Origin of the sequence: Microcoleus sp. CAWBG640 (assembly GCF_020883015.1) — a bacterium.
In the GTDB taxonomy this organism is placed as follows: Bacteria; Cyanobacteriota; Cyanobacteriia; order Cyanobacteriales; family Microcoleaceae; genus Microcoleus; species Microcoleus anatoxicus.
In genome coordinates, this window is the sequence record NZ_JAHRFC010000022.1 from 1 (window position 1) to 42535 (window position 42535).

At 43.6% G+C, this 42535-nt stretch carries 45 protein-coding genes, 2 tRNA genes and 1 pseudogene; 25 read left to right on the forward strand and 23 right to left on the reverse strand.

The window, feature by feature from the left end; translation table 11 throughout:
- Positions 1–318: 318 nt before the first annotated feature.
- The 3 genes from AAFP11_RS13495 to AAFP11_RS13505 all read left to right on the forward strand — a co-directional run bounded on the left by AAFP11_RS13495 (position 319) and on the right by AAFP11_RS13505 (position 3881).
- Complete coding sequence (locus tag AAFP11_RS13495; protein ID WP_341737527.1) at positions 319–1650, forward strand: CHAT domain-containing protein; 1332 nt, start codon at positions 319–321, stop codon at positions 1648–1650.
- Positions 1651–1971: 321 nt separating this feature from the next.
- A complete protein-coding gene (locus AAFP11_RS13500) occupies positions 1972–2367 on the forward strand; it encodes a hypothetical protein (RefSeq protein ID WP_341737528.1) in 396 nt (131 codons plus the stop codon).
- A 5-nt stretch (positions 2368–2372) separates the two neighbouring features.
- Positions 2373–3881 carry a hypothetical protein gene (locus AAFP11_RS13505; RefSeq protein WP_341737529.1) on the forward strand — a complete coding sequence of 503 codons (1509 nt, stop codon included), beginning with the start codon at positions 2373–2375 and terminating at the stop codon, positions 3879–3881.
- A 170-nt stretch (positions 3882–4051) separates the two neighbouring features.
- Here the strand turns inward: AAFP11_RS13505 and AAFP11_RS13510 are convergent, their stop codons facing one another.
- Positions 4052–5011, reverse strand: a complete 960-nt coding sequence (locus AAFP11_RS13510; RefSeq protein ID WP_341737530.1) for a GNAT family N-acetyltransferase — start codon at positions 5009–5011, stop codon at positions 4052–4054.
- A gap of 518 nt (positions 5012–5529) precedes the next feature.
- Here AAFP11_RS13510 and pap point away from each other — a divergent pair.
- Positions 5530–7017 carry a polyphosphate:AMP phosphotransferase gene (pap, locus tag AAFP11_RS13515; RefSeq protein ID WP_341737531.1) on the forward strand — a complete coding sequence of 496 codons (1488 nt, stop codon included), beginning with the start codon at positions 5530–5532 and terminating at the stop codon, positions 7015–7017.
- Between the two features lie 166 nt (positions 7018–7183).
- Positions 7184–8176: a YdcF family protein gene (locus tag AAFP11_RS13520; protein ID WP_341737532.1), complete on the forward strand. Its 993-nt coding sequence runs from the start codon at positions 7184–7186 to the stop codon at positions 8174–8176.
- Between the two features lie 36 nt (positions 8177–8212).
- Here the strand turns inward: AAFP11_RS13520 and AAFP11_RS13525 are convergent, their stop codons facing one another.
- Positions 8213–8563, reverse strand: a complete 351-nt coding sequence (locus AAFP11_RS13525) for a hypothetical protein (protein ID WP_341737533.1) — start codon at positions 8561–8563, stop codon at positions 8213–8215.
- 581 nt (positions 8564–9144) lie between these two features.
- Between AAFP11_RS13525 and AAFP11_RS13530 the strand changes: the two are divergent.
- The 7 genes and pseudogenes from AAFP11_RS13530 (at position 9145) to AAFP11_RS13560 (ending at position 17615) form a co-directional block, all read left to right on the forward strand.
- Positions 9145–9771: pseudogene (locus tag AAFP11_RS13530) on the forward strand (IS607 family transposase).
- An 80-nt stretch (positions 9772–9851) separates the two neighbouring features.
- A complete protein-coding gene (locus tag AAFP11_RS13535; protein WP_341737534.1) occupies positions 9852–10790 on the forward strand; it encodes a glutaminase in 939 nt (312 codons plus the stop codon).
- A gap of 188 nt (positions 10791–10978) precedes the next feature.
- Positions 10979–11179, forward strand: coding sequence for a DUF2862 domain-containing protein (locus tag AAFP11_RS13540; protein WP_341737535.1), 201 nt, complete (start codon positions 10979–10981; stop codon positions 11177–11179).
- A 145-nt stretch (positions 11180–11324) separates the two neighbouring features.
- A complete protein-coding gene (locus tag AAFP11_RS13545; protein WP_341737536.1) occupies positions 11325–12419 on the forward strand; it encodes an ArsA family ATPase in 1095 nt (364 codons plus the stop codon).
- 20 nt (positions 12420–12439) lie between these two features.
- A complete protein-coding gene (locus AAFP11_RS13550) occupies positions 12440–13552 on the forward strand; it encodes an SGNH/GDSL hydrolase family protein (protein ID WP_341737537.1) in 1113 nt (370 codons plus the stop codon).
- Positions 13553–13591: 39 nt separating this feature from the next.
- Positions 13592–15763, forward strand: a complete 2172-nt coding sequence (locus AAFP11_RS13555; protein WP_341737538.1) for a hypothetical protein — start codon at positions 13592–13594, stop codon at positions 15761–15763.
- A gap of 7 nt (positions 15764–15770) precedes the next feature.
- Positions 15771–17615 carry a DUF6798 domain-containing protein gene (locus tag AAFP11_RS13560; protein ID WP_341737539.1) on the forward strand — a complete coding sequence of 615 codons (1845 nt, stop codon included), beginning with the start codon at positions 15771–15773 and terminating at the stop codon, positions 17613–17615.
- Positions 17616–17661: 46 nt separating this feature from the next.
- On the opposite strand, the gene AAFP11_RS13565 is transcribed toward AAFP11_RS13560, so the two are convergent.
- From AAFP11_RS13565 to rfbC, 4 genes are all read right to left on the reverse strand, one after another.
- Positions 17662–18636 carry a glycosyltransferase family 2 protein gene (locus AAFP11_RS13565; protein WP_341737540.1) on the reverse strand — a complete coding sequence of 325 codons (975 nt, stop codon included), beginning with the start codon at positions 18634–18636 and terminating at the stop codon, positions 17662–17664.
- Positions 18637–18693: 57 nt separating this feature from the next.
- Positions 18694–20445, reverse strand: a complete 1752-nt coding sequence (locus AAFP11_RS13570; RefSeq protein ID WP_341737541.1) for a hypothetical protein — start codon at positions 20443–20445, stop codon at positions 18694–18696.
- A 195-nt stretch (positions 20446–20640) separates the two neighbouring features.
- Positions 20641–21513: a dTDP-4-dehydrorhamnose reductase gene (rfbD, locus tag AAFP11_RS13575; protein WP_341737542.1), complete on the reverse strand. Its 873-nt coding sequence runs from the start codon at positions 21511–21513 to the stop codon at positions 20641–20643.
- Between the two features lie 3 nt (positions 21514–21516).
- Complete coding sequence (gene rfbC, locus AAFP11_RS13580; protein WP_341737543.1) at positions 21517–22062, reverse strand: dTDP-4-dehydrorhamnose 3,5-epimerase; 546 nt, start codon at positions 22060–22062, stop codon at positions 21517–21519.
- Positions 22063–22111: 49 nt separating this feature from the next.
- Here rfbC and AAFP11_RS13585 point away from each other — a divergent pair, with 49 nt between their 5' ends.
- Positions 22112–22792, forward strand: coding sequence for a methyltransferase (locus tag AAFP11_RS13585; protein ID WP_341737544.1), 681 nt, complete (start codon positions 22112–22114; stop codon positions 22790–22792).
- A gap of 90 nt (positions 22793–22882) precedes the next feature.
- Here AAFP11_RS13585 and AAFP11_RS13590 read toward each other — a convergent pair whose 3' ends face one another.
- The 3 genes from AAFP11_RS13590 to AAFP11_RS13600 form a co-directional block, all read right to left on the reverse strand.
- On the reverse strand, positions 22883–23344 hold the full coding sequence (locus tag AAFP11_RS13590; protein WP_341737545.1) for a peptidoglycan-binding domain-containing protein: 462 nt from the start codon (positions 23342–23344) through the stop codon (positions 22883–22885).
- Positions 23345–23383: 39 nt separating this feature from the next.
- Complete coding sequence (locus tag AAFP11_RS13595) at positions 23384–24022, reverse strand: ThiF family adenylyltransferase (protein ID WP_341737546.1); 639 nt, start codon at positions 24020–24022, stop codon at positions 23384–23386.
- Positions 24023–24109: 87 nt separating this feature from the next.
- Positions 24110–24937 carry a hypothetical protein gene (locus AAFP11_RS13600; protein WP_341737547.1) on the reverse strand — a complete coding sequence of 276 codons (828 nt, stop codon included), beginning with the start codon at positions 24935–24937 and terminating at the stop codon, positions 24110–24112.
- 187 nt (positions 24938–25124) lie between these two features.
- Here AAFP11_RS13600 and AAFP11_RS13605 point away from each other — a divergent pair, with 187 nt between their 5' ends.
- Positions 25125–25517 (forward strand): DUF4189 domain-containing protein, encoded by a 393-nt coding sequence (locus tag AAFP11_RS13605; RefSeq protein WP_341737548.1) that lies wholly within the window; start codon positions 25125–25127, stop codon positions 25515–25517.
- Positions 25518–25637: 120 nt separating this feature from the next.
- Here AAFP11_RS13605 and AAFP11_RS13610 read toward each other — a convergent pair whose 3' ends face one another.
- Positions 25638–25973 (reverse strand): hypothetical protein, encoded by a 336-nt coding sequence (locus AAFP11_RS13610; RefSeq protein WP_340517032.1) that lies wholly within the window; start codon positions 25971–25973, stop codon positions 25638–25640.
- A 273-nt stretch (positions 25974–26246) separates the two neighbouring features.
- Between AAFP11_RS13610 and AAFP11_RS13615 the strand changes: the two genes are divergently transcribed.
- Entirely contained in the window at positions 26247–26501 is a 255-nt protein-coding gene (locus AAFP11_RS13615) for a DUF433 domain-containing protein (RefSeq protein ID WP_341737549.1), read from the forward strand.
- An 86-nt stretch (positions 26502–26587) separates the two neighbouring features.
- On the opposite strand, the gene AAFP11_RS13620 is transcribed toward AAFP11_RS13615, so the two are convergent.
- The 10 genes from AAFP11_RS13620 to AAFP11_RS13665 form a co-directional block, all read right to left on the reverse strand.
- Positions 26588–27214, reverse strand: a complete 627-nt coding sequence (locus AAFP11_RS13620; RefSeq protein WP_341737550.1) for a Uma2 family endonuclease — start codon at positions 27212–27214, stop codon at positions 26588–26590.
- Between the two features lie 63 nt (positions 27215–27277).
- A complete protein-coding gene (locus AAFP11_RS13625) occupies positions 27278–27688 on the reverse strand; it encodes a type II toxin-antitoxin system prevent-host-death family antitoxin (RefSeq protein WP_341737551.1) in 411 nt (136 codons plus the stop codon).
- Positions 27689–27886: 198 nt separating this feature from the next.
- Positions 27887–29344, reverse strand: a complete 1458-nt coding sequence (locus tag AAFP11_RS13630) for a hypothetical protein (RefSeq protein ID WP_341737552.1) — start codon at positions 29342–29344, stop codon at positions 27887–27889.
- 163 nt (positions 29345–29507) lie between these two features.
- Positions 29508–30014, reverse strand: a complete 507-nt coding sequence (locus tag AAFP11_RS13635; RefSeq protein WP_341737553.1) for a hypothetical protein — start codon at positions 30012–30014, stop codon at positions 29508–29510.
- Between the two features lie 83 nt (positions 30015–30097).
- Positions 30098–30166, reverse strand: a tRNA-Leu gene (locus tag AAFP11_RS13640).
- Positions 30167–30216: 50 nt separating this feature from the next.
- On the reverse strand, positions 30217–30909 hold the full coding sequence (locus AAFP11_RS13645) for a hypothetical protein (protein WP_341737554.1): 693 nt from the start codon (positions 30907–30909) through the stop codon (positions 30217–30219).
- A 271-nt stretch (positions 30910–31180) separates the two neighbouring features.
- Positions 31181–31247, reverse strand: a tRNA-OTHER gene (locus tag AAFP11_RS13650).
- A 494-nt stretch (positions 31248–31741) separates the two neighbouring features.
- Positions 31742–31942, reverse strand: coding sequence for a hypothetical protein (locus AAFP11_RS13655; protein ID WP_340517046.1), 201 nt, complete (start codon positions 31940–31942; stop codon positions 31742–31744).
- A 121-nt stretch (positions 31943–32063) separates the two neighbouring features.
- The gene (locus AAFP11_RS13660) at positions 32064–32264 is read right to left on the reverse strand and encodes a radical SAM protein (protein ID WP_341737555.1); all 201 of its coding nucleotides are present in this window, start codon (positions 32262–32264) and stop codon (positions 32064–32066) included.
- 284 nt (positions 32265–32548) lie between these two features.
- Positions 32549–33490, reverse strand: a complete 942-nt coding sequence (locus AAFP11_RS13665) for a GNAT family N-acetyltransferase (RefSeq protein ID WP_341737556.1) — start codon at positions 33488–33490, stop codon at positions 32549–32551.
- Between the two features lie 261 nt (positions 33491–33751).
- Here AAFP11_RS13665 and cpeB point away from each other — a divergent pair, with 261 nt between their 5' ends.
- The 10 genes from cpeB to AAFP11_RS13715 all read left to right on the forward strand — a co-directional run bounded on the left by cpeB (position 33752) and on the right by AAFP11_RS13715 (position 40707).
- Positions 33752–34306 (forward strand): C-phycoerythrin subunit beta, encoded by a 555-nt coding sequence (gene cpeB / locus AAFP11_RS13670; protein WP_096830782.1) that lies wholly within the window; start codon positions 33752–33754, stop codon positions 34304–34306.
- 76 nt (positions 34307–34382) lie between these two features.
- Complete coding sequence (locus AAFP11_RS13675) at positions 34383–34877, forward strand: bleomycin hydrolase (protein WP_096830783.1); 495 nt, start codon at positions 34383–34385, stop codon at positions 34875–34877.
- A 227-nt stretch (positions 34878–35104) separates the two neighbouring features.
- Positions 35105–36391: a HEAT repeat domain-containing protein gene (locus AAFP11_RS13680; RefSeq protein ID WP_341737557.1), complete on the forward strand. Its 1287-nt coding sequence runs from the start codon at positions 35105–35107 to the stop codon at positions 36389–36391.
- A gap of 316 nt (positions 36392–36707) precedes the next feature.
- On the forward strand, positions 36708–37319 hold the full coding sequence (locus tag AAFP11_RS13685) for a HEAT repeat domain-containing protein (protein ID WP_341737558.1): 612 nt from the start codon (positions 36708–36710) through the stop codon (positions 37317–37319).
- Between the two features lie 46 nt (positions 37320–37365).
- Positions 37366–37644, forward strand: a complete 279-nt coding sequence (locus AAFP11_RS13690; RefSeq protein ID WP_341737559.1) for a hypothetical protein — start codon at positions 37366–37368, stop codon at positions 37642–37644.
- The gene (locus AAFP11_RS13695) at positions 37641–38168 is read left to right on the forward strand and encodes a hypothetical protein (RefSeq protein ID WP_341737560.1); all 528 of its coding nucleotides are present in this window, start codon (positions 37641–37643) and stop codon (positions 38166–38168) included. Before AAFP11_RS13690 ends, AAFP11_RS13695 begins: the two co-directional genes overlap by 4 nt.
- Positions 38169–38220: 52 nt before the next feature.
- Positions 38221–39591 (forward strand): AAA family ATPase, encoded by a 1371-nt coding sequence (locus tag AAFP11_RS13700; RefSeq protein ID WP_341737561.1) that lies wholly within the window; start codon positions 38221–38223, stop codon positions 39589–39591.
- Positions 39591–39884, forward strand: coding sequence for a hypothetical protein (locus AAFP11_RS13705; RefSeq protein WP_341737562.1), 294 nt, complete (start codon positions 39591–39593; stop codon positions 39882–39884). The genes AAFP11_RS13700 and AAFP11_RS13705 overlap by 1 nt, the downstream gene beginning before the upstream one ends.
- Positions 39885–40072: 188 nt before the next feature.
- Entirely contained in the window at positions 40073–40348 is a 276-nt protein-coding gene (locus tag AAFP11_RS13710; protein ID WP_293150304.1) for a CopG family transcriptional regulator, read from the forward strand.
- Positions 40345–40707, forward strand: coding sequence for a type II toxin-antitoxin system PemK/MazF family toxin (locus AAFP11_RS13715; RefSeq protein WP_293338289.1), 363 nt, complete (start codon positions 40345–40347; stop codon positions 40705–40707). The genes AAFP11_RS13710 and AAFP11_RS13715 overlap by 4 nt, the downstream gene beginning before the upstream one ends.
- A gap of 96 nt (positions 40708–40803) precedes the next feature.
- Here the strand turns inward: AAFP11_RS13715 and AAFP11_RS13720 are convergent, their stop codons facing one another.
- From AAFP11_RS13720 to AAFP11_RS13730, 3 genes are read right to left on the reverse strand one after another with little or no spacing between them, the layout of a single operon-like run.
- Entirely contained in the window at positions 40804–41280 is a 477-nt protein-coding gene (locus AAFP11_RS13720) for a DUF2656 domain-containing protein (RefSeq protein WP_341737563.1), read from the reverse strand.
- Between the two features lie 8 nt (positions 41281–41288).
- On the reverse strand, positions 41289–42170 hold the full coding sequence (locus AAFP11_RS13725) for a HEAT repeat domain-containing protein (RefSeq protein ID WP_341737564.1): 882 nt from the start codon (positions 42168–42170) through the stop codon (positions 41289–41291).
- A gap of 9 nt (positions 42171–42179) precedes the next feature.
- On the reverse strand, positions 42180–42458 hold the full coding sequence (locus tag AAFP11_RS13730) for a hypothetical protein (protein WP_341737565.1): 279 nt from the start codon (positions 42456–42458) through the stop codon (positions 42180–42182).
- Between the last annotated feature and the right edge of the window lie 77 nt (positions 42459–42535).

A 42535-nucleotide genomic window follows, 5' to 3' on the forward strand; every position in this document is an offset into this window, starting at 1 on the left:
AGCGCCGGAGATCCCCCTAAATCCCCCTTTAGAAGGGGGACTTTGAGTGAACAAGATCCCACCCTTGTTAGCGCCGGAGATCCCCCTAAATCCCCCTTTAGAAGGGGGACTTTGAGTGAACAAGATCCCACCCTTGTTAGCGCCGGAGATCCCCCTAAATCCCCCTTTAGAAGGGGGACTTTGAGTGAACAAGATCCCACCCTTGTTAGCGCCGGAGATCCCCCTAAATCCCCCTTTAGAAGGGGGACTTTGAGTGAACAAGATGCCCCCCTTGTTAGCGCCGGAGATCCCCCTAAATCCCCCTTTAGAAGGGGGACTTTGAGCGAAGATTCCGTTCCCGCCCTTGGTAAGGGGAAGGTTCCAGTCCCCCCCCTTATTAAGGGGGGGCTAGGGGGGGATCTCCACATCCAACACCTAGCCTTCACCCCCGAACAACATCAACAACTCAACACCGACATCGCCACCTACCTCAGCGACTACGGCAAACCCACCTGGGGCGAAGCCCTCAGCCACCGCCTAGTCACCCTAGCCGCATCCCTGCAACTCAACCAAATCCTGGCCGCTTTACCCCCAACCATCGAAAAACTAATCCTGATTCCCCACCGCGACTTACATTTGTTACCGCTTCACGCCCTACCAGCAACCCGAAAACTCCCCAACGGCGAAACCAAAACCGGCTATTGGCTTGACCTTTATACCAACGGCATCCAATACAGCCCCAGCAGCCAATTTCTGGAACGTTTGCATCAACGAAAACGCCCACCCCTCAATGATATTTTGCCTCTGTTCGCCATCCAGAATCCCACGGAAGACCTGCGCTACACCGAAATTGAAGTTGAAGAGATTTCCCGCCGCTTCAATCCCCACGCCCACATTTTGAAGCGCCGCCAAGCTACCAAAGTCGCCTTTAATTCCGCAGCCACTCTCAAAAAATTAAGTGATTCCCACTACGCCCATTTCTCTTGTCACGGCAGTTTCAACTCGGCGAATCCGCTGAATTCGGGTTTGGTTTTCGCTGGCGATTTCTCTGAAGTCTCTGTGGAACTTCCCGAAATCTCTGCGGAACTTCCAAAAAGCTATTTAGAACCACCTCAGACTCCCTCCGATCCCCCCCAGCCCCCCTTAGCAAGGGGGGAGCAAGATGTAGAGGAAGAGGCTCGTGGTTATGTTACTCTGCGTGATGGTCGGCGTTTTCGGACTGATATTCAATGCCTGACACTCAAGGAAATTTTTGCTAGTCTGGATTTGCCTTTGTGTCGCTTGGTCAGTCTCTCGGCCTGCGAAACTGGATTGGTGACTAGAGTTGTCACCGATGAATATATTGGTTTAGCTAGCGGTTTTCTGTATGCCGGTGCTAGTAATGTGGTTAGTAGTTTATGGCGTGTCAGCGATTTTTCGACGGCTTTTCTGATGATTCGTTTTTATCAAAATCTGAACAACCAAGATTTGTCGGTTTGTCAAGCTTTGCAAGCTGCTCAAATTTGGTTGAGAACGATTACACGCCAAGACTTTTTGGTCTGGTTGCAAAATGAGGTGAACATGGAAGAAGACCGAGTTGATAATATTGATATTTCGTTGCGTCGGAGTTTTCCGAATCCACCTTTTGCTGATCCTCAATATTGGGCTGCATTCTGTGCGATTGGTATCTAAGCAACATGGCAGAGGAGGACACGGCAATGCCCATTGGTGTCAACTTAAGGCCAAATGTAGTCAGAGACTGCTGTTTGACGATTAGGCCTAGATCCCCCCTAACCCCCCTTAAGAAGGGGGGGACAAGAACTTTCTCAAAGTCCCCCTTCTTAAGGGGGATTTAGGGGGATCTAGACTCAGGTAAAAACCAGATTTCTCACGGCTTTCAGGCTTAAGTTGACACTAATGGGCAATGCCGTTTCCCTACCCCCCAAAATCATCTCCAATGCTACCAAATTTGATATTAATGACGATTTTTCAACACACAAATAACTTAGGAAAATGAACGATATCTCTGATGCTTCAGCAACGATTCTCGACTTCCTCACCTTGCTGGAAGTGGAACAAGCCAAGAAGGAAACAAGCGAACTATTTAATGCTGCGATTTGGCAAGACCTCAATCAACTCAATTTAGAGTTAAATACAATTAATAAGCCAAATAAAATTGCTTTAGCGATTCTAGATTGGTGCGAAAAATATCCAGAAATTTATCCAGCATTGAAAGCTGTGTCAAAAGTTCGCTGCGATATGGTTGGTGACGATGACATAGATATTCCGCTTCCAGCCCCAGATGGTGACGCGGAGATTATTCGGAATCGGGACAGAATCCAAAAGGTGATTCAGGAAAATCAGCAACCGCCAAACCAGGATTTACCCAGTAATCCCGAACCAGATTAACCGCAATGTCCAACGAATCCGATCCAATTTATTATGCCTTAAATGTTAGCTTGTTTGCATTCACCCTGCAATCTGGTTCATATTTAGATTCCCAAGAACTCATCAATGAATCTCCCCAAACTTTTCAGTACAAATATGAGAAAATCTTAAAGGATAATTTTAGTGACAAGCTGAAGTTTCCCGATTCATTCCCACAGGTTCGGCAAAATTTGCCTAACTCCGATAACTGTGAATTACTGACTAGCGGCAAACCAGGTACGCGACAATTCTTGTTGCTTTCTAGTAAGGATAAAAACCAAAATCCGATTCAACCTAAATATTTATATCGTTTGTTGGTTTATCCAAAGAAACTCAGCGATACCTACGCTTTGTTAATTAATATTTTTCGTCCGCAATCTGAAGGTTTTGATGGTGTCAAATTAAGTGAAGTTGGCGAATTCAACCCGAATCAATGTTTGACTCTCCAAAACGACGCGCATTTTATCGGACAAACTTTCCTAATCACGGCTTATGTGTCTGTCTCGAAACCAACTAACCCAGAAGACTTAAAAACTCATGGGGAAAATTTGCTCAAGCAATTATTCGGTGGTGTTTTTCCTGATTTTTATCAAGCTGATAATTTCTTAGATGGTTGTATTTTGGAATTTAGCCGACCGAAAATGTCGCAAACTCGCTATCTTGTGCTGTTCTACTTTTCTGATGCGACTTCGGAACAACTCAAGGAGATATATTGGGATTTGCCGGAACTATTCTTATACTATCATAAAATCACCAATGTTTTCCAAAAGAGTCGCACATATTCGGATCAACTCGATAAATTAATCCGAGAAGAAATTGAAAGCAAGTCAAAATTGCTAGGTGATTTGGATTTGGCGACATTAAAAAGTCAACTCAAGGAACTATTGAAAACTGTTCCGAAATATACTTCACAACTGCGGAATCTTGAAGATTGTTTGAATACTCTGAATATTCATGCCCGAAATTATCAACTGAAATTGAATCGTTTGCAAGGTCAAGTCAAGGATGAACTGGATATATTTGGTCGGTTTGCGGAACGGGAAAGCGAAACTTTTAAGTTGCAAATTCAAGCTGATTTGAATTATTCTAAACCGGGTTCTCAATTACTGGATCAAGCTATTTCTAGTATTCGCGGTTTGGTGGACATTGACCAAGCTGAGTCCGATCGCAAATTACAAGAAACTTTACAGAATAGTGAGAAAGGTGAGAAGAAGCGCGATCGGGATTTAGAAAATACGATTCAATCAGTCGGTACCGGAATCGGTGTCGGAGTCGGCTTTGCGGGAATCCTCGCCGCCGGCTACCCATTGATTGAAAAACCTTGGGATCTTCCCTCTCCCCAACATCCTTTGTTACCGCCGCATCCTTTCGTTGTCGCGGTTGTAGTTAGTTGTTTGTGCGGTGGTGGCTTGGGATGGTTGGCTTGGTTTTTCACGAAGCGCCATCTCAAGGCTCAATCCTCATCTGTCGAAGCAATTCCACCTGGTTCGGATTAAGCGCATCAAAACTAAAGAAACCGGGTTTTTTCCAAATTTGGGAGTTGTCACCCAATCAGTCGCCAAAACCCGGTTTCTGGGCACTCTCCCACAATCTAAGAAACCGGGTTTTTTGCTGAATTTGGGAGTTGTCACCAAGTCTGTCGCAAAAACCCGGTTTCTGGGCACTATCAAACAACCTTAGCCCACTCTATCCAGGTTTCCATCTGGCGGAAACCTACTGATTTATAAAGCTTTGTCGCACCTGTCAAACTGTCAGCATCGACGCTGAGTTTGGCTGTATTTGCACCGGCGGCTTTTAACCTATGCAAACCAGCCAGTAGCATGGCTTTTCCTAAACCCATTTTCCGATAGTCGCGCCGCGTACCCAATAATTCAATCCAGCCGTTTTTTGTGTCGCTATTGGGGTTTTTTTGGGGTTTGATTTGACAGTCGCAGAAAGCTGCAAATTTGCGATCGCCCGAAATGGCAATTAAGTCCAATTCTGGCTGATAATTGGGGTCTTGCATCCAGTAACGCACGGTTTCCGCCGTTAAGTCGTGGTGATTCCAGTGATCGATGAATGATTGGTTGAACATCTCTACCCAAGGTTCGATGTCTTTTTCGCCTGATACGTGTGTCAGCGCAAAGTCTGCGGGGAATTCCGGTGTGGGAATGGGATCACAAAGCGATCGGGCCATGGTCCAAAAATAGCGATCGACTCCAAAGCCCTGTTTTTCAAATAGTATAATTTCGTCGGTTTGATCCTCACGGCTATATATCCGTAATTTGGCTGGTAAATTCCGTTGTTTTCCTACTTCGCCCAGCCGTGTTTCTCCCCAGTTAATGATGTCTTTTTCTAAGCCTTGACCCCGTACATTGGGATGGACGTAAAACCAGAGACAAGCTTCTATTTCATCGGGGGAATCTGGCATATCTAAAAGTGCCAAACCGATAAGTTTGTAGTTACCATCTTCCCACAATTGGACATCGCGGGCTTTGTCCAGTTTGGGTGCATCTAAGATTAGCTTTAGTTCCGTTGCGGAGACTTCTTCGCCGAGTTTATCGATTGCTTCGCAAGCGTCGATCAAATGGGCGATCGCGCACCAGTCGGTTTCGCCCCGGTAGGAGCGCATTTTTAAGGTAGTCATAAAAAACTTACAATCCGTAAATTCGGAATGTTGCTATTAGTGGGTATTGACAAATGAGTACAGGAATTAGGACATTTTTCACAAATGTCAGTAACAGGTAAGATGCCTGTTCTATAAGCAATGACAGTAGTTTGGAGAATGGTGTTGATAAAACTCAGAAACCTGTTTATATCACCCAGGCTTTCAGGTTTTATCTCATAGCGCAATCATAAAAATAGGTTGGCCCTTTTGGGTTAGTTTTGGATGTGAGTATTAGATTTAATCAGCGCTCTCTGGCGTTACCGAGCTTGGTGCTGGAGTAACTATCGTTTGAATAAACTTGGTTAAGCTAAGTAAAGAAGTTGTCACCCCCACTGGGTCGTTGATTTTTACTTTTGCTATCTAATTCAACTATAACCATAGTGGTTATTTTTGGCAAGTTTTCCATCAGGGGAGTGCTGCTATTATTAACGATGGTGATATTTAGCCAAACGTTAAACTAACGTTAAACTATAATTTCTGACTGATAGAAGGTAAATATGCTCGACAACCTCGATTTAGATATCTGCCTGGACAAAGAAACCTATGATCCCAAGATAGAAGTTTTAATGCAGCAGTTGCGATCGCTCCAACAGGCTTGCTGGGAAAAAAAACTGCCCATCATCATTGTGCTCGAAGGTTGGGCGGCGGCGGGCAAAGGAGCCCTAGTCAAAAAAATGGTGGGCTATATGGACCCGCGGGGGTTTGCAGTCCACCCGATTTGGCCGCCCTCAGCAGCAGAGCTGGGCTATCCTTTTTTGTGGCGGTTTTGGCAAAAACTCCCCGCCCGCGGCCAGATTGGTTTTTTCTATCACAGTTGGTACACTCATGTTTTAGAAGACCGATTGTTCGATCGCCTATCAGACGCTGAAGTACCCACAGTCATCAGACAAATCAACGCCTTCGAGCGCCAGATGGTAGATGACGGCGCAGCAATTGCCAAATTTTGGATACACCTGAGCAAAAAAGAGCTCAAACATCGGCTCAAAAAACTAGAAGACGACAGCCTACAAGCTTGGCGAGTGCGCCCCGAAGACTGGAAACAAGCCAAAAAATACGCAGAATACAAAACTTTTGCCGAAGAAATGATTGCCCAAACCGGCACGGGGCCGGCACCCTGGACCTTAGTAGAAGGTGACTGTCAACGTTGGGGGAGAGTCAAGGTTTTAACGCAAATGGCCTCAACCATTACAGAAGCTTTAGACAGACAAACGATGCAATCAGCACCGATACAATTGCCACATCAAGAACACTTACAACCTACGGAACCAAACTTACTCGCCCAAGTAGATTTAACTAAATCGCTGTCCCCAGAAGAGTACAAACAGCAACTTCGGGAAGAACAAACCCGTTTTGGCAAATTGCAACAAAGTATTGACGAAGATCAAATACCTGTGTTAGTGCTGTTTGAAGGTTGGGATGCTGCGGGCAAAGGAGGAGCAATCAAACGGTTGACGGATGTCCTAGACCCCCGCAGTTATACAGTCAATCCCTTTGCGGCACCGACAGAGGAAGAAAAAGCTCACCAATATCTGTGGCGATTCTGGCGGAAGTTACCAACGGCGGGGAAAATTAGCATTTGCGATCGCAGTTGGTATGGTAGAGTTTTGGTCGAGCGAGTCGAAGGATTTGCCACCGAACCGGAATGGCGTCGAGCTTACCAAGAAATCAACGAATTCGAGGAGCAACTCACCAGTTACGGTTGTGTCTTAGTTAAGTTTTGGCTACACATCAGCCCGGACGAGCAACTAAAAAGATTTACAGAACGACAAAATAATCCCTTTAAACAATACAAACTGACTGAGGAAGATTGGCGCAATCGCCAAAAGTGGAATTTTTATGAAGTCGCTGTGAATCAAATGATTCAGCGCACGAGTACCCCCACTGCTCCCTGGACACCAATTGCGGCCAATAACAAGTATTATGCTCGTGTTAAAGTAATTCAAACGGTAACGCAGGCAATTCGGAATCAACTGAAACGCCGATAAATTGGCAGCGGTGAATGGGTGAGAGGTAAGGGGAAAAAATAGCAGGTAGCAGGCAAAAGGCTTCAATTGTCAATTCTCCCTGACTATGCTCGACTCATTACCAATTACCAATCAACCATTACCAGTTATCAATTACCCACTAACTAAATACAGACAATATTGCAAGATGTTTGTACTGCTAGCTCGAATTCTATTTCTATTCCTGTTGTTCTCACTGGTCAAATCTTGGTGGGATCAGTCAGGAGGCAAAGACAATCCATTATTAGACCGGCTGCGCGTTTTATTGCTCATCAGCCTTCTGCTGCTGGCTTTTTTTGCCCCCGACACGCCCGTGGGAGCAGCGATTTTCGGATTAGTGGCTTTCTTCTTTAAGCCGCTAGGTTTTTCGATTACGTTGCTGGTGATTGCATCGGCATTGATCACTAACGGTGGCATCCGCAACCCGGCACCGAGAATGATTCTGGCTGCGCTGCTAGTTTTGATTCTTTCGAGTATGCCCGTTGTGGCGTTGTGGTTCGCCGACCAAGCAGAACGGGAAGCCGCAGCGGCTGTCCACACAACTTGCTGCGACGAAACTGCTGCGGCCATCGTCCTGTTGGGTAAGGGCACGACTCAGCCACATATTCCCAACCGGGTGTCTATTCAACTGACAGATACAGGCAATCGCTTGCCCTATGCTGCTGTGCTTTACAGGAAGCAATTGGCACCTTTGGTCATCGTTACCGCAGGGCCTAGACCGGAGTTAGAGAGTTATACTGGCGAAGCTAAGGATATCCAAACTTTGCTGGCAAGCAACATGGGTGTTCCTCGCAGCAGCATCATTCTCGACGAGAACGGTAGGAACATACGCACCAGCGCTGAAGAAGTCAGAAAAATTTTAGATAGTCGGGGCGTGGAACGGAAGGTACTGCTTGTTACTTCTGCGATTCAGATGCGCCGTGCTAGTCTAGCTTTTGCTGATGTGGGAATCCGAGTGATTCCGAGAGCTACGGATTTCTACACTTTTCAACCCACATCAGGAGGGAAGTCTAGGTTGCGTATAGATGCGGCTGATTTTCTGCCCAGCGCAGAAGCTTTGGTAACTACGACGCGAGTATTCGATGAATATCTTGGGTCTTTTTATTACTTTTTGCGTGGCTGGCTGGCTCCTAGCGCCTAAAATGGCATCTAACGGTCACTGAGCGCAGGGGGACACTCAACTTAGTCGAAGTGTCGAAGTGTGGTTAGCCAACAGTGACTGCTCCCCAGATTGGTTTAACATCTGACTAGAAGGAGACCTTTGTGGGGAGCTATATTTTCTCATACCGATCGGATCGCCTGCTGCTAAGTTGGCAACTAATAAAAACAGCACCCAAAAAATATTTGTTTCCCATCCAGGGGCTGGTGGTTTCTTGGCTGTTTCTACTGCTTTGACTGACTCGACGTTGACTTTGATGTCTAGTTTGCCTTCAATCTCTTTGCCTTTGAGAACTCCGTCGTTGCAAACACCCTTAAATATCATGGGAGCTGGTTTTGCGGGTTCTGGTTTAGGTGCTTCGTCTGCCATTTTTGTGTCCTGTTTTTGGTAGATACGGTTGGATAGTAATTTCTCAGAAGTTCGGGGGGTTTTCGGGAAGGATTCTGAATTACTCTGAGAGAATTAAGTTAAAGAAGTACCCCTAACCCTTGCTGGGTATTGAAAATGACAACCTGAAGGCATTTCCAGCTAGTGCTGGTTGTTGTCGGTTGACAACTTTGCTTTGAAGCTGCTACTTATATATCGGGAGCAAGGGCTGGTTTTTATGCAAAATACGGGTTTTTCTACAAAAATTTATTTTTAACTGGTTTAACTGGTTCCCAGGAAGAGCCTGGGAACCGATGTCCAGAGGCTCTGCCTCGCTCTTCTAGTAGGAAAATTGGAGGCAGAGCCGATGGATCTGCATTACCAGGCAAAGAGGTAGATGGCGATTTGCCGTTGGGTGGGGGCGGGTTTACGAGATTATTGGTTTTAGGCAATTATTGTTGGTAAAACCCGCCCCTACAGGATGCATGAGAATGGTGCAAGATGTGAGTCGATCGGTATGCCTCTAATCATTAATTTATTGGACAAGACTGAACAATGCGTACATGGTGAGCCATAATACTAATATGGCAAAATACGTGAAACCAAATGAAGCAGCTAACACTTTGGGAGTTTGCCTCCGAACCCTCAGACGATGGGAAGCAGAAGGTAAAATCAACACAATCAAAACACCGTCAGGTCAAAGACGGTACGACATCGAAAAGTTCATCAAAAAAGAATCAGAACCAGAGGGAGGACGCGCCACTGTTATCTATGCTCGCGTCTCTACCCGACCTCAAAAGGCAGACCTCGATCGACAAGTTGAACGACTATCAACGCTCTAAAGGGGCGCTGAAGTCGTTAAGGAAGTGGGAGGAGGACTCAATTTTAGGAGGAAAGGACTCATCACCCTTTTGGGACGAGTTTTGCTCCGCGATATCGCAGTTATTGTGGTTGCCCACAAAGACCGACTTGCAAGGTTCGGATTTGATATTATCGAGTGGCTCTGTGAGCAATTTGACTGCCAAATCGTGGTTCTCAACCAAATCAGTCTCTCTCCACACGCCGAACTCGTTCAAGATATCGTCGCAATCCTCCACAGTTTTTCAAGCAGACTTTACTCCATCAGAAGGCTGGAAAACCAAATCAAGCAGGAGTTACAAGTCGAATCCGAGGCACAAGAAGGAGAAGAAGTCGCCCAACAAAACACTTAAGATTCGGGTTTATCCTGAGCTGGGACTGCACCAAAAATGGAAGTCTTGGCTATCAGCACTTGCTGTCAGATTGAAAAAATATGTCACCTACTTTGAAAATACCCACAACCAAACTATCTTGCCTGCAACCAGAACAACTGGCAGCATGGGCCACAGAGGCCATTAATCGCAGTCTGTCCGGTGAAATACCCGCGTACATACCCCTGCTCGTTCAAGCCGATAAAAGAGAGTTTGCCGTGCAAATAAGGTCAATTTATGGTGATTTTTGGGGCTTTGGCAAGGCAGATAAAATATTCCCGCTGATGAGCGTAGTCAAGCCATTTGTGCTGCTTTATCTGCTTTGTGAATTGGGTGAAACAGCGGTATTTGAGAGGGTTGGCTGCGAAGCTTCGGAACTGCCTTTTAATTCCCTGGCTCAACTGGAAATAGACCTGGGGAAGCCGAGAAATCCGATGATTAATAGCGGGGCGATCGCCCTGGCATCTCTGCTCCCTGGTGAAAATGCGGTTCTTCGCTGTCAAAACCTGCTGCTTTGGCTGAATCTCAAGGCAAATATTCAGTTATTTATGGATGAATTAATGTTAGATTCCGTGAGGAAAAATCCGAATCAAAATAATCGGAACCTGGCGTTAGAAATGCAAAATTCCGGTGTGATTCAAGATGCTGAAATTGCTTTGGAAACCTACAATCGGGTCTGTTGTTTGTCGGGAAATGTGGCTGCTTTGGCTAAGCTGGGAATGCTATTGGTCTCTAAGGGCGATCGCACCATGGCAGAACACGGCCGCACTGTCAAAGCATTGATGGCAACTTGTGGCTTATATCAAGCATCGGGACGCTGGGCGTTGCAAGTAGGATTGCCTACGAAGTCGGGAGTTAGCGGGGCTGTATTGTCGGTGATTCCGGGTGTAGGGGCGATCGCCTGTTACAGTCCGCCCCTAGACAAAGAGGGAAATTCTGTAGGTGGCTTATTTCTGTTGGAACGAATAGCGAAATCTTTGGGACTGAGTGTATTTGACTAGACAGGCTGACCCTGGGATACCAAAAACCAGGCTTCTGGGTCAGGATTGGTGGAAAAAAGGACAATTTTTGCAAGAAACCAGTTTTTTTTGCGGGGAGGACTCAGGGAAAAGAGCTGTTCCGATGTAGACGGGCAACGGTAGAATGGACTGTGGAATATAGGTAATATAGAGCAGGAGAACATTTTAGCGTGGCAATAGAAGTAGGACAGAAAGTTAAGGTGCGCCGTCTCAGAGATCGGATACCTCCAAATATCGTGAGCAAGTTGAAAACTAATCCAGTAGGCACTGTTGACGGTTTCAGAATGGTTGACGGCAGTGGAGTAGGGGTGGTTGTCAAGTTTGACGGTTTTGCGACTTGGTTTTTTGAAGACGAACTGGAAGCTGTTTAGCAGAAGGAAGAAGGAAGAAGCCCCCCCTACTGCCCCCAAGGGGGGAAGGAAGAAGAACTCCTCTTCCCCACTCTGCCACTCCCCCACTCCGTCTGAAAGTTGCGGTTAAATGTTAAATAGTAAGCTTTGGCAGTGAGAACAGAAAATGGCTTTGATTTTGACATTTTTGGGCAAAGGCGGCACTGGCCGCAGCACGATCGCGATCGCAACTGCTAAGAAATATGCGGCTCAAGGCAAGCGAGTTCTGCTGCTGAGTCAAGATCCAGGACCGGGATTGGGGATTTTGCTGGGAACTCCCCTAACTTCCACTCCCCAGGAAATCAGCCCGAATTTCAAAGCAGTTCAGGTGCAAAGTGCGCCACTGCTGGAACGTAGATGGGACGAGGTTAAACAATTGGAAGCCCAATATGTCCGCACACCCTTTTTTAAGCAGATTTATGGCCAAGAATTGGGGGTGTTGCCGGGAATGGACAGCGCCTTAGCCCTGAACGAACTGCGGGAATATGACGATAGCAAACAATATGATGCGATCGTTTATGATGGTACCGGCGGCATGGATACGCTGCGGATGCTGGGAATGCCGGAAATTCTGAGTTGGTACATCCGCCGATTCCGTAAAGCTTTGGTAGATTCCGATTTGGGTAAAGCTTTGTCGCCGTTTATTCAACCGGTGGTGAGTACGGTGTTAACTGTGGATATGTCGGGGGACAATGCCACTAAGTCTACTCAGCAAGTCGATAATTTTTTGGATAAAGGCAAGGAAATCTTGGCAAATCCAAACCGCGCGGCGGCTTATTTGGTGACGACTGGGGATGCAAGTGCGATCGCCACGGCCCGCTATCTTTGGGGTAGTTCTCAACAGATTGGTTTGACTGTGGGCGGTGTGATTCTCAATCAAGTAGCTGTTACAGAAACTATTGCCGCTGATTTTGATCCCTTGACAGCAGTTTCGGTGCCGGCCCATAGTGAGAATAATTGGCAAGGGCTAATTGACGCTTTGCCAGATTTTGCTGAGGCGACAAGTGCTCCTAAGCCGATCGAGATTAATATTGCACAGCGTCAAGTTAGTTTATTTTTGCCCGGATTTGACAAGAAAGAAATTAAATTGATTCAATCGGGGCCAGAAGTGACGATCGAAGCAGGAGATCAGCGGCGCAATATTTTGTTACCTCCGCAGTTAACTGGAAAATCTGTTACAGGCGCTAAGTTCCTGAACAGTTATTTGATTGTGTCTTTTTAACAGTTAGGTCGTAAGATTAAATGAACCGCGAAGACGCGAAGGACGCGAAGGAAGAAAAAGAAGAAGATATAGTTCTTCCTTCGCGCTCTTTGTGTCTTCGCGGTTCGTTCAAAAGTATGAACAAAAATATTGCAAAGAACCTTGCTTTCAGATTAATCACTTATCTAATTTTTCCAATACTTCTATCTGTAGGTAGTGCGGAACTTGTCTTACGGGTTGCGGGATACAAACCATTACAAATAGAAAATGTGGATGTTGCTATTCAACCTAAAGGTAACTTTTTCACTAAGGATTCTGAACTGGGCTACAAACATTTACCGGGAAAATTCCAAGTAACACTTAACGGCAATTACTCGTTTAATGCAACTCATCTCAATAATAGTTTAAGAATAACTCACCCTCTCAATACTTACAATTTACAGTCAAAAAAGCCAGAGATTTGGATATTTGGCTGTTCTTTTACCTACGGTTGGTCATTGAACGATCGGGAAACTTATGCTTGGTTGTTACAAGAGAGATTACCACAATATGAAATAGTAAATTTTGGGGTTAACGGCTATGGAACCATACATTCACTTATTCAGTTTAAACAAGCACTTAAACAAGGAAATAAACCTAAAGTTGTGGTAATTTCCTATGCGGGATTTCACGACAGGCGCAATACCTTTTCGAGGGCGAGAAGAAAGCAAATGGCTACTTGGAATAAACTCGGTATTCTGTTCCAACCTGATGCTAGGCTGAATAAACAAGAGGGTTTTAGCTACAATATGGTAAAACTTGAGTATCAGGAGTTGCCGTTGATGCGGGTTTCGGCGTTAGTCAATTTTCTGGAGGTTAGTTACAATCAATTTGAGGAGGAATTTTACCGCAGCCACGAGGTTTCTAAGGCAATTATTGTGGAGTTTAACCGCTTGGCTGAGGCGAATGGGGTGAAGCTGGTGGTTGCGGGAATTAACCCTGGTTCTGCTAAGATGTTGGCGGAGCTCAATCGGGATGGTATTGCGACGGTGGATATTTCTGTTGATTTGAAAGTACCGGCTAATAATAATTTACCTCATGATTTGCATCCAAGTGCGATCGCTAATCGGCAATATGCACAAAAATTGGAAGGTTTTTTGCAAAATTTGGAATGATTTAACCGCAGAGAGCGCAGAGGACACAGAGGAAGAGAGATGAATAATTCTGATACTGACGGATTTGAGATGAATTATATCCAGAATAAATTATATTCAAAATTTGCGATTAACGCTACTTTATTATTATTACTATTGGTCATAACCATCGCAGTAACTTCAATCTACGTTTATAGTGAACATACTTTTTATTGGTGGGATTATGCTGGTTATAATAATGCTACAATCGGTCTTGCTAATTCATTTCGGGAATCTCCAGACAAAGCGATACAGGAAGTTGTCAAATCCCTTGCGAATGAAAAAAATCTATTAATTTCGTTGCCTTTAGTGCCGTTTTTGCTATTATTTGGCGATTCTAGATTGAGTTATATCCTCAGTGTATCCCTAATTTATGTAGTGCCATTTCGTTTGTTGTTGGGGGCAATTTCAGTAAAATTAATTCCTGTTTATCCTCGCAGGGTGTTTTGGTCAACGGTGTTGCTGAGTTTACTAATTCCGATGAGTTGGATTCCGACTTTGCGGGGATATCTCGATACTGGTGGATGTGTGTTTGTAGCTTGGGCAATTTTAGTTTATCTGCACGATGTTAAGCTGAAATATTGGTGGCAAATCCCGTTAATTGGCTGTTCGCTGGCTATGGCTATTTTGTTTCGGCGGCATTTTGCTTATAGTGCGATCGCATTTTTTGGTGCTGCTATATTTCAGTATTTAATCAATTTTATTTTAACCTATAAAAGTAGGCAAAGTCAAGCTATATTTTTGTTGTTAATTTCTGGTGTTAAATTGGGTTTGATTGCGGCAACTAGCTTGGCTGTTTTAATGCTGGTGGCGGGAGATTTTACTCGCAGTGCTCTGACGGTTGATTACCGCAATTTATATTTGGCTTGGAGTTTGTCGGTTCCTGATATTTTAACTCGTTATGCTTCTTTTTATGGTTTGGGAACTTGGCTGTTGGTTGTGATTGGTTTTTCGGCGGGAATGATGACGGGGATTCTGGTTGGTGAGGCTGTGGTTTTTGTTGGGATATTTGGGGTTTTGTCACTGATTGAATGGCTGTTGGTCTTGCGTTATGGCTATTTGCACTATACAATTCATGTTACACCGATCGCACTTTTAGGATTATCGGCATTTTTCTGGACAACTTGGCTGACACTCCAAGGAAAAGTCCGCTATCTGATGCTGGGTATGGCTGGTTTGTATCTGAGTATCAACGCATTTTTGGGGCTGATTCCACTGAAATTCGGTTTGTCTGGGATATTTATGGGGAATTTTGCGCCATTAGTGCGATCGGACTACGGCGAAGTGGTAAAATTAGTAGAGTTTCTGAGAAAAATAGCACCGAATCAGGAACCGATTTATATTGCTGGTGCTTCTAATAGTTTTAATGCTAATATTCTTAAACAGGCTAACCGTAAGTTGAACCCGCCGGAGGGTTGGTGGAAATTAAACACTCTTGGTAGGCCATTAATTGACTCTCGCGATACTTACCCGCTACCGGAGTTGTTGATTTCCGAATATGTGGTGGTTGCTACGCCTTTTCAGCAAGTTTTGCTGAGTGATGAACAGGTTTTGCGATCGCATGAACAAGATGTTGTTAAAGTTGTTTATGATGCTTTTATTCAAAATTGGGAAATTTCTCGTGATTTCCAGCTTTTACCAGAACAGTTTCGGCTAGAAAACGGTGTCATAGTCAGAGTTTATCAGAGAATGCGTCCAAGTGCGATCGCGACAGCCATCAAAACCCTTCACGCTATGCAGCAGCAAATAGGCGAAAAACCAGGCACTCAATTAGATTGGATCAGCTTAAATCAGTCTGTTTACACCAGCCCTAATTATTCTGTTACCAAAGAAGCTCATAACTTATATCATATTGTAACTCATCCCATTAAAAATTCCCAGCAAATTGATACATCTTTTTTATATTTAGGTTCCCTTTCCGCAAAAAATACAATCCTAGGCAAACTTAATTTACCTAACAAACAATGTCAGGGAGTTTCCCTGCGGTTGACTTTGTGGAACAATCAAGGTAAATTAATCAACTCCACGGAAACAGCCTATAATCTCACGGCTTCCCCAAAATTAAATCTATTACTTGAGGGAAAAAACCCAACTTATCTACTACTTGAGGTATTGAGTACCAACAAACAAGATTTAACCAACCAATGTCAACTAGAAATTAGCAATTTAGCTATATCAGCGCCAAAAAGTTGAACCGTCAATGCAGAAACCTCACAAATCCGACTGGTATTTTAACTTATCCATCTATACCTTTGTCATCATCGGTTCGTTGATAGCAGTAGGGTATAAATTCCCCATAGGAGGCAACTTTCCCGAATTGCCACAAATCCAACATCTCCTAAATCCTGAACTATACAAAAATGACTATCATGTTCAGGAAATGGTTAAATTTAATCCCAGATATTACTATTATCATATCATTTATTTGTTGGCAAGTCTAGGATTAAGTATTCCTTTCGTGCATTTTATTTATCAATTCCTAGCCTTTGCTTCAGTTGTCCTAGCTTGTCATGCCATTATCAACATATATACGAATGCCAAACTTCCCGCCGCAGCCATGACTTTCCTATGTTTAGCATCATCATTTACAGATGTTGGTAACACGCTGATATTTTCCACAAAATCAGTACCTAGTACCTTTGCAATGGGGTTTGCAATCTGGGGGATTTACTTTAGTTTGCGTCAGAAATGGCTGACAGGATATTTCTTTTTTGGACTAGCTTGTTTGCTGCAATTCTTAGTGGGTTTTTTGCCTGGGTTAATGATGATGCCTGTGTTAATCATTGAATCAGTAAGACAGCGAAGGTTCAAAAATGCAATTTTGGCGATCGCAATTTTAGCCACATTAGCAAGTATCGTATATTTACCGATGTTGCTAACAGGCACTACGGGCACTCACACCATGAATAATGCCGACTTTGTATACATCCATGCGAACATCCGCAATCCTCACCATATCTTACCATCAAATTGGAATGTCGGCAACAATTGGTTAAATTTTATATCTTTGATGATTGGCGGTTTACTCTGCATCAACAATACAAATGAACTACGAAAAGAAGACAAAATTAACTTTGCGATAATTATTGGCACATCAATTTTGGCGCTGCTGCTAAATTACCTATTTGTCGAAGTTTACCCAGTGGCTTTAATTGCCAAACTCCAGTTAGCTAGAACCGTACCTTTTGCCCAAATAATTATCTTTATCGCTGTCAGTTTGCTAGTGGATAGACTTTACCAAGCAAAACAGTTAGCTATTGGTTTGCTGCTATTAATTATTTTCACTTTACCCAACCGAGGTATTTTATTTTTAGCATTATTTGTATTTTTATCAATTTGCCAAACCCAAAAATATACAATCCCCAAACGTTATACGATTTTGCCGTGGATTTTCACAGCAGCAACATTAACTTTCAGCTTAATATATCCCCTGACTAATTCAGGAGAAATAATGGAACGCCTAATTAGTATGCCAGTTCTTTTCTCAATTATTGCCTTTCCTTTCATCCTGGAAAACCTAACAACTTCTACAGCAATAAAACAGATTTTCACGAATTTATTAGCTTTGCTAACTACCAGTATCTTAGTTTTGGGAATCGCCGGAATTCTCCCCAAACCAATGTTAGAGATATTTCAAACCAGAGTCAATATCAATGCCGTTCCCACAGACGACTTAAACCAATTAGCTTTACGTTTCTCACAAAGCAGCAATCAAGATGCACTCATATTAATTCCGCCATCTGTCACAAGTTTTCAATACTTTTCACAAAGGGCAGTTGTAGTCAACTTCAAAAACTTTCCCTTAACAGAAAAAGGCATCAAAGAATGGCAAAATCGGATGGAAACTGTATTAGGAGTCCCCTTAAATCCGCAAATGATTTGGGGTGGAAATGACTTATTCAGCCGTCGCAACAGTGCCGATTTAGTCCAAGTAGCCAGAAAATATCATGCCGATTATATCCTAACTCGTACTGACTGGCATCCAAATATTCAAGGGGAAATCGCCGACAAACAAGGCAAATGGATACTGTATAAAATCAAATAACACCAAATATCTGCGTTAATCTGCGTTAATCTGCCTTTATCTGCGGTTAAACATCGATATCAGAATCATCAATAATTTCACAAATCTGCTTATCCACATAATCAGCATCCACATTCCGCGCCATCAACTCCGCCAAAATCCCCAAAGAAATCAACTGTACCGACAGGATTGTACACAAAATCCCAAAAAATAGCAAAGGTCGATTCCCGATCGGACCAAAATTCATCCCAAGCAAATTCAAAAACCAAATAACAATCAAATAAGCAAGGGAAACAAACCCAATCAAGCCAAAAGATAAGCCCAAACCTCCAAACAAATGACCAGGTTTCTGCAAATAATGCGTCGTCGCCAACACCGTCAACAAATCAATAAAACCCCGCGCATAACGTTCCCAACCATAATTAGATTTACCATGCTTCCGTGAATGGTGTTCGACAACCACTTCCCCAATCTTAAAGCCCAAATTGTTCGCCAAAGCTGGAATATAACGGTGCAATTCCCCGTACAATTTAATCGATGCTAAAACTTCCTTGCGATAAGCTTTAAAACCGCAATTCATATCGTGCATTTGTACGCCAGTCATCAAACACGCCACAGCATTAAATAACTTGGAAGGTAAAGTTTTAGAAATTGGGTCATTCCGCTTTCTTCGCCAACCAGAAACCAAATCAAATCCCAATTCTAAGTGGTCTAAAAATCTGGGAATTTCCGCCGGATCATCCTGGAGGTCGGCATCGAGGGTAAAGATGATTCTCCCTGCTGAATTGCGAAATCCGGCAGCAAGGGCGGCTGATTTGCCAAAGTTTCGACGCAGTTTAATCGCTTTAATTAGTTTGGGATTATTCTTGGCTAAATCTACGATTTCTCGCCAAGAATAATCGCGGCTACCATCGTCGATGAAAATCACTTCGTAACTGTCAATTCCTGTTTGGGACATGACTATTTGGATTTTTTCAAATAGTATTTTTAGGGTAGCTTCTTCGTTGTGAACTGGGATGACGAAGCTGAGGTCTTTTTGCATGATTTTTTAACCACAGAGGGCGCAGAGAACGCAGAGAGGGACAATTTAGAGGTTTTTTTAGTTGTTCTTGATAGGTTGAGAATTTCGCAAAGCTATCCAGCCTTCGCGGTTTTTAAATGATGCGTATGCTGTTAATAATTTGTCGGTTGGTGATGTTTGAATGTATCCTCTCCAAGCTGCGGATTTGTAGGCTGGCCCAAACAAGTTTACTAAGTCTGGGCGCGGAAATCCTGACATGGCGAAACCTCGAATGACGTTTTCTTGGTTGAGAATGGCTATACATTTTACATTGTTTTCGGGGTCTCCTACCCAGCCAATTACTCTGGCTGCGCTGGGTGCAAGTTTTGTGACTATATCAAAGTATCCTGGTACTCCATCTTTGGGGACTGACAGTAAATTTGCATCTATTTTAGTATCTAATGCTGCACAGAAGTTGTGCTTTTTGACATCTCGGTTAAATGGTACTAAATTGTGCTTTTTTAAGGCATCGATTAACCCGATGAAAGCGGCCGGTCTATTGCCGATTTTTTCTTTAATTAAGGTTACGTCGGTGATGCCTAATTGTAATGATAATGCCACTAAGGGTTGATAGGTTGCTCTGCGGGCGATCGCACTTGCGGTCTCTCCTCCCACACCGTACATTAAAATGACTGCAACTGTGGCGATTCCTAAGAGTGGTGTCAGCCAACGTGTTTGCATTCTGGGACTTGGTTGTAACTGCCGCACGCACAATACTGTCAGCACAAATGTACTCATCCAAAACAGTGCTGGGAGTGTGGCGTAGCGCGAAGCTGTGGCTTGTTCGACTCCAAAGCCCGATCGACTAACGGCGGCCATTAACGCCGTTTGTAGCGTGTAAATCTGGATGGATAGCCACGGTAGCCACTCGGTGCGATCGCTCTTTTTGTCAAACAACCAATAACCTACAAAACCCGTTACTGCTATCAAACCAATTATACCAATAATCGATGCAATAATCACATTCTCACTAAAGATTCCACCTAAATAAGTGGGAATATATTCGAGGGTTTTAAGGGGGTTTATTTTCGTTAAAGAAGGGTGATGAGTTGGAGTTTTATAAGTTAAAAAATAAGTGCCAATCACCGCAATTGAAGCAGAAAAATATAAGTAAGTAACTTGCCGTGGAAACCGCATAATAACCGCCGCAGCACACAATATCGGCCACAAAGCTAAAGGAGTGCTGTAACTAATACAACCCAAAATCCCAAAAATGATACTGCCAATTACCCACTTATTTTGTAAGGTTGAGGGCGGGGAAACTGGCCCTACAGCCTCGTTCCCAGGCTCTGCCTGGGAATGAATATCAGGAGGCTCTGCCTCCCTCTTATTCAACAAAACTGCCGCATAAGATTGCAAACAAAATATCGAACAAATCACAAATAAATTAGCAATTATCCAATGGACACCGCTAAATCCGCGCATCCAATTATGAGCCGCAGCCGGAGTAAAATTAAAAATAGAAATACCCACTACAACTAAGATAAATTGCAGCGGAAAATGCCTTAATTTTAACGGTAGCAAAGCAATTAATACATGGCACTGAATCAAGGCAAAAAACCAGCCAGCTAAACACAAGCCAATATTTGAACCTTGGGTAATAACTATATTCAAGGCATAGATAATTGCCGGAATCAACACAAAATGCTCGTTGGCCCGAAATATCCAATTAAAAGGATTAGTAGAAAAACCATCGACTGAATAGAAATTCCAAGTCATCCACCAATAGTCAAAATTAGACAAGTCTCCAGCTTGCGATATCAGGTACAAAATATATGAGGCTGGGATCATAATCCCTAGAACTGATGCAGAAATTAAAACATATTGTGGATTGATTTTCATCTAATTGAGAAACACAAATGGTGTGGACTTACAGCGGGGCTATTTCATTCTCTGTAGGGGCAATCCCCCCGTGGTTGCCCTCTTGTGGGATTGTGGGTGGGGGTAGGCACGGGGGCGCTACCCCTACAAAACTCACCCCGGAATTTACTTCACTTCTCTTGCCAGCATTTGGCGGAGTCCTTGCCGCCAATAAGGAGGATGCGCGCCTAGAATTCCTGATATTTTCACATTAGAAAGAACGGAAAAAGCTGGACGTTTTGCAGGTGTTGGATATTCCGAGGTGGTAATCGGAATTACACGCTTAACTTTTAGGGGAAATCCAAGTTTTTCGGCTTCTTCAAAAATGGCGATCGCAAAATCATACCAACTACAAACTCCGCTGTTTGTATACTGGTAAGTTCCGAAAGTTTCTGGTTTAATCTGAGGAATAATTTGCGAAATTGCCGCAGCTAAATCCCCAGTCCATGTAGGACTTCCGATTTGATCTGCGACTACCCGAATTTCTTCCCTATCTTTTCCCAACCTCAACATAGTTTTGACAAAATTGCCCTTGCCATAGTTGCCATAAACCCAGGCTGTTCTAATAATCATATGCCGATTTCCGGCTTGTCTAATTGCTTCCTCGCCAGCTAATTTTGACTTGCCGTAAATTCCCAAGGGATTCGTAGCATCAGTTTCTCGATAGGGAGAACCATGACTGCCATCAAATACATAATCTGTCGAAATATGAATCAATGTCGATCGCAGTTTTTCGCATTCTTCGGCAATAATGCCAGGGGCAATGCCGTTGACAGCCTGTGCTAATTCTGGTTCGGTTTCTGCTTTGTCTACAGCAGTGTAAGCGCCGGAATTCACGACTAAATCTGGCTGAATTTCAGCCATTGCTTGACGGATACTTTCGGGTTGTGACAAATCGAGGCGAGTGCGATCGACTGCAATTACTTCTCCCGAAGACAATAAAATTGACTGCAATTCTTGGGCGAGTTGTCCGCCGCTACCTGTGAGTAAGATTTTCATTATCTAAAACACTTGAGCTCTTTTCAATGTTTGTCCGGCTTTGTCTTTAGCTGATAAGATTGGCTTCCCACCATCCAGCGGCCAATCGATCGCCAAATCAGTGTCATTCCACAGGATACACCGCTCGTGACTTGGTGCATAGTATTCTGTAGTTTTGTACAAAACTTCCGCAGTTTCAGAAACCACTAAAAAACCGTGAGCAAATCCCGCCGGCACCCAAAGTTGCTGCTTATTTTCAGCACTCAGCATACAGCCCACCCATTGTCCAAAAGTCGGCGAGCTTTTTCTAATATCCACAGCGACATCAAAGATTTCTCCACTCACTACCCGCAGTAGTTTGCCTTGAGGCTGCTGCAATTGGTAGTGCAATCCGCGCAGCACATTTTTAGACGATTTGGAATGATTGTCTTGAACAAAATCTGCCGTCACACCAGTTTTTTCTCCAAAAGCTTTGTGATTAAAACTCTCAAGAAAGAAACCGCGATCGTCTCCGAAAATTTTCGGCTCAATTATCAAAACTTCCGGTATTTCGGTAGATATAACGTTCATAGTTGCCTGGGATAGTGATAAAGTCATACTTACTGAATACTATCTTACTATGAAAGCTGACGGATATCTCAAAAAATTGTACGCTAATCGATTTGATTCCAGACAGATGGAAGCTAAGGTATTGCTTTGGAAAGTATTAATTGACGATTTTTTACAAAAATATGTTCCCTCGCAATCATCTATTTTAGATATTGGTGGGGGTTATTGCGAGTTTATAAATCAAATTCGGGCAGACGAAAAATGCTTAATTGACCTCAATCCTGATTCAAAAATATTTGCTAATCCTGATATTAAAGTGCTGAATATTGATGTTTTAAATTTAGGCGATCGCCCTTTGTTTACCGAACAGTTTGACCGCATTTTTATCTCTAATTTTTTTGAACATTTGAATAATAAAGAACAATTAGTCCAAATTATTTCATTTTGCTTTGATTCTCTCAAGTCCAACGGTTCTCTTTTGGTTATTCAGCCCAATTTCAAATATTCTTATCAGGAATACTACGATTTTATTGACCATCAATTACCGATTACGCACTTATCCCTCCAAGAGCTTTTAGAAACTGTTGGTTTTCAAATAGATTTGATGATACCGAGATTTTTACCATTTTCTACTAAAGGTAGACCAGCCTCGCCGTTGCTTTTGAAAATTTACTTGAAACTGCCTTTTTTATGGCAGTTTTTGGGAGGGCAAATGTTTGTCAAAGCATCTAAAAAATCCCTCGGCGGTTAAAACCGCCGCAGACTAAGAAATAAGGGAGTATTTGAGGGATGATTGATTAGCAAAACTGACTTAAGAAATTGTATTGCACGGTGCTTAAATTTACAAACTAGCAAATAGTCTGTCCCAAGTTTCTCCGCCGACAATTCCATCTACCGGAAGGTTAGCTTGTCGCTGAAATTTTTTCACCGCTGTCAGAGTTGTTGGGCCGAAAATGCCGTCAGCTACGATCGGCTGTGGGCACAAACCTCGCGCGTTTAATAATTTTTGCAGCTTTCTGACATCTTCTCCTCTCGATCCGTGTTTTAAAATCCTTTTGTGCGGTTTATGGGATTTTCTTTGGGGTTCGTGGCAATCATTTGTGCGGCAAACAGCGTCGCCGCTAGAAGCATAATTTGCTCCACCGACGCCCGTCAAAACTAATAGGGCTAGAACTGCTAGTAAAATAGAAAATGTCTGTTGTCCGACCATAATTTCCCTGTTAATTTTCTTAAGCTTATTTTGCGTGTTTGACGATCGCCTTTGAGAGTTAGAAACCTGATTTCTGGGAGAGAGGTATCTCATCTCATGCGATCGGGTTTCTGGCAATGGCCACTAGACATTCTACAATATAAGTGGTCTTACGGCAAAATCTTTGATCGTGCAAGTTAAATTTTGTTGCTCCTTGGTAGCTACAAAGCGAACAATTACTTCGCAAGCAACAGCAACTGTCAGCATCACTAAGTTTCTCGACAACGGGTAATCGCAAACGTCATCATTTGCCGGGGAGGGAACGCGATAGTGTTCGTTCCAAATTATTTCGGAGTAATCGGTGGCTAATCCGACATGGAGGCAAGGAACGGAGACACTTGCACAGTAATCCTTGACTGCTTGTCGTCCTACACTGTTATCAAAAGTATCAACGATCGCGGCGCTGTTGGCAAGTAGTCGATCGACATTGGCGGATGTCAATTCTTTTGAGTGCGCCTCTATTTTGACTCCCAAAGCGCGGTAAAGATTGTGGGCGAGAATTTTGGCTTTGAATGCACCGATATCCGATCGATAATACGGTTGAGTGGACAAATTGCGTTCTTCGATGCGATCGCGATCGACTACAGTTAATTGACCAAATCCCGATCGCGCCAAATTTTCTGTAATATTAGCACCCAAAGCGCCTGCACCGCACACGGCAATAGGGAAGTTTTTAACCATGGACATCACCGACGATGTTCTGTACAATTGTTCGTGAAAAAAAATACTCATAGTGATTGGGAATTGGGCCTGGGGAATTGGTTATTAGAAAAATCACTAACAAGTAACCATTAACGATTAACTATTACCCATTCCCGATTATCTATCTTCGACTACACCAACTAAAGACTGCAAATCGAAATTTCTGTCTAATCCACTCAGACAAATGCCAGCACTCATCACAGTCAAATCATGCTTAGCAATAGCAGAAGAATGTCTTTCACCAGTGCGGCTAGTCCATTCCACCAGCCAATAGTCATCGCGATCGCGAAAACCTTGTAATTCTCCTCCCCCCATGTGCAAAGCCCGCTGCAAGCGCTGTTCATCCCTAAATTTAGGGTCAAACTCTTTGATATTTTGTGTCACCAATTCATAAACAGTTGCCATTTCCGGTGTCATGCCTTTAAAGCGTATTTCTTGAGGCAAATTCAACTGTTTTAAAGCAGCCCTTAATTCCTCAGCAGGCAGAGGGTCTGCCCGTCGATCGATTTCCTCAAACCACCAAAAATGACCATCCCATCTAGCCACTATCGGCTCAAACTGCGAGCCTTCTGTTACGAGCTGTACGGCTACGGGTTTCACAAAACCAGTGCGCTGTTTTACATCAGATTCATTAACCGGATAAGCCAGCCAAGTTTGCCCTCTTAGTACATGAGCTAATTGCAAACGAATTGGCACAAGCAGTTGTAAATACTCTGTGACTTGTGCCAAATCTGGCTCTGCAACTACGGCAGCATTTTTCTCATTTATTGGTTGAAAAATACCCCAGCCTTCAAAGTTGCGAGGCTGCGGTTGAAACCTGTAAATCATTCCATCTATCCTTGTCCGCACCCTTCCCCCTCCCACGCAAGGTGCTAGGAATTGGGTATCGAGGAGCTTTCCTGCTTGGGCGGCAAGTTGGTTGAGGATTTTGCGGATATCAGTCATCGGATTTTAGAGTGGAGATTGGGGATTTGAGATGAGACTTCTGGCCTAATTCCCGTGGCACAGGCCCGACAGCCTGTTCAATACAAGGTTTTGGGAGTTGCTTATGGGGGATATTGACATTGCTACCGAGGCTGATTTAATATTGGTTAAGCACAAAAATATAACTCTGTAAAGGCAGCCACTAAATATGTTTCAACAGCTATTTTCTAAGTGTGTTTTAGCGACTGTTTTGACAGTGCCACTCCTGCTATGTGCTCAGACAGCTCAAGCTCAGGATAAACACGGAGCTACGGCTTATTCTGCCACTTCTGATGCCACGGGTATTAGTTGGGATCATGCTACAGAACAAGAAGCACTAGATGCCGCAGTAGCCGCCTGCAATCAGCATAGTGGAGGGGCGAACGACTGCAAACCGCTGACATCCAACACTAATAACTGTGGAGCTATTGTCGTTGGGAAAGGAGGAGCTGGTGCCGGTTGGGGTGACGATAAATCAGCAGCAGAAGCTCAAGCTCTCGCTGCTTGCAGCGAATTACCAGGAGGCAGTTGTAAAGTGCAGCTTTCTGTTTGCAATAAATAATTAAACTTCTCGATAAATTGTTTAAAAAAGAGTGAAATTTTAGAAAATTTAAAATTTCACTCTTTTTTATTTTTAATGACTTGTGATTGCATCTTTAAAGGTAGGTGCGCTATCAGCACCTTAGCCCGGATAATCTCCCATTTCAGAAGTAACTACATCGGGTTTTAGCAAACTTTCTAATCTATCTTTAGACCAATATTCAGTTGGATAAGCGACTGCAATAATATCGGAAAGTCGAATCAGCCAAGTGACTTGTCCATAAGAATCGTTATTTTCCCCGTGTTCGCTAGGGGAAACAATTACCAGAATTTCGGCAAACTCCTTGGATAAATTAATGGGGATGCCGCCGAAACTGCTATTATTTGTTTTCATCCAAACTTTACTGCCTCTATCGAGAGCTTCTTGCAGTCGTTGGGAGAGCAAACAGGATTTTTTGACCTTAGACTTTTTTGTCATAGTGCAAGCTCAAGTAGTTGTACTGTGTGTTAAGATCGAGGGCGATCGGCATTTTTACTCACTAAACCGACAAAAGCAAAAAAGGCGATCGAACTCGCTGCTCCTTACTCTACTGTATAAGAAATTGACCGAGTGCGATCGGTATAAAAAATTAATTACCAGGGAAATCGCCCCTAGTCTTAATTTATCAGCTTCCTCAGACCTCCCTTGGTCTATCTGGCGCTAAAATACAGTATAATTGGCTGCATATTCCCCAATCGTTTAAGCAAAAAAATGGACTGGCGAAAGCAAATTAATTTCGGCACTAAAAAAGTACCAGCCCAACCTGCGGTTCCAGAAACTGGGTTGTCTGTAGAATTTCTGCTAGGGCTGTTTGCGGCGGGATGGACGGAACAACAGGTGTTAGAAAAATATCCTGCACTTACTTCCTCCAAGTTGTGTGCAGTTCTAGCTACTGCTGATTCAAAGTTAGTATCATCTATAGCAAATCCTGAGTTACTAGAAATGATCGAGAGAACGATAGAATAATTGAAAATAGGGAAAAATAGGGAAAAGATTCTTACTTGAGGATATTGACGGAGATGTTTGGGAGTAAAGTACATCTCTAGCAGTTTTCAATTTCTACCTAAACTTTCTCTAACTCTTTCCCGAAACTCCAACACCGCCTCCAGCGGATCTGGTTGCTCCACATAATATGCTAGAAGTTCTAAATCTAAATCCGGCAACAATTCACTTTGGTGAATTTTTTCATATTCATCTCCTCGAAGATGATAAACCTCAAAGCGATGATTTTTCCAGAACCAAACCTCTCTAATTCCGAGCTTTTTGTAAACTGCTAACTTATCTACACCACCGCTGCTGAGTACAACCTCGATCGCCAAATCAGGAAACTCTTTCTCTGTACCGATACAATAGCACTCATCCGGTTCTGTACCGCCCTTTTTTGCTTGAATCCGAAAGGTAGTTGAACCTAATCCCCAAAACCGAGTCCGTGTTTCTTGAAAATATGCTTCTAGCAGCATACCAATATTAGTTTTGTTTTGGTCATGCCGACGACTAGGAGACATAATTTCTAGGACTTCTTCTAAATAAGTAACTCGATACCAAGGACTATCTCCCAGTTGAGTTAGTAGTTGTTCATACTGTTGCCAACTTACCCCACTCGTAATAAATCTTTCCACTGGATCTTCGGTGAAAAGCTCTAATTCGGTTGCTAAATCTTTGATTAATATTGAAGTCACCAACTGCTCCTCCCAAATTTAGAGTATAGTAGAAGATTGTGATGTAAATATCTACCTAAAAAATTACGATTCTGTTTCTGTGAATTGTCGCTGATGCTGACGCATTCCTCCTAGCATAACTCGCTGTAGTTGTCGATCGCGATCGGTTTGTAAGCTGTTACTAGCGATCGCTACCTTATCCTCAGTATCATCCTCTTCATCAAGCCCAAATTTTTTGCAAATTTCATCGAGTGTCTGAGGTTGAACAACTCTTGCTTTAGCTCTCTTTAATGCTGTCAGTAAACGAGTTGCATTAACAGGCGATCGCAACAAATAAAGAGTTTCTAGCAAACTTTCTAATTCTGCCTTAGAAATCAAAATCGCATTTTTACCGTTAGGCCTATTAATAACTATTACTTCCCCAGTTTCAACAGCGCGATCGCAGAGATTTTCTAAATTTGCTTCAGCATCAGTGTATGTAATCTCATTTGACATACAATTCTAACTCCCACTAAATTTGCGAGCATTGCCCGCCAGCTTAACTGACGAGCCCTGCTCGATTATATCACTTATCAGAATTCATGGGTTTAAAACCCCCGCAGGTTGGTGTCATGTTTTTTCTATGGGGATTTACACCCCATAGAAAAAATCTCGCGCGACCTCTGTCAACTGTCAACTGTCAACTGTCAACTGTCAACTGTCAACTGTCAACTGTTTATCATCCCTGACCGGCAGGGTTGTATCTAGAATTTCCATCAACAATTCCAGCCGCGAAGGACGACTCAACATCGGCACTAAATTCGGTAGCGAATAGTAATCTCCGGCAAACGTAAAGGTTTCCACCGCTACTTGTTTGTCCTTCAATTGCTTCTCAACATAATTGCACCAAGCGCCAACTCGCACGATTACCACATCAGGAATTACTCCCAAACTGCGGCAGTAATTTTGATAAGCATCCGCCAAGTAAGGTGCAGAGTTTTCGCCTTCATCTGTGACTATGATGAATTGCTCAACTACCTGCTTTTTAATCCGCATTGCTTCCACCGCGCAACCGCAACTTGTGCCACCGCCAGCGCGAATGTGCTTGAATGCGCGTTCCCAATCTGTCAATTCGCTACCGTTTGCTTGCACTGGGTAGGGCATGGTGTCAAAGGCGTAGACGAACAGTGCAGCGTCGGAAATGCCCGATATTAAAGCAGCGAGACGCTTCCCAACATCGATCGCGCTTTCCATACTTCCCGACTTGTCAATCAACAAACCCGTGGCTTTGGCAATTTTACCGCGCTTTTTCACCTGTTCGTTGGTAACTGCTTCCAGCTTCGCCACCGTTGCTGCGTCAAAGTTGGCGCTATCAGTTGCTACACTGGCTTTGTAAGCAGAAACCCGATCGCACTTTGCCGCTTCATCCAACTTGGCATCAATCAACAGCTTGACTTCCGGGTGATCCATCGCGCCGCGAGACTGGATGGATTTCAGGTTGTTGATGACTTCCTGCGGCGACATGGAGTTAATCAACGCGGCTAAAACTGTTGGTGTTAGCATTTTGATCGCACCAATGGCGATCGTATACGGAATCTTGTACTCAACAATCAAATTCGCTTGTTCCGCGGCTGTTGCAGCCTTAGCTAACCGCTTTAAAACGAAGGCTAGAGAGTCTTCTGGCGGATTGTTTTGGAACAGAATCGCCGACGCCCGATCGCTCGGTTTGACGTGTAAAGTCGCGTACAAGTGCTTCATCGCCTTGCGACTGCGGAGGGCGGCGCGATCGAAAAACTGCGGATTCTTTTCCCGCGATTTCAGATAGCGAGTGACAGCAGTGCGCGCACTCCGAGGCACCTTATTTTGGTGCTGCTTCATGAAGTCCACAATCCGCGAAACCTCGTAGGGAGGAAACTGTTGCAGCATCATGAAACCGGCATCCCGGTGTTCCGTTAGCGCCGAAGTCAGCAAATTTCCGACAAAAACTTCCTTGTGGTCACGCACGTCGCCTTGACGCTGATACCACACCGCTAAATGACCGTAAAAAATCGGGTCTAATTCCACAATTAGTTTGTGAATTTCTGCTACTTTTTCTAATTGACGGTGAGGTGTTGTGAGCAGACTATTGAGCATTTCTAAACGCAAATCTCGTTCTGCTGCATTCATATTCATTGGTTTTACCTAATATTTTGCACCTATTGCCTTAGTCCGCCAGGGATTGAAATCCCTGGCTCAAAGCTGAAGTCCTCTAAAGAGGACTGAAATGCGTTTTTCCGAATTTGTTTGCTGTGAGTTCTAAACAAAAACAAATATCTTTAGTCCTCTTCAGAGGACTTTAGCTATTAGACAGGGATTTTAATCCCTGGCGGACTGTTTCGGAGTCGAGTGACTTCAAATCGGGTTCAACCCAATGATTGCGGGCTTCTGAAGACATCAGGCGATCGCGCGTGTAATAGCGAAATGGTAAAGTGCGTGAAGCGGAGCTATCCCGTAGGGAATCGGCATATTTATCAATCAAACCGTTAGCCAGATGTACGATCGAGCGATTCCGGCTTTCATCGGCGAGATACTGGCGAACAATTCGCACCCAAAACAGCGTTAGAGTTTCGTGATATCCGCCATCTTTTGTGCTTTCAATTCCGTGAGCCGAGTTGTAACGTTTAATCCCATTCCGAATTGCATTTATTGCTTCTGTTTCTGAATCGTAAAACAGATACCACAGAGCAACTGTTAAATGCGCTTCGTGATTCCATTGATTTCGCGGCAGACTGCATTCTTGGAAGGCGTGAATCAGGCTGTCTATCTCCCAGGGCGATCGGTAAATTATAGTTGTAGTTTTCATAATTTAATTCTCCTTTGTCACCACTTTCGGTTCTAAAAGTTATAAAAAAAAGCACTTCGCGCAAGTTGAAAAAGTCGTTGATTCACACACAGGATTTGAACCTGTATATACTCGATCTTAAGTCAAGCGCCTTACCGTTTGGCTAGTATGTAAACTTTCCCGATCGGGGCGCGAAGTGAAAATTTCGTGTGTACTAAAGACTTCAGTCCTTATTTTTAGCTAGTCGTTCCATAATGAACTTAATTTGCTTCTTGTTGCATTGACGTTTAGCCACAACGTACTTCTCCCGGTTGACAGAAGACTTATTTTTGGTTATCCCCAAGGGTTCAATATCTGCCAGCTCGATCGCATACCACAAATCATTTATTTTCTGATAATGATGATAAGCATCTATGAAAACAAAATCATCGGGCTTCTTTTCAGGTACTTTCTGAACTCTCTTAGCTAAGCAAAGAATTCCCGTCTCAGGATGGACATAAAGTTGCTTGTACCAATAACCAAGAGGAAGAGCTGTATTATAAAATTCACGACTTTTTCGATAAGGAACCCCATCAATTAACACCGCATTTCGTTCCACGTATTGCCATACATGAGAGACAATATGTTGCCCAGATAAGGTAGTGATATCTAGGATTCCACAGAGTTTGCTGTAAACATCATCCCAATACTCACCTACATGAGATTGCAGCCATTGGTACAGCGGTCCCAGACAATCGGAAAACCATTTTGTCTTTTTTATCGGCTTAATTAAATAAGGGCTAAGCAGTCCATCTGTAGTAGCTTCTTCAGTTAGTTTTATCAGAGATCTTTTTTGCCCTTTCACCTTTCTTGAGCTGATTCTCAGCCCTCCACGAGGGCGCTCGATCACATTTTCTGCTAAGCGATGTTCGCTCATAACTCCACTATTTATAATTATCAGAAGTTCCGCGCAAGTTAGCAAAGCGTTTTGACATACCGATCGCTCTACCAGTTGAGCTACAGCCCCAGAAACGGGACTGGCAGGATTTGAACCTGCAACCAATTGGTTAAAATTGTGTGTAGGCGCTTCATATGTTAGGGCGCGGAACCCGATTCTCAAACATCGAAACTCTTTACTAAATCATGGTTTTTTTGTCTGTTTTGATAGCAGTGAAATTCACTTCGTGCAAGTCAAGAAAGCCGTTGTTCATACGCAGGAGTTGAACCCGCAACCTTTTCTTTCAAGAGAAATGCTCTACCAAGAGCTAGTATGTAAGCTTCCTTTTTTAGGGCACGAAGTGTTTGTTTCACTACCTGACAGATACCCCGCACAAGTCATCAAAGCTTTTAACTATGTGCTCTATCCGTTGAGCTACATCCCCAAGATGGGGATGATAGGAGTCGAACCTATTACCTCTGGTTGAGAAAACCAAAAAGTGTGTAAGCTTCAACTGTTGGGGTGCGGTGTAGCTGTTGTTTAAATCTAAAAAATTCAGGTAGAAGAGGAGGCGCACAAGTCAGAGAAGCTATTTTTAAAACCCCTCTCCAAGAGGCCCAGAGGGTAGGAATCGAACCTACTGTACGATGTTTAGTCGAACGTTACCAGTTTGTAAGCTTCTTTAGTTGGGGTGCGCCGCCTAATAGCCGAGCCGAAATCCTGGTTAAATACCCCCTTTATTTCTTAGTCTGCGGAGGCAGACTTCGTTTGTATAGTTGCGGTTTTAACCGCCGAACCATCAAGGGGGTAGCCAACTCAGGTAGCTGAATTTCTAGCCGTAAACGGCTTCTGGGCGCACAATTAAATCGCCCGAAGGACGCCGATCGAGCACGTAGGACTCGAAGCGATCGCCCTTAACATCAAAATGCTTGGCCAGACGTTCCTTAATGGCTTGTTCGCTCATTCCTGTCGCGATACCCAGTTGGTTTTCTGCCACATCATAGGAACGTCCTTCAAAACGAATGTGAACCATTACTGATACCTCCTTGAGCGATTTGAGATTTTGGATTTTGGATTGGTAGCCTGTCTGCTCTTTAGTCTGGCATTTATTGTCTCATCAAATCCAGTCCTATTTCCCCAAATAGGGCTGGATTTTACTGAAATAAACGCCGTTCTAAGTGATAATGTTGTTGGATGTTGCGGATTTCTTCAGTCTGTTTGGCAGGTTCAGTTTTGGCAGATTTTTCCTGCTCTGAATCCGCTTTTTCTGCATTGGATTTAGGCTGATTCGGTACAATCTCTGGCTCAGACGGAGGCAGTTTGTAACCGAAAATTGTGGTGTAAAGTAACAACATGACAATCTAGTCTCTGTTACAAGACTTTCAATTAGATGTTCCTTGAAATTTCGATTAGTTATTCAGTTTTCAAGGTTCAGAATTTTACGGAAAATACAGGTTTTTGCTTTTCCTGCCCTTTCCATATTTATATACTACATTTGTATTACACAGGTGTCAAGGGGTTGGGAAAAGTTTTTTGTCAGGATTGGGGACTCGACCAAAGAAGCTGGGTTTTTCACCTAATCTGTGGCTGTACCGAAGTATTTTTGTCGATCGAACCCGGTTTGTAGACTTCCACAGGACTATATAGATCGAAGTTCTTTGACATAGGCTATGGTATTGCGAATATTGTGGAAACCAACAGATTCGTAGAGCCGCAGGGCACCGGACTGATTATCGGCATCGACTCCGATAATGGCTGTTTCGATACCGACAGCTTTTAGCCGGTGCAAGCCAGCCAGCAGCATTGCTCGTCCTAATCCGATGTTACGGAAGCCACGTCTTGTACCCAGAGACATGATCCAGCCTTCATTGCGACCGGTGCGATCGCACTCTTCGATACTGATTTCACAGTGACAAAATGCTGCGAAAGTGCCGTCAAGGGCCACTGCAATTAAGTCTAAATCCTTTCTGTAAGTGGGTTTGGCTAAATCGTATTGGAATTGTTCTACTGTTAAATCGTGGTGGTTCCAGTGGTCGATAAATGATTGGTTGAACATTTCTACCCAAGCTTGGGCATCCTGTGCGCCCCGAAACTGACTGAGGGTGAAGCCTTTGGGGATTTTTGGTTCTGGGATTGGTTGAGAGTTCGATCGCGCCATACGACAAAAATGGCGATCGGCCTTGAAACCGCAATTTGCTAGTACAGCAATGCGATCGGTGTGTTTCGCGCGCACCCACGATCGCAGTTTCACTGGTATACCTCGTTCTGTTTGCACTTCCCGCATCCGCTTTTCTCCCCAAGCCACTGCTAGGGTTTGAATATTGCCCGATCGCGCGATCGGGTGAACGCAAAACCACAGCCAACCGTCAATCATCTCCCCAGATCCAGAAATCGACAACTGAGCAAAACCGATGAGTTTTCCCTGACTGTCTTCCCAAATGCAGATATCGCGATTTTTGTCAAGGGATGGTTGATTAAATTTTTGTTGCAATTCGGAAATGGAAGTACCTTCTTCGAGGCGATCGACTTGTTCGCAAGTATGGATCAAATGGGCGATCGCCTGTAGGTCACTTTCATCCACGTAGGGTCTGATCGACACATTTAACATATATATAGTTGACGGTTGACGGTTGACTGTTTGAACAATACCGATGCCACCAGAAACGACATCAGTTAAACGAAAAAATGTAGTTTTCGCGACAAAAGTAACAAATTGTTACTTTGTTTCTAAGGAATGAGACACAGGCAACACCCCAAAGATATATTCAAAAACATCAAGTTCGTCACCAAGTTGACCAACTGAGATAAGAAATAAATTTTCGTCTAAGTTAAGGAGAACTCAATGCTTGACGCTTTTTCAAGAGCTGTAGTTTCAGCCGATGCCAGCACCTCCACCGTCGGTGATATTGCTGCCCTCAGAGCTTTCGTTGCCAGCGGCAACCGACGCTTGGATGCTGTAAACGCGATCGCCAGCAACGCTAGCTGCATGGTTTCCGACGCTGTTGCCGGCATGATCTGCGAAAACCAAGGCTTAATTCAAGCCGGTGGTAATTGCTACCCTAACCGTCGCATGGCTGCTTGCTTGCGCGATGCAGAAATCATTCTACGCTATGTCACCTACGCTTTGTTGGCTGGTGATGCTTCCGTTCTTGATGACCGTTGCTTAAATGGCTTGAAAGAAACCTACGCAGCTTTGGGCGTGCCCACCACCTCCACCGTGCGTGCCGTTCAAATCATGAAAGCTCAAGCCGCTGCTCACATCCAAGACAACCCCAGCGAAAAATTTGCTGGTGCTAAGTTGCGGAAAATGGGAACAATCGTAGTTGAAGATCGTTGCGCCACTCTAGTTGCCGAAGCTTCCAGCTACTTCGATCGCATCATTTCTGCACTGAGCTAGTCCATTGCTAATCGCAATTCGCTCAGCAAAATTGAAACTACGCTCACTGTCAAAATCACTTTAGGAGATTTAGGAAATGAAATCAGTTCTCACCACCGCTATCGCCTCTGCTGATGCAGCAGGCCGCTTCCCTAGCACCTCAGATTTAGAATCAGTCCAAGGTTCTATCCAACGCTCTGCTGCTCGTTTAGAAGCTGCTGAAAAGCTTGGCAACAACCTCGATTCAGTTGCTAAAGAAGCTTATGATGCTTGCATCAAAAAGTATCCTTACTTGAACGAAGCCGGTCAAGCTAACTCCACCGATACTTTCAAAGCCAAATGTCATCGTGACATCAAGCACTACCTGCGCTTGATCCAATACTGCTTAGTTGTTGGCGGCACAGGCCCTCTTGATGAATGGGGTATTGCTGGTCAACGCGAAGTTTATCGCGCTTTGAGCTTGCCTACTGCTCCTTACGTTGAAGCATTGAGCTTTGCTCGTAACCGTGGTTGCACTCCTCGCGATATGTCTGCTCAAGCTTTGACTGAGTACAATGCTCTTCTTGACTACGCCATCAACTCCCTGTCCTAATTAATTAGCAGGTTTGTGATGTCGTGACTGGGTAATTTATACCCCGACAAGTCTGGGAAATCTTGGCTCGTTGCTTTACCTATTTTGGTAAGGTAAGGGTAAAGAATTCCTAGGCTTGTTATTTTGTTTGAATAGGCATATGCTAATTTCTATCGGGCATTGGTTTTATATCCGTTAAATCCGTTACAAAATCAGTTGCCGAACCATCTTCCTTCTACTATAATTTTATGGATAAACGTTTTTTTAGTTTTTTTAATTTAACGGAAGATCAGGCGATCGCGATTTTAGATACGCCCCAAGCTGAGATTGGCGAAGAGGATTCCCGCTACATTGCCGCTTCCCACTTGATCAATTTCTCCACAGATCGATCGATCGCAGCATTGATCCGAGCCGTACAGCAAACCGATCCGGTGCTGGAAAACCGGATTGTGCGCCGCAAGTCGGTGGAAACCTTGGGAAGACTGCAAGCTGTGTTAGCATTGCCGGTGATTCGCACCTGTCTGGCCGATAATGACTGCTACACGGTGGAAAATGCGGTTTGGGCGATCGGTGAAATTGGCACTCAAGATGCCGATGTTTTAGAAGAAGTTGCTCAATTGCTGGATAAACCGGGACAAACTTACCGCGTAATTATCCACACTCTGACAAAATTAGATTATGCTCCAGCTTTAGAAAGAATTCGCAGATTTGTCGATGATATTGACCCGCCGACTGCTAGTGCTGCGATCGCCGCAATTTGTCGCTTAACCAGAGACTTTTCTCAAATGGGCAAAGTTGTCGCCATGTTGCAACACAAAAATGTCCTAGGGCGCAGATTATCCATTCAAGATTTGATTGATGCGCGTTACTACGATGCCATCCCCAATATTGCCAGATGTCCCGTATCTTTAGTTTTTCGGCTGAGAGGAATTAGGATGCTAGCAGAAGCAGGAATTGCTGATAAATCCCTGACTTTTTCTACCATTCAACCTTATTTGGAACAAACCTTAAGAGACTATCCAGCAGATTTAGATTTAGTCCATAGTTATGAAGAATTACCAGACTTACCGTTTTTGATTCGCCAATTATACGAAACAGATTTTGGACGTTGCTATTTAGCGGCTAAAACGATACTTAAAAATTACTCAGAGGAAGCGCCAGCCGCCCTGTTTGCCACCTTTGCAGAAGAAGCAAATAATGACTATGGAGCGCATTTTCATGTGGTAAAATTGTTTGGTTGGTTAAAACATGATCCAGCCTACGATTTGTTATTGGAAGCTTTGCATCACTCTCAACCCCAGTTTCAGAAATCCCGTGCAGCGGCGGCGATCGCCCTAGGGGAACTCGGAGAACAACGTGCCATTCCAGAATTGAAAGCCTGTCTGGAAACTAAAATCTGGGATTTGAAGTATGCTGCATTAATCGCACTAGAAAAACTTGGTGATGTCAGTGGTTATGAACTTGCTGCGGCCGACCAAGATTGGTTAGTTCAAGCTAAAATAGATGCTTATACTTGTGTAAAATCCGAATTATAGTAGGGACACGGCACCGTGCCCATTGGTGTCAACAACCAGGCTGAAACCCTTGAGAAATCTGGGTTTTATCCCAAGTCTAGATCCCCCTAAATCCCCCTTAAGAAGGGGGACTTTGATCGGATTCTTGTCCCCCCCTTCTTAAGGGGGGCTAGGGGGGATCTAGGCTTAACAGTCAAACAGCATTCTGTGACTGGGTTTGATGTTAAGTTGACACCTTGGAGTGTCCCTACTACCGGACACGGCAGTGCCGTGTCCCTACCTGAGAAATGCTATATCTTAATTCAGCTTAATCCGAATACATAAAACCCCAAAAACCATGACAACAGATGCTTTGTTTGAACAACTAAAACACCCGAATCCTCATATGCGCGATCGGGCGATGTTTGAAATTGCCGATTCCCGCGATGAAAATACCATTTCTCGACTGGTGGGCATTTTAGATGATGAAGATGTCACCTATCGTCGGGCGGCGGTGAAGGCCTTGGGTGCGATCGGTGAGGATGCTGTACCATCGGTGGTTGACGCCATGTTAAACAGTGAGAATGTGACTGTGCGAGGGAGTGCGGCGAAGGTATTGGCGCAAATTGCGATAAATTATCCAGAGTTGCCTTTCCCGGAAGTGGGCTTGCAGGGGTTGAAAAGGGCGATCGATGACGCTAATCCTGTGGTGCATATTGCAGCGGTGATGGCATTAGGGCAGATGGGTTCCTCTGCGTTTGAAATTTTGGTAGAATCGCTGACAACAACGGATAATGTGGCGGTACAGGTGGCGATCGTGAGTGCATTGGCTTCTGTGGGCGATCGACGTTGTGTAGAAGTCCTCACCACATTTGCCAATGATGAAACCGTGGATTCCTATGTGCGGGAATCAGCGACAAGTTCTTTATCGCGGTTGGATTTGGTGATGAATTATAAGCGTGCAGAATAGTTGGGTTTATGGTTGTGTGTTGAATGATTTGTAAGCAAAAATTGTAATGGTCAGAAAAACTCACCCAAAGCCAGAAGTTGAGGATGCGTTGAGATACGCTGAAAAAAATGGATGGCGCGTTGATGTTGGTGGTTCTCATGCTTGGGGAAAAATCTATTGTCCCTATAATGATAAAGAGTGTAGAAGTGGAATTTTTTGTATCTCCAGTATTTGGAGTACCCCAAAAAATTCAGGGAATCATGGCAAACAAATTCGCCGAGTAGTGGATAACTGCACAAAACATAACGATGTGAATGAGTTTTACCCAGAGGAGGAATCAGAATGAATGAGTATGATTTTACTGTGAAGTTTAATCTAGAAAATCCCCTAGCCAATACTGACGATTTTATCGAGAAACTATATGCAGGTGGCTGTGACGATGCGTTAATTGGAGTTGGAAACAAAGGATATGTCGCACTAAATTTCATCCGCGATGCATCATCGGCTTATGAAGCTATTTCTACGGCGATTCATGATGTCAAAAAAGTTGTTCCAGATGCCACTCTAATTGAAGCAGCACCAGATTTTGTTGGCTTGACGGATGCAGCTAAAATTCTGGGGTACACTCCACAGCACATGACAAATCTCACCCTCGAAAGCGACTCAAAATTTCCGATTCCTGTTTATGAAGGTGCCCACTCTGTCTGGCATTTAGCGGAGATTTTAATTTGGTTGCGCGAAAATCAAACGCATTCAATTGATGATACATTGTTAGATATTGCTCAAACCAATATGAATATTAATATTGCTACCAGTTGGCAAAAGATCCCTCTTGATACCCAAGAAAGTATCAAGGCGCTGGCTGTTTAGACTGGTTTGTGCGATATTACTGAGGTACATTGCAAATCTAAGGAAGACACCAATGAAAATCAAAGTCAAAAATCTTGGTGCCCTAAAACAAGCCGAATTCACCCTGGGCGAGTTGACAATTATTTGTGGCGGCAACAATACCGGAAAGACCTACGCTACCTATGCACTGTTTGGCTTTTTGTTTACTTGGCGGCAGATTTTGGCGATCGAAATCAACGACGATAATATCCAACAACTCCTTGCTGACGGCGTAATTCATCTAGATATACAAAAATATGTCAAACAGGCTGAGCAAATTGTTTCTAAAGCTTGTCAAGTTTATACACAGCAATTGCCTCAGATTTTCGCAGCGCCGGCTAAAAGATTTAAAAAAACAGAGTTTCAGGTAAATCTAGATATCAAAAATATTCGTTTAACACGCAAGTTCGAGCTAACAATAGGATCTGCCAATGTCGAATTATTCTCTATGACCAAAAGAGAAGAAAGTAGAGAATTAGTTGTCACCTTGCTAGTTGAAAAAGAAAAGGCAAAAATTCCCAATCAAATACTTAAACACACCATTGCTGATGCACTGAAAGATATCATTTTTGCCGAAATTATTCCTCGTCCTTTTATCGCTAGTGCAGAACGAACTGGTGCAGCTATTTTTCGCAAAGAGTTGAATTTTGCCCGCAATAGATTGCTTGAACAAATGGGTCAAGGCAATAATAATATCAATCCAATGGAGCTTTTATTTAAAGCTTATCAGGACTACGCTTTGCCAATCAACACAAACGTTGACTTTACAAGGGAACTGGAAACCGTTGTCAAGAAAAGCAGTTTTATTGCCGAGAAACATCCTGATATACTGGAGTATTTTGCTGACATAATCGGCGGCCAATACACTGTTACCCGTAATGATGAACTTTATTATGAGCCCAATGGTAAAAAGCTCAAGCTTTCTATGGATGAAAGTTCTAGTGCTGTACGTTCTCTATTAGCCATCGGTTTTTACCTCAAACATGAGGCTCAAATTGGCGATTTATTGATGATAGATGAACCAGAATTGAATCTACATCCTGAAAACCAGCGCCGCGTCGCACGTCTATTTGCTCGCTTGGTAAATCTGGGTATTAAGGTTTTTATCACTACCCACAGTGATTACATTATTAAAGAACTGAATACATTGATTATGCTTAACCACGATAAACCTCATCTGAAGCGAATTGCTGAAGAAGAAGGTTATAGGGAAGTAGAACTAATTTCGTCTAACAAAATCAAGGTTTATATTGCGGAAGAGACAGGGAAGACAAAAACAAATAAATGTCAAACTCTTACACCAGCCGATATCGATCCAGAAATGGGTATTGAAGCCCGCAGTTTTGATACCACGATTGAAACGATGAACAGGATTCAGGAATCGATTGTCTGGGGTCAGGATTGATGTCTGATATTGCTATCCTCAAAGAGATGATTCAGGAAAGTGCTACAGTGCCATTGGAAGAACACAAAGGTAAAAAGCAAGTTATACTCAAAGAACCTCCGCCTGCTGATTATTCTGTTGAATATCGTTTTATCAGTATCGGTCATATTAGCATTCCCAAAGGAAAAACACGCAATAATCGCTCAACTGAGACTAATGACCGTTTAACTGAGATTCACAATCGTCCTGATAAGATGCTGGAAATTAGTAGACCCAATAAACTTCAATTCAATCATTTAATCTACGGGAGATAGATAGTGTGGTGAACTTCAAAATCAGCGCTTCGGGACTTAGCTTTTACTTTCCAAACAACTTTTACCTTTTACCCCTTTCTCCTTTCAACCTTAAAACATCCTCGATCGCCTAATCCATCACTATTTTGAAAAAAAGAGTTAAGATAGATATCTAGAGAACATTCAGGTTTCATTTAGGAGTGATTTTCATGTCTAATCCTACAATTGAAGCAAAAATCAGTCTCCCTGCTAATTTACTAGAAGCGACTGATAAAGCAGTAAACCAGGGAAAAGCCAAGAGTCGTGATGAATTTATTATGCGGGCTATTTGTCGAGAATTAGCAGCGCTGAAACGAGCTGAAATTGATGAAGCACTAGCAGAAATGACAAGCGATCCAGAATATCAAGCTGAAGTTTTACAGATGGAGGCTGAATTTGCTACAGCTTCTTGGGAGGCTTTTAAATTAGCGGAGTCTCAAGAATGAAAAGAGGAGAGGTTTATTTAGCTCGTCTCGATCCTGTGGAAGGTTCTGAACAAGGGGGAAATCGTCCGGTGATTATAGTCAGTCGCGACGTAATTAATGCTAGTAGTCCAGTCGTTTTGGCAGTTCCCTGTACCACTTATCAACAAAACAAGCGCATTTTTCCATCTCAGGTTTTGATTAAAGCTCCTGATGGAGGATTAGAAAGGGATTCAATTGTTAAAGCGGATCAAGTGCGGGTATTGGCAAAAACTAGACTTTTGCAAATGCTGGGAAAGCTTTCAGAGGCAAAAATTGCCGAACTTAATCGCGCTTTAATGATTGCTTTAGATTTACCAGGACAAGATGATGAGGAAAGTTGAAAAATGGCAGACTAAGTATCGAGTGACGTTTGGTTGTTGTTTCAACAGTATCAATCAAAAAGATATCACGGCTGGTTAACTCAGCCTTTTATCCTTTTACCCTTTTCTCCTTTCAACCTTAAAAACATCCTCAATACTTTTCCCAGCCGTTTTATCCTCCCAGCCCATCGCCATCAAGAAACTATCAGCAGACGGAGTTTCCACCACATCAACCCCCCATTCTCCCGTTTGTAGCGCTTCAGCATCGCTACTCAATGGCGGAGTCTTCTTCAACCCTGCTAAAATCAAAATATCAGGAAAAGAATCATCCGCTTTCCCTTGACTCATCCGCCGATTCACCAAAGCTTCAGCGCAAAATTCCCCAACTTGAGGCGGAGCAAAATCATTAGTAGAAAATAAAACTTCTACCATCCAATGAGCATGATTTAATTGACGACACTTAATCTCAGGATATTGGCTTAAACCATCAACAAATACCAGGGTCAAATCTTCCCGACTCAAGGGCCCAAAAACACCTTCTGGCATATCAAAATTATGAGAAAGCAACATCCGCCCGGTTCCAGATTCAGTCATGTTTTTAATTACTTAATTTGAGAAATTGCCAACTTAATCACACCTTGAATCGCCACTTCCGATTCCTTAGCTAATGCAGCTTGTAGTGGTTCGATCGCACTTCGATCGCCTACTTTCATCAAAGACAAGGCCGCCGCCCTGCGAGTTTCCCCATCACCACCATCCAGCAACTCAATCAGGTTGGGGATTGCAGGCTTATAGGCGAGATTTCCCAAAGCAGCCGCCGCCTCACAACGCACATCAACATCCACATCCGTTAGAGACTTAACCAAAATCTCGAATAACTCCGGCTTCGGTTCTTCCTGTGCAACTTTGGCGATCGCACCAACCACCGCACCACGCACCACAGACGAATCAGAGGCGATCGCCTGATACAAATACTCCTTCGCCCCCGCCCCAATAAACGCCAACGCCCAAGCCGCATGACCGATCGTACTTTCCGGCAAATCCTTCGTGCCCAAAATATCCAACAAAGCCTGCACAGATGGCTCCCCAATCCTCGCCAGCGCCCCAATTGACGAACCCTTAACCACTGTATCCTGATCATTCAATAAGGCATGAATTAGATGAGGAACCGCCGTCGGATCAGCAATCAAAGTCAGAGTTTTAGCAGCCGCACGTCGCACAACTGGATTAGGATGATTTGCCAAACCATCCAACAAAACAGGAGTCGCAGCTTCACCAATTTCAGCCAAAGTTTCCGCGAAACGCAGTCGAGTCATCCCCCGCGAATCTCCCATACATTCAACCAACCGCTTCAAAACCTCAGAATCATCAGGATTGAAAGTATCTAAATCTATTTGTTCAGTAACTTCCCGCAGAAAAGCATCTGCTTTTGCATGAGCCAATACAATTGGATCGTCCTGAGATTGAGCACTAGAATTGACCATAATTGTCACCTAATTATTAGTAGTTATAGCAGCCAATTGAGCGCGAAGACTCTCAAGTCCAGCATCAATTTTAGCAAGTTCCGGCTCAATTTTAGCCAGGGCTGGTTTCTGGGGTAGCTTTGCCTTTTGTGCCGCTGCGATTGTTTCAGTCACCAAACGTTCCCGATACCGCTCAAATTCGGCAATCACTTCCACCAATTCTTCAGCATCTGTCTCAGTCGAATTTTCGGTTGAATCTTCGGCAGATTCATCACGATCAGATGGTGTAACTTCTTCGTTTTCAGACATAGTTTTGATAGTTTGATAACACGTAAAAAAATTAGGCGATCGTGTTTAGTTAAGCAAATTAAATTGCCGTAGGGGCG

Excerpts from the sequence above, each read along its gene's own strand:
- AAFP11_RS13700 (WP_341737561.1), top strand. The coding sequence starts at position 38,221 with ATGAAAATCAAAGTCAAAAATCTTGGTGCCCTAAAACAAGCCGAATTC.
- AAFP11_RS13730 (WP_341737565.1), bottom strand. The coding sequence starts at position 42,458 with ATGTCTGAAAACGAAGAAGTTACACCATCTGATCGTGATGAATCTGCC.
- AAFP11_RS13690 (WP_341737559.1), top strand. The coding sequence starts at position 37,366 with ATGGTCAGAAAAACTCACCCAAAGCCAGAAGTTGAGGATGCGTTGAGA.
- AAFP11_RS13520 (WP_341737532.1), top strand. The coding sequence starts at position 7,184 with ATGTTTGTACTGCTAGCTCGAATTCTATTTCTATTCCTGTTGTTCTCA.
- cpeB (WP_096830782.1), top strand. The coding sequence starts at position 33,752 with ATGCTTGACGCTTTTTCAAGAGCTGTAGTTTCAGCCGATGCCAGCACC.
- AAFP11_RS13720 (WP_341737563.1), bottom strand. The coding sequence starts at position 41,280 with ATGACTGAATCTGGAACCGGGCGGATGTTGCTTTCTCATAATTTTGAT.
- AAFP11_RS13600 (WP_341737547.1), bottom strand. The coding sequence starts at position 24,937 with ATGACTGATATCCGCAAAATCCTCAACCAACTTGCCGCCCAAGCAGGA.
- AAFP11_RS13525 (WP_341737533.1), bottom strand. The coding sequence starts at position 8,563 with ATGGCAGACGAAGCACCTAAACCAGAACCCGCAAAACCAGCTCCCATG.
- AAFP11_RS13550 (WP_341737537.1), top strand. The coding sequence starts at position 12,440 with ATGAACCGCGAAGACGCGAAGGACGCGAAGGAAGAAAAAGAAGAAGAT.
- AAFP11_RS13565 (WP_341737540.1), bottom strand. The coding sequence starts at position 18,636 with ATGCAAAAAGACCTCAGCTTCGTCATCCCAGTTCACAACGAAGAAGCT.
- AAFP11_RS13630 (WP_341737552.1), bottom strand. The coding sequence starts at position 29,344 with ATGAATATGAATGCAGCAGAACGAGATTTGCGTTTAGAAATGCTCAAT.
- AAFP11_RS13675 (WP_096830783.1), top strand. The coding sequence starts at position 34,383 with ATGAAATCAGTTCTCACCACCGCTATCGCCTCTGCTGATGCAGCAGGC.
- AAFP11_RS13645 (WP_341737554.1), bottom strand. The coding sequence starts at position 30,909 with ATGAGCGAACATCGCTTAGCAGAAAATGTGATCGAGCGCCCTCGTGGA.
- AAFP11_RS13625 (WP_341737551.1), bottom strand. The coding sequence starts at position 27,688 with ATGTCAAATGAGATTACATACACTGATGCTGAAGCAAATTTAGAAAAT.
- AAFP11_RS13685 (WP_341737558.1), top strand. The coding sequence starts at position 36,708 with ATGACAACAGATGCTTTGTTTGAACAACTAAAACACCCGAATCCTCAT.
- rfbC (WP_341737543.1), bottom strand. The coding sequence starts at position 22,062 with ATGAACGTTATATCTACCGAAATACCGGAAGTTTTGATAATTGAGCCG.
- AAFP11_RS13605 (WP_341737548.1), top strand. The coding sequence starts at position 25,125 with ATGTTTCAACAGCTATTTTCTAAGTGTGTTTTAGCGACTGTTTTGACA.
- AAFP11_RS13545 (WP_341737536.1), top strand. The coding sequence starts at position 11,325 with ATGGCTTTGATTTTGACATTTTTGGGCAAAGGCGGCACTGGCCGCAGC.
- pap (WP_341737531.1), top strand. The coding sequence starts at position 5,530 with ATGCTCGACAACCTCGATTTAGATATCTGCCTGGACAAAGAAACCTAT.
- AAFP11_RS13570 (WP_341737541.1), bottom strand. The coding sequence starts at position 20,445 with ATGATCCCAGCCTCATATATTTTGTACCTGATATCGCAAGCTGGAGAC.
- AAFP11_RS13595 (WP_341737546.1), bottom strand. The coding sequence starts at position 24,022 with ATGAGTATTTTTTTTCACGAACAATTGTACAGAACATCGTCGGTGATG.
- AAFP11_RS13585 (WP_341737544.1), top strand. The coding sequence starts at position 22,112 with ATGAAAGCTGACGGATATCTCAAAAAATTGTACGCTAATCGATTTGAT.
- AAFP11_RS13660 (WP_341737555.1), bottom strand. The coding sequence starts at position 32,264 with ATGTTGTTACTTTACACCACAATTTTCGGTTACAAACTGCCTCCGTCT.
- AAFP11_RS13510 (WP_341737530.1), bottom strand. The coding sequence starts at position 5,011 with ATGACTACCTTAAAAATGCGCTCCTACCGGGGCGAAACCGACTGGTGC.
- AAFP11_RS13590 (WP_341737545.1), bottom strand. The coding sequence starts at position 23,344 with ATGAGATACCTCTCTCCCAGAAATCAGGTTTCTAACTCTCAAAGGCGA.
- AAFP11_RS13505 (WP_341737529.1), top strand. The coding sequence starts at position 2,373 with ATGTCCAACGAATCCGATCCAATTTATTATGCCTTAAATGTTAGCTTG.
- AAFP11_RS13710 (WP_293150304.1), top strand. The coding sequence starts at position 40,073 with ATGTCTAATCCTACAATTGAAGCAAAAATCAGTCTCCCTGCTAATTTA.
- AAFP11_RS13635 (WP_341737553.1), bottom strand. The coding sequence starts at position 30,014 with ATGAAAACTACAACTATAATTTACCGATCGCCCTGGGAGATAGACAGC.
- AAFP11_RS13615 (WP_341737549.1), top strand. The coding sequence starts at position 26,247 with ATGGACTGGCGAAAGCAAATTAATTTCGGCACTAAAAAAGTACCAGCC.
- AAFP11_RS13715 (WP_293338289.1), top strand. The coding sequence starts at position 40,345 with ATGAAAAGAGGAGAGGTTTATTTAGCTCGTCTCGATCCTGTGGAAGGT.
- rfbD (WP_341737542.1), bottom strand. The coding sequence starts at position 21,513 with ATGAAAATCTTACTCACAGGTAGCGGCGGACAACTCGCCCAAGAATTG.
- AAFP11_RS13535 (WP_341737534.1), top strand. The coding sequence starts at position 9,852 with ATGTCACCTACTTTGAAAATACCCACAACCAAACTATCTTGCCTGCAA.
- AAFP11_RS13705 (WP_341737562.1), top strand. The coding sequence starts at position 39,591 with ATGTCTGATATTGCTATCCTCAAAGAGATGATTCAGGAAAGTGCTACA.
- AAFP11_RS13555 (WP_341737538.1), top strand. The coding sequence starts at position 13,592 with ATGAATAATTCTGATACTGACGGATTTGAGATGAATTATATCCAGAAT.
- AAFP11_RS13695 (WP_341737560.1), top strand. The coding sequence starts at position 37,641 with ATGAATGAGTATGATTTTACTGTGAAGTTTAATCTAGAAAATCCCCTA.
- AAFP11_RS13610 (WP_340517032.1), bottom strand. The coding sequence starts at position 25,973 with ATGACAAAAAAGTCTAAGGTCAAAAAATCCTGTTTGCTCTCCCAACGA.
- AAFP11_RS13500 (WP_341737528.1), top strand. The coding sequence starts at position 1,972 with ATGAACGATATCTCTGATGCTTCAGCAACGATTCTCGACTTCCTCACC.
- AAFP11_RS13560 (WP_341737539.1), top strand. The coding sequence starts at position 15,771 with ATGCAGAAACCTCACAAATCCGACTGGTATTTTAACTTATCCATCTAT.
- AAFP11_RS13680 (WP_341737557.1), top strand. The coding sequence starts at position 35,105 with ATGGATAAACGTTTTTTTAGTTTTTTTAATTTAACGGAAGATCAGGCG.
- AAFP11_RS13655 (WP_340517046.1), bottom strand. The coding sequence starts at position 31,942 with ATGGTTCACATTCGTTTTGAAGGACGTTCCTATGATGTGGCAGAAAAC.
- AAFP11_RS13725 (WP_341737564.1), bottom strand. The coding sequence starts at position 42,170 with ATGGTCAATTCTAGTGCTCAATCTCAGGACGATCCAATTGTATTGGCT.